At 70.8% G+C, this 55,653-nt stretch carries 50 protein-coding genes (1 of these 50 cut by a window edge); 22 read left to right on the forward strand and 28 right to left on the reverse strand.

Annotated elements, in window-relative coordinates:
- Positions 1-548, forward strand: the 3' portion of a protein-coding gene (locus ACWD2L_RS14805; protein WP_351336899.1) for an alpha/beta hydrolase. Its footprint begins 205 nt before the window's first position; 548 of the gene's 753 nt are visible here — the last part of the coding sequence; its start codon lies beyond the left edge, outside the window; its stop codon occupies positions 546-548.
- 117 nt (positions 549-665) lie between these two features.
- On the opposite strand, the gene ACWD2L_RS14810 is transcribed toward ACWD2L_RS14805, so the two are convergent.
- Positions 666-1,643 (reverse strand): LysR family transcriptional regulator, encoded by a 978-nt coding sequence (locus ACWD2L_RS14810; RefSeq protein ID WP_351336896.1) that lies wholly within the window; start codon positions 1,641-1,643, stop codon positions 666-668.
- A 63-nt stretch (positions 1,644-1,706) separates the two neighbouring features.
- Between ACWD2L_RS14810 and ACWD2L_RS14815 the strand changes: the two genes are divergently transcribed.
- Both ACWD2L_RS14815 and ACWD2L_RS14820 read left to right on the forward strand, forming a co-directional pair.
- A complete protein-coding gene (locus ACWD2L_RS14815) occupies positions 1,707-2,996 on the forward strand; it encodes an MFS transporter (protein WP_351336894.1) in 1,290 nt (429 codons plus the stop codon).
- Positions 2,997-3,146: 150 nt separating this feature from the next.
- The gene (locus ACWD2L_RS14820; RefSeq protein WP_351336892.1) at positions 3,147-4,124 is read left to right on the forward strand and encodes a sigma-70 family RNA polymerase sigma factor; all 978 of its coding nucleotides are present in this window, start codon (positions 3,147-3,149) and stop codon (positions 4,122-4,124) included.
- Here the strand turns inward: ACWD2L_RS14820 and ACWD2L_RS14825 are convergent.
- Complete coding sequence (locus ACWD2L_RS14825; RefSeq protein ID WP_451189714.1) at positions 4,035-4,466, reverse strand: STAS domain-containing protein; 432 nt, start codon at positions 4,464-4,466, stop codon at positions 4,035-4,037. The two genes, ACWD2L_RS14820 and ACWD2L_RS14825, sit on opposite strands and share 90 nt — an antisense overlap.
- 97 nt (positions 4,467-4,563) lie before the next feature.
- On the opposite strand from ACWD2L_RS14825, the gene ACWD2L_RS14830 reads away from it, so the two are divergent.
- On the forward strand, positions 4,564-5,496 hold the full coding sequence (locus ACWD2L_RS14830) for an AEC family transporter (protein ID WP_351336887.1): 933 nt from the start codon (positions 4,564-4,566) through the stop codon (positions 5,494-5,496).
- Positions 5,497-5,788: 292 nt separating this feature from the next.
- Here the strand turns inward: ACWD2L_RS14830 and ACWD2L_RS14835 are convergent, their stop codons facing one another.
- A complete protein-coding gene (locus ACWD2L_RS14835) occupies positions 5,789-7,066 on the reverse strand; it encodes a thymidine phosphorylase (protein ID WP_451189717.1) in 1,278 nt (425 codons plus the stop codon).
- 162 nt (positions 7,067-7,228) lie between these two features.
- Between ACWD2L_RS14835 and ACWD2L_RS14840 the strand changes: the two genes are divergently transcribed.
- A complete protein-coding gene (locus tag ACWD2L_RS14840; RefSeq protein ID WP_351345310.1) occupies positions 7,229-7,921 on the forward strand; it encodes a DNA alkylation repair protein in 693 nt (230 codons plus the stop codon).
- A 96-nt stretch (positions 7,922-8,017) separates the two neighbouring features.
- On the opposite strand, the gene ACWD2L_RS14845 is transcribed toward ACWD2L_RS14840, so the two are convergent.
- The 11 genes from ACWD2L_RS14845 to ACWD2L_RS14895 form a co-directional block, all read right to left on the reverse strand.
- Positions 8,018-8,407 carry a cytidine deaminase gene (locus ACWD2L_RS14845; RefSeq protein ID WP_351345307.1) on the reverse strand — a complete coding sequence of 130 codons (390 nt, stop codon included), beginning with the start codon at positions 8,405-8,407 and terminating at the stop codon, positions 8,018-8,020.
- Positions 8,404-9,660, reverse strand: coding sequence for an ABC transporter permease (locus ACWD2L_RS14850; RefSeq protein WP_351345304.1), 1,257 nt, complete (start codon positions 9,658-9,660; stop codon positions 8,404-8,406). Before ACWD2L_RS14850 ends, ACWD2L_RS14845 begins: the two co-directional genes overlap by 4 nt.
- Positions 9,657-10,808 (reverse strand): ABC transporter permease, encoded by a 1,152-nt coding sequence (locus ACWD2L_RS14855; protein ID WP_351345301.1) that lies wholly within the window; start codon positions 10,806-10,808, stop codon positions 9,657-9,659. Before ACWD2L_RS14855 ends, ACWD2L_RS14850 begins: the two co-directional genes overlap by 4 nt.
- Positions 10,809-10,810: 2 nt before the next feature.
- Positions 10,811-12,379, reverse strand: a complete 1,569-nt coding sequence (locus ACWD2L_RS14860) for an ABC transporter ATP-binding protein (protein WP_351345316.1) — start codon at positions 12,377-12,379, stop codon at positions 10,811-10,813.
- A gap of 195 nt (positions 12,380-12,574) precedes the next feature.
- Entirely contained in the window at positions 12,575-13,633 is a 1,059-nt protein-coding gene (locus ACWD2L_RS14865; RefSeq protein WP_351345298.1) for a BMP family lipoprotein, read from the reverse strand.
- Between the two features lie 184 nt (positions 13,634-13,817).
- Positions 13,818-14,885: a BMP family lipoprotein gene (locus ACWD2L_RS14870; protein WP_351345295.1), complete on the reverse strand. Its 1,068-nt coding sequence runs from the start codon at positions 14,883-14,885 to the stop codon at positions 13,818-13,820.
- Between the two features lie 301 nt (positions 14,886-15,186).
- Entirely contained in the window at positions 15,187-16,452 is a 1,266-nt protein-coding gene (locus ACWD2L_RS14875; RefSeq protein WP_351346103.1) for an amidohydrolase, read from the reverse strand.
- A gap of 248 nt (positions 16,453-16,700) precedes the next feature.
- Entirely contained in the window at positions 16,701-17,726 is a 1,026-nt protein-coding gene (locus ACWD2L_RS14880; RefSeq protein WP_451189723.1) for a hypothetical protein, read from the reverse strand.
- Positions 17,727-17,806: 80 nt separating this feature from the next.
- The gene (locus tag ACWD2L_RS14885) at positions 17,807-18,766 is read right to left on the reverse strand and encodes an N-acetylneuraminate synthase family protein (RefSeq protein WP_351345090.1); all 960 of its coding nucleotides are present in this window, start codon (positions 18,764-18,766) and stop codon (positions 17,807-17,809) included.
- A 14-nt stretch (positions 18,767-18,780) separates the two neighbouring features.
- On the reverse strand, positions 18,781-20,082 hold the full coding sequence (locus tag ACWD2L_RS14890; protein WP_351345093.1) for an N-acylneuraminate cytidylyltransferase: 1,302 nt from the start codon (positions 20,080-20,082) through the stop codon (positions 18,781-18,783).
- A 38-nt stretch (positions 20,083-20,120) separates the two neighbouring features.
- Complete coding sequence (locus ACWD2L_RS14895) at positions 20,121-21,422, reverse strand: DUF6716 putative glycosyltransferase (protein ID WP_351345096.1); 1,302 nt, start codon at positions 21,420-21,422, stop codon at positions 20,121-20,123.
- A gap of 198 nt (positions 21,423-21,620) precedes the next feature.
- On the opposite strand from ACWD2L_RS14895, the gene ACWD2L_RS14900 reads away from it, so the two are divergent.
- From ACWD2L_RS14900 to ACWD2L_RS14910, 3 genes are read left to right on the forward strand one after another with little or no spacing between them, the layout of a single operon-like run.
- On the forward strand, positions 21,621-22,598 hold the full coding sequence (locus tag ACWD2L_RS14900) for a glycosyltransferase family 2 protein (RefSeq protein WP_351345099.1): 978 nt from the start codon (positions 21,621-21,623) through the stop codon (positions 22,596-22,598).
- The gene (locus ACWD2L_RS14905; RefSeq protein WP_351345102.1) at positions 22,595-23,983 is read left to right on the forward strand and encodes a polysialyltransferase family glycosyltransferase; all 1,389 of its coding nucleotides are present in this window, start codon (positions 22,595-22,597) and stop codon (positions 23,981-23,983) included. Before ACWD2L_RS14900 ends, ACWD2L_RS14905 begins: the two co-directional genes overlap by 4 nt.
- A complete protein-coding gene (locus ACWD2L_RS14910; RefSeq protein WP_451189729.1) occupies positions 23,980-25,134 on the forward strand; it encodes an acyltransferase family protein in 1,155 nt (384 codons plus the stop codon). The genes ACWD2L_RS14905 and ACWD2L_RS14910 overlap by 4 nt, the downstream gene beginning before the upstream one ends.
- On the opposite strand, the gene ACWD2L_RS14915 is transcribed toward ACWD2L_RS14910, so the two are convergent.
- Entirely contained in the window at positions 25,119-25,802 is a 684-nt protein-coding gene (locus ACWD2L_RS14915) for a TetR/AcrR family transcriptional regulator C-terminal domain-containing protein (RefSeq protein WP_351345106.1), read from the reverse strand. The two genes, ACWD2L_RS14910 and ACWD2L_RS14915, sit on opposite strands and share 16 nt — an antisense overlap.
- A 68-nt stretch (positions 25,803-25,870) precedes the next feature.
- Here ACWD2L_RS14915 and ACWD2L_RS14920 point away from each other — a divergent pair, with 68 nt between their 5' ends.
- Positions 25,871-27,340 carry an FAD-dependent monooxygenase gene (locus tag ACWD2L_RS14920; RefSeq protein ID WP_351345109.1) on the forward strand — a complete coding sequence of 490 codons (1,470 nt, stop codon included), beginning with the start codon at positions 25,871-25,873 and terminating at the stop codon, positions 27,338-27,340.
- Between the two features lie 28 nt (positions 27,341-27,368).
- Here the strand turns inward: ACWD2L_RS14920 and leuE are convergent, their stop codons facing one another.
- Together leuE and ACWD2L_RS14930 are read right to left on the reverse strand one after the other, a co-directional pair.
- Positions 27,369-28,025, reverse strand: a complete 657-nt coding sequence (gene leuE / locus ACWD2L_RS14925; RefSeq protein WP_351345112.1) for a leucine efflux protein LeuE — start codon at positions 28,023-28,025, stop codon at positions 27,369-27,371.
- A 193-nt stretch (positions 28,026-28,218) separates the two neighbouring features.
- On the reverse strand, positions 28,219-29,799 hold the full coding sequence (locus tag ACWD2L_RS14930; protein WP_351342220.1) for an acyl-CoA mutase large subunit family protein: 1,581 nt from the start codon (positions 29,797-29,799) through the stop codon (positions 28,219-28,221).
- A gap of 191 nt (positions 29,800-29,990) precedes the next feature.
- Between ACWD2L_RS14930 and ACWD2L_RS14935 the strand changes: the two genes are divergently transcribed.
- The gene (locus ACWD2L_RS14935; RefSeq protein WP_351342219.1) at positions 29,991-30,809 is read left to right on the forward strand and encodes a L,D-transpeptidase family protein; all 819 of its coding nucleotides are present in this window, start codon (positions 29,991-29,993) and stop codon (positions 30,807-30,809) included.
- A 208-nt stretch (positions 30,810-31,017) separates the two neighbouring features.
- Here ACWD2L_RS14935 and ACWD2L_RS14940 read toward each other — a convergent pair whose 3' ends face one another.
- Positions 31,018-32,142 carry a hypothetical protein gene (locus ACWD2L_RS14940; RefSeq protein WP_451189733.1) on the reverse strand — a complete coding sequence of 375 codons (1,125 nt, stop codon included), beginning with the start codon at positions 32,140-32,142 and terminating at the stop codon, positions 31,018-31,020.
- Positions 32,142-32,825, reverse strand: coding sequence for an RNA polymerase sigma factor (locus tag ACWD2L_RS14945; RefSeq protein WP_351342216.1), 684 nt, complete (start codon positions 32,823-32,825; stop codon positions 32,142-32,144). Before ACWD2L_RS14945 ends, ACWD2L_RS14940 begins: the two co-directional genes overlap by 1 nt.
- Positions 32,826-33,410: 585 nt before the next feature.
- Between ACWD2L_RS14945 and ACWD2L_RS14950 the strand changes: the two genes are divergently transcribed.
- On the forward strand, positions 33,411-35,891 hold the full coding sequence (locus ACWD2L_RS14950) for an N-acetylmuramoyl-L-alanine amidase (protein WP_351342214.1): 2,481 nt from the start codon (positions 33,411-33,413) through the stop codon (positions 35,889-35,891).
- Positions 35,892-35,927: 36 nt separating this feature from the next.
- On the opposite strand, the gene ACWD2L_RS14955 is transcribed toward ACWD2L_RS14950, so the two are convergent.
- The 4 genes from ACWD2L_RS14955 to ACWD2L_RS14970 all read right to left on the reverse strand — a co-directional run bounded on the left by ACWD2L_RS14955 (position 35,928) and on the right by ACWD2L_RS14970 (position 40,437).
- A complete protein-coding gene (locus ACWD2L_RS14955; protein ID WP_351342212.1) occupies positions 35,928-37,496 on the reverse strand; it encodes an MFS transporter in 1,569 nt (522 codons plus the stop codon).
- 126 nt (positions 37,497-37,622) lie between these two features.
- Positions 37,623-38,189, reverse strand: a complete 567-nt coding sequence (locus ACWD2L_RS14960; RefSeq protein ID WP_351342210.1) for a hypothetical protein — start codon at positions 38,187-38,189, stop codon at positions 37,623-37,625.
- Positions 38,190-38,288: 99 nt separating this feature from the next.
- Positions 38,289-38,792 carry a hypothetical protein gene (locus ACWD2L_RS14965; protein WP_351342208.1) on the reverse strand — a complete coding sequence of 168 codons (504 nt, stop codon included), beginning with the start codon at positions 38,790-38,792 and terminating at the stop codon, positions 38,289-38,291.
- 103 nt (positions 38,793-38,895) lie between these two features.
- Positions 38,896-40,437 carry a beta-N-acetylhexosaminidase gene (locus tag ACWD2L_RS14970; protein ID WP_451189738.1) on the reverse strand — a complete coding sequence of 514 codons (1,542 nt, stop codon included), beginning with the start codon at positions 40,435-40,437 and terminating at the stop codon, positions 38,896-38,898.
- Positions 40,438-40,826: 389 nt separating this feature from the next.
- Here ACWD2L_RS14970 and ACWD2L_RS14975 point away from each other — a divergent pair, with 389 nt between their 5' ends.
- The 7 genes from ACWD2L_RS14975 (at position 40,827) to ACWD2L_RS15005 (ending at position 46,702) form a co-directional block, all read left to right on the forward strand.
- Positions 40,827-41,402 carry a 2-oxo-4-hydroxy-4-carboxy-5-ureidoimidazoline decarboxylase gene (locus ACWD2L_RS14975; RefSeq protein ID WP_351342222.1) on the forward strand — a complete coding sequence of 192 codons (576 nt, stop codon included), beginning with the start codon at positions 40,827-40,829 and terminating at the stop codon, positions 41,400-41,402.
- A 149-nt stretch (positions 41,403-41,551) separates the two neighbouring features.
- On the forward strand, positions 41,552-41,932 hold the full coding sequence (gene sdhC, locus ACWD2L_RS14980; RefSeq protein WP_266713332.1) for a succinate dehydrogenase, cytochrome b556 subunit: 381 nt from the start codon (positions 41,552-41,554) through the stop codon (positions 41,930-41,932).
- Between the two features lie 8 nt (positions 41,933-41,940).
- Complete coding sequence (locus ACWD2L_RS14985; RefSeq protein ID WP_266713330.1) at positions 41,941-42,426, forward strand: succinate dehydrogenase hydrophobic membrane anchor subunit; 486 nt, start codon at positions 41,941-41,943, stop codon at positions 42,424-42,426.
- Between the two features lie 16 nt (positions 42,427-42,442).
- Positions 42,443-44,197, forward strand: a complete 1,755-nt coding sequence (gene sdhA / locus ACWD2L_RS14990) for a succinate dehydrogenase flavoprotein subunit (RefSeq protein ID WP_351342206.1) — start codon at positions 42,443-42,445, stop codon at positions 44,195-44,197.
- On the forward strand, positions 44,197-44,973 hold the full coding sequence (locus tag ACWD2L_RS14995; RefSeq protein WP_351342204.1) for a succinate dehydrogenase iron-sulfur subunit: 777 nt from the start codon (positions 44,197-44,199) through the stop codon (positions 44,971-44,973). Before sdhA ends, ACWD2L_RS14995 begins: the two co-directional genes overlap by 1 nt.
- A gap of 97 nt (positions 44,974-45,070) precedes the next feature.
- Positions 45,071-45,472 carry a VOC family protein gene (locus ACWD2L_RS15000; RefSeq protein WP_351342202.1) on the forward strand — a complete coding sequence of 134 codons (402 nt, stop codon included), beginning with the start codon at positions 45,071-45,073 and terminating at the stop codon, positions 45,470-45,472.
- Between the two features lie 87 nt (positions 45,473-45,559).
- Positions 45,560-46,702 carry a D-alanyl-D-alanine carboxypeptidase family protein gene (locus tag ACWD2L_RS15005; RefSeq protein ID WP_351342200.1) on the forward strand — a complete coding sequence of 381 codons (1,143 nt, stop codon included), beginning with the start codon at positions 45,560-45,562 and terminating at the stop codon, positions 46,700-46,702.
- A 17-nt stretch (positions 46,703-46,719) separates the two neighbouring features.
- Here the strand turns inward: ACWD2L_RS15005 and ACWD2L_RS15010 are convergent, their stop codons facing one another.
- On the reverse strand, positions 46,720-47,961 hold the full coding sequence (locus tag ACWD2L_RS15010; protein WP_351342199.1) for a metallophosphoesterase: 1,242 nt from the start codon (positions 47,959-47,961) through the stop codon (positions 46,720-46,722).
- Between the two features lie 12 nt (positions 47,962-47,973).
- Positions 47,974-48,216, reverse strand: coding sequence for an SCO4848 family membrane protein (locus ACWD2L_RS15015; RefSeq protein WP_351342197.1), 243 nt, complete (start codon positions 48,214-48,216; stop codon positions 47,974-47,976).
- A 109-nt stretch (positions 48,217-48,325) separates the two neighbouring features.
- Between ACWD2L_RS15015 and ACWD2L_RS15020 the strand changes: the two genes are divergently transcribed.
- A complete protein-coding gene (locus ACWD2L_RS15020) occupies positions 48,326-49,567 on the forward strand; it encodes a D-alanyl-D-alanine carboxypeptidase family protein (RefSeq protein ID WP_351342196.1) in 1,242 nt (413 codons plus the stop codon).
- On the opposite strand, the gene ACWD2L_RS15025 is transcribed toward ACWD2L_RS15020, so the two are convergent.
- Positions 49,554-50,462 carry a YihY/virulence factor BrkB family protein gene (locus ACWD2L_RS15025; RefSeq protein ID WP_351342194.1) on the reverse strand — a complete coding sequence of 303 codons (909 nt, stop codon included), beginning with the start codon at positions 50,460-50,462 and terminating at the stop codon, positions 49,554-49,556. The two genes, ACWD2L_RS15020 and ACWD2L_RS15025, sit on opposite strands and share 14 nt — an antisense overlap.
- Before the next feature lie 101 nt (positions 50,463-50,563).
- Between ACWD2L_RS15025 and ACWD2L_RS15030 the strand changes: the two genes are divergently transcribed.
- Positions 50,564-51,964 (forward strand): FAD-binding oxidoreductase, encoded by a 1,401-nt coding sequence (locus tag ACWD2L_RS15030; RefSeq protein ID WP_351342192.1) that lies wholly within the window; start codon positions 50,564-50,566, stop codon positions 51,962-51,964.
- A 38-nt stretch (positions 51,965-52,002) separates the two neighbouring features.
- Complete coding sequence (locus tag ACWD2L_RS15035) at positions 52,003-52,758, forward strand: decaprenylphospho-beta-D-erythro-pentofuranosid-2-ulose 2-reductase (protein ID WP_351342191.1); 756 nt, start codon at positions 52,003-52,005, stop codon at positions 52,756-52,758.
- 13 nt (positions 52,759-52,771) lie between these two features.
- On the opposite strand, the gene ACWD2L_RS15040 is transcribed toward ACWD2L_RS15035, so the two are convergent.
- Complete coding sequence (locus tag ACWD2L_RS15040; RefSeq protein ID WP_351342190.1) at positions 52,772-53,356, reverse strand: 2'-5' RNA ligase family protein; 585 nt, start codon at positions 53,354-53,356, stop codon at positions 52,772-52,774.
- Positions 53,357-53,424: 68 nt separating this feature from the next.
- Entirely contained in the window at positions 53,425-54,441 is a 1,017-nt protein-coding gene (trpS, locus tag ACWD2L_RS15045; protein ID WP_351342189.1) for a tryptophan--tRNA ligase, read from the reverse strand.
- Between the two features lie 371 nt (positions 54,442-54,812).
- On the opposite strand from trpS, the gene ACWD2L_RS15050 reads away from it, so the two are divergent.
- Entirely contained in the window at positions 54,813-55,451 is a 639-nt protein-coding gene (locus ACWD2L_RS15050) for a hypothetical protein (protein WP_351342187.1), read from the forward strand.
- Positions 55,452-55,653 lie beyond the last annotated feature (202 nt).

Genomic DNA, 55,653 nt, shown 5'->3' on the forward strand with positions numbered 1-55,653 from the left:
ATGTCGTGCAGTACCGGTGCCGCGGCTGGAACGGGACGCAGGCCGAGCTCGCGCGCGATGCCCGGTGGGCGGCCGACGAGGTGGTGCGCCGCTACGGGGACGTACCGATCTGCCTCGCGGGCATCGACATGGGGGGCCGAGCCGCGCTGCACGCGGGTGGCCACGAGGCCGTCAACTCCGTTCTTGCTCTTGCCCCTTGGCTTCCGGAGGACGATGTGGCGGCGCCGCTCGAACCGGTCAAGCAGCTCGCGGGGCGCCGGGTCCTGATCGTGCACGGGACCGATGACCGGCGTACGGACCCGGAGTTGTCCTTCCGGCTCGCGGGCCGTGCGAAGAAGGCGAACCGGGATGTGTGCCGGTTCGAGGTGCATTCGGACGGGCACGGGTTGGCGCAGCATCGGTATGAAGTGGGCTCGCTGGCGGTGGACTTCGTGCTGGGCACGTTGTTCGGGCGGCCGTTTTCGCGGCCGCTTCAGGATGCGTTTGCGGCGCCGCCGCCGTTGGGGTTGCGGATGCCGCTTGCCGCCGGCTTTGGGCGGACGTTGTAGTGCTGCTGCGGCGTCGGGCCTACGTCGCGGAGCTCTGCCCCGGACCCCGCTGGCTCTCGTCCGACGGCGGGGCTTGAAAGACCTGCTCAAACGCCGCAGGGGCTTAAAAGACGCGCCTCAATCGCCGGCGGGGCTTGAAATGTGCTCCGGTAGGAGTCTTCCCCTGCGGGAGAGCAGGAACTTCTTGAAGGCGGCTACCGGAGGGGTGTCCGGGTGGCCGTCGAGCCAGGCGACGCCGATTTCGCGGACGGCGCGTTGGCCGGTCACCGTCAGTTCCACGACTCCCGGGCGTGGCACGGTCGGAGGTGGGAGGAGGGCGACACCGAGGCCCGCCGCGACGAAGCCGCGCAGCGTCTCGGTCTCCTCGCCCTCGAACGCGACCCGCGGCTTGAACCCGGCCTCCGCGCACAGGTCGTCGAAGATGCGGCGCATCCCGTAGCCGGGTTCGAGGGTGACGAAGGTTTCCTCTGCCGCCTCCTCCAGACGGATGCGCTTACGGGCCGCGAGGCGGTGGTGGTCGGGGACGACGAGGCGCAGGCGCTGCTCGTCGAGGCGGCGCGCGACCAGGCCCGGCTCGTCCGGGACGGGCGAGGTGAGGCAGAGGTCCAGTTCGCCCGCGCGCAACCGCTCCAGCATCGCCTCTCCGTAGTTCTGCACGAGGCTGAAGCGGATGCGGGGGTATTCGGCGCGGAAGGCGCGGATCAGACCGGGCACCGTCTCCGTACCCATCGTGTGCAGGAAGCCGAAGGCGACCTTCCCGGACTCGGGGTCGGCGTCGGCGCGCACCGACTCGGCCGCCTTCTCGACCTCGCCGAGCGCGCGCTCCACCGAGGAGAGGAAGGTGCGGCCCGCGGGGGTCAGCGACACCGTGCGACCGTGCCGGGCGAACAGCTCGACGCCCAGGTCGCGTTCGAGGCGGACCATGGCACGGGAGAGCGTGGACTGCGGCATGTTCAACTCCTGCGCCGCGCGCGTGACGTGCTCGGTGCGGGCGACCCCGGCGAACTGGACGAGGCGCGGGGCGAGCAGCGTGACGATGTCTTCCGTGTCACTGAACGGTGGCAGTTGCCGCTGTGCCCTGTGCTCATGCTCCATGGGAACGATTATGGCGTCTTCATGCATTGGACGCATGAACGCAGGTGAGCCTACGTTCAGTGCATGTCACCTGCCAGTAGCCCGGCGGCCGTCTCCACCGACGCGGTCGCCGACACCCAGCCCGCCGCCGACACCCGGTTGACGCCCGGCGGTCCCGGTTACCGCCGCATGAGCTTCGCCCTGTTCCTCGCCGGAGTCGCCACCTTCGCGCTCCTCTACTCGACGCAGGCACTGCTCCCCCTCATCTCCGACGGCTACGGCGCGAGCGCGAGCGCGGCGGCCTGGACGGTGTCCGCGTCGACCTTCGCGCTCGCCGTGTGCGTGCTGCCGCTGAGCGCGCTGTCCGAGCGGTTCGGGCGGCGCACGGTGATGACCGCCTCGCTGTCGGTGGCGGTCGCGGTGGGGCTGCTGGTTCCCTTCGCCCCGAACCTCACCGTGCTGATCACGCTGCGCGCGCTGCAGGGCGCGGCCCTCGCGGGCCTTCCTGCTTCCGCGATGGCGTATCTCGCGGAGGAGGTACGGCCGAAGGCGCTGGTCGCGGCCATCGGGCTGTTCGTCGCGGGCAACTCCATCGGCGGCATGAGCGGCCGGATCATCGGCGGCTGGCTCGCGCAGGCGTGGGGCTGGCGAGTGGCCCTCGGAGTGATCGGCGTGATCGCGGTGGCGTGCGCCGTCGCGTTCCGGATGCTGCTGCCGGCGCCGCGTCACTTCACGCCGGGCTCGCTGCGCCCGCGCGCCCTTGCCGCCACGGTCGGCAGCCATCTCGCGAACCCGCTGCTGCGCCGCCTGTACCTGATCGGCGCGCTGTTCATGATGGTGTTCGGCGGCGTCTACACGGTGATCGGCTACCGGCTGTCCGCCGCGCCGTTCTCCCTCCCGCAGGGTGTCGTCGGCTCGATCTTCATCGTCTACCTGGTGGGGACCGTCTCCTCGGCGGCCGCGGGCCAGCTCGTGACGCGGCTCGGCAGGCGCGGCACGCTGTACCTGTCGGCGGGCACGACGATGGCGGGGCTGCTGCTCGCCCTCGTCCCGAACCTCGTCCTCGTCCTGCTGGGCCTCGTGCTGATCACGGCGGGCTTCTTCGCGGGCCACGCGACGGCCTCGTCGTCCGTCAGCCACACCGCCACGCACGGGCGGGCGCAGGCCTCGGCGCTCTACCAGACCATGTACTACGTCGGGTCCAGCGTCGGCTCGGCGGTCGGCGCGGTCGCCTTCCACGCGGGGGGCTGGTCGGGGACGGTGGGCCTCGGCTTCCTCGCGGTGCTCGGCGTCGTGGCGATCACGGTGTGGGGGTCGTACGCGGCGCGGTCCGCGCGGCACCGGACGGGCGGCCCCACGGTCGCGGCGCACTGAACCACTGCCACTGGCGTTACCGAACCGGCCTTCCGACCTGGACTTTTTCCCGGTCGGGGGGCCGTTGTCAGTGGGCTGCGGTAGCTTTCGGAGTGCTGGGCCGGACACTGTTCCGTGCCTGTAACTCACCGCGGCAATGGGGGCGTTGGAATGAGTGACACCGCGACGCAGGCCGGGCTGGACGACCTGGAGAAACACCGGGTCGAGCTGACCGGGTACTGCTATCGGATGCTGGGCTCGGCGTTCGAGGCCGAGGACGCCGTGCAGGACACGATGGTGCGGGCCTGGCGCAGCTTCGACAAGTTCGAGGGCCGGTCCAGCCTGCGCTCCTGGCTGTACCGCATCGCGACGAACGTGTGCCTTGACTCGCTGAACGCGGGGAACAGGCGGGCCCGCCCGATGGACCTGACGGCGGCGGCGCCGCTCGCCCAGGCCGCACTCAACCCCCGCCCCGACAATGTGTGGCTCGAGCCCGTCCCGGACGCCCGCGTGCTGCCCGCGGTGCACGATCCGGCGGAGGCGGCCGTGGCGCGGGAGTCGGTGCGGCTCGCGTTCGTCGCCGCGCTCCAGCAGCTGCCGCCGAAGCAGCGGGCGGTGCTGATCCTGCGCGAGGTCCTGGCGTGGAAGGCGCAGGAGGTAGCGGACCTGCTCGACACGTCGGTGGCTTCGGTGAACAGCGCGCTGCAGCGAGCGCGGGCGACGCTGGCGGAGTCCCCGCCCGCGGACTCCGCGACGTCCGATCCGCTCGACGAGGAGCAGCAGAAGCTCCTGGAGCGCTACGTCGCGGCGTTCGAGGGCTACGACATGAAGGCCCTCACCGAACTGCTCGCCGAGGACGCCATCATGACGATGCCGCCGTTCGACCTGTGGCTGCGCGGCCCCGAGGACATCACGGGCTTCATGACGACGATCGGCGCTTCCTGCGCGGGTTCGCGCCTGCTGCCGGTGGTGTCGAACGGGACGCCGGCGTTCGCCCACTACAAGCCGGATCCGGACAAGGGAGGCTTCACGCCCTGGGCGATCCAGGTCGTCGAGTTCTCAGCGGGGCGGATCGCGGGGTACCACTGCTTCCTGGACACGCAGCGCTGGTTCCCGCTGTTCGGCGTCCCGGACCATCTCGACGCCTGACTCCTCGCCGGCAGGCGCGCCCAGCACCTCGGCCATCCCTGCGAGTCCGAGGAGCACGGCGAGTCCCGCGGGCGGGTCGCGGAGCACCATCCGGGATCCGGCGCGGCGGGCGGCGAGCTGCATCCGGGCGAGCGCGTCGAGGGTCGCGAGGTCTGCGGTGGTCACGCCGGAGACGTCGCAGGTCACGGTCGGCGCCCCCGGCAGGGCGGCGCCGAGGCGCTCGCACAGCCGGGGCGCGTCACCGGAGCGGATCGGCCCGGCGAGCACCACGACGGGCGGGGACTCGGGAGAGAGCGAGGAAGCGGACACGTACGAATGACCGTGCGGCGGTGCGGAATTCATCGGTCCCGTGCGCAGACGGGCACGTGGGCCGGGTCACGTTGTTCCGGATAGTGGATCAACGTTGACCGGGGATCCGTTCACGACGGAGTCTTGACGCGTGCAGGGGGTACTCAACGGTTTCGCGGTCATCGCGATCGTCATCGCGGTCGGCTACGTCATCGGGCGGCGCGGCCACCTGGGCGCGGAGGGCCGCGAGGTCCTCACCAAGCTGACCTTCCATGTGGCGACGCCCGCGCTGCTGTTCACGATGCTGGCCAAGGCGGACCTGGCGGTGATCCTGTCGCCGAGCCTGGTCGTCACGGCGCTCTCCACGGCGGCGATGGCCGGGCTCTTCATCGCGGCGAGTGTCGTACGCGGGTGGGGTGCGGGCCGGACCACGATCGGGGCGCTGTGCTCGAGTTACGTGAACTCGGGGAACCTGGGCATCCCGATCGCGGTGTACGTCCTCGGGGACGCGTCGCTCGTCGCCCCGGTGCTGCTCTTCCAGCAGCTCGTTGTGACACCGGTGGCGCTGACGGTGCTCGATCTGTCGGGGGCGGCGGCCGGTGCGGCGCGGTTGTCGTGGGGGCAGCGGCTGCTGACGCCGTTCCGGAACCCGATCGCGATCGGGTCGCTGTGCGGGGTGCTGGTGTCGGCGGCGGGGTGGACGGTGCCGTCGCCGGTCTTCGACCCGCTGGAACTGATCGCGAACATGTCGGTGCCGGCGATCCTCATCGCGTTCGGCATCTCGCTGTGCGGGAGTTCCTGGCCGGGTGGCCGAGGCGCGGACCGGGGGCCGGTGCTGTTGTCGACGGTGCTGAAGGTGGTGGGGCAGCCGGTGGCGGCGTGGGCGCTGGCGTCCTTCGTGTTCGGGCTGCATGGGGCGCGGTTGCTGGACGTCGTGGTGACGTCGGCGCTTCCGGCGGCCCAGAACATCTTCACGTACGCGAGTCACTATCGGGTGGGGGAGCGGTTGGCGCGGGAGTCGATTCTGTTGTCGACGATGGGGGCGGTGCCGGTGCTTGTGGTGGTCGCGGCGTTGTTGGGGTGACCATCACGTTGACGCGGGCCGCTGCCCCGGGCCCCTCCGCGCCCCCGTCCCCACGCCTCGGGGCTCCGCCCCGGACCCCGCGCCTCAATCGCCGGCGGGGCTTGATTTTGCCGCAGGGGCTTGATCTATCAATCCCCTGCGGCGATTGAGCAGGCCCGCCCGGCAGGGCCGCTTATAGCCCCTGCGGCGATTGAGCAGGCCCGTCCGGCAGGACTTTCGGGTAGGCCCACCCACCCAGCCCGCCCGGCGATTGAGGGCTTTCGGGAAGGGGCGGGGTGGGGGATTGGCGCGGTCAGGCGATGCGTTCCAGGACTGTCCGGGGCGGGATGAAATCGGTGGCCGTGGGAGCCGTGTCGTATGACCCCTCCAGGGCCTCCAGGGCGTACGCGAACCGCTCGGGCGTGTCCGTGTGGAGGGTCATCAGGGCCTGACCCGCGGAGACGGAGCCCCCCGGCTTGGCGTGGAGTTCGACACCCGCCGCCGCCTGGACCGGGTCCTCCTTGCGGGAGCGCCCCGCCCCGAGGCGCCAGGCAGCGAGGCCCACACCCATCGCGTCGAGACGGGTGAGCACACCGGACTCCCCCGCCGTCACCACATGCGTCTCACGCGCCGTCGGCAGCGCCGCATCCGGGTCCCCGCCCTGCGCCGCGATCATCCGCCGCCACGCGTCCATCGCACGACCGTCGGCGAGCGCCTTCGCCGGGTCGACGTCCGTCAGGCCCGCCGCGTCGAGCATCTCGCGGGCGAGGGCGAGGGTCAGCTCCACGACGTCGTCGGGGCCGCCGCCCGCCAACACCTCGACGGATTCGCGGACTTCGAGCGCGTTGCCCGCGGTCAGGCCGAGCGGGGTGTTCATATCGGTGACGAGGGCGACCGTCGGCAGGTTGTGGTCCGTGCCCAACCCGACCATCGTGCGGGCGAGTTCGCGGGCGGCGTCCAGTTCCTTCATGAAGGCACCCGAGCCGACCTTCACGTCGAGGACCAGCGAGCCCGTGCCCTCCGCGATCTTCTTCGACATGATCGAGGACGCGATGAGCGGGATGCACTCGACGGTGGCCGTGACGTCGCGGAGCGCGTAGAGCTTCTTGTCGGCGGGGGCGAGGCCGCTGCCCGGCGCGCAGACGACCGCGCCGACGTCCTCCAGGGTGCGCATCATCTCGTCGTTGGTGATGTTCGCGCGCCAGCCGGGGATCGCCTCCAGCTTGTCGAGCGTGCCGCCGGTGTGGCCGAGGCCGCGGCCCGACAGCTGCGGCACGGCCGCGCCGCAGGCTGCGACGAGGGGCGCGAGCGGCAGCGTGATCTTGTCGCCGACGCCGCCCGTGGAGTGCTTGTCGGCGGTGGGACGGGAGAGGGAGGAAAAGTCCATCCGGTCACCGGAGTTGATCATCGCGGCGGTCCAGCGGGCGATCTCCGCGCGGTCCATCCCGTTCAGGAAGATGGCCATGGCGAGGGCCGACATCTGCTCGTCGGCGACGTCGCCCCGCGTGTACGCGTCGACGACCCAGTCGATCTGGGCGTCCGTGAGGCGTCCGCGGTCCCGCTTCGTACGGATGACGGAGATGACGTCCATGGCAAATCCTCCAACGGTTCAGCACAGCGTGGCGCACCCGGCACGCTCCACGGCACGGCGGCGACTCTACGCGCATAGACGCTCCGCGTGAAGTGTGCCGGCGACCTCGCCGCGCCGTACCGTGAGACCCCCGCCGAGACGAACAGGAAACAGGAGGCCGCTGTGCCCGAGACCGAGACCGAGGCGACCGCCGCGACGGTGCGCGAGCTGCTCGACGAGCTGGCCGGGCTCGAGGATCCGAGGGCGCGCGCCGTCAACGAGCGGCACGGCGACGACCACGGCGTGAATCTGGGCAAGCTGCGAGCGATCGCGAAGCGCCTCAAGACGCGGCAGGACCTCGCGGTCGAGCTGTGGGCGACCGGTGACACGGCGGCGCGGCTCCTCGCGCTTCTCGTCTGCCGGCCGAAGGCGTTCGGGGAGGGGGAGCTGGACGCGATGCTGCGGGCGGCGCGGGCGCCGAAGGTGCGGGACTGGTTGATCAACTATGTGGTGAAGAAGAGTCCGCACGCCGAGGCGTTGCGGCTGGCCTGGCTCGACGACGAGGATCCCTCGGTCGCGGGGGCCGGGTGGGCGTTGACCGCGGACCGTGTGGTGAAGAGGCCGGAAGGGCTTGACCTGTCGGGGTTGCTTGACGTCATCGAGGCGGAGATGGGGGGCGCGCCCGAGCGGCTTCAGTGGGACATGAACACGTGTCTCGCGCAGATCGGGATTGCGCATCCCGGGCAGCGTGACCGTGCGGTTGCCGTCGGCGAGCGGCTCGGTGTGCTCAAGGAGTATCCGACGTCGGCGGGGTGTACGTCGCCGTATGCGCCCACGTGGATCGCGGAGATGGTGCGGCGGGCCGAGCGGAGCTGATCCGCCGCACCGGCGTTACGGACACGGGGCTCCGCCCCGGACCCCGCTGCTCGATCGCCGCGGGGGGGCTTGATTGGCTCGATCGCCGCAGGGGCTTTACGTGCTCAGGTGCTCCGGGCCGAACGCCTCCGGCAGCATCTCCCCCAGCGTCCGCACCCCCGCCCCCGTCTCCAGGAGCAGCTCCCGGCCCCCGAACTCGTACAGCAGCTGTCGGCAGCGGCCGCAGGGCATCAGGAGTTCGCCCTTGCCGTCCACGCACGTGAAGTGGGTGAGGCGGCCGCCGCCGGTCGCCACCAACTCCGACACGAGGCCGCACTCCGCGCACAGGCCCAGGCCGTACGAGGCGTTCTCGACGTTGCAGCCGGAGACCGTGCGGCCGTCGTCGACGAGGGCCGCGGCGCCGACCGGGAAGCCCGAGTACGGGGCGTACGCGCGGGACATGGCCTCGCGAGCCGCCCCTCTCAGGTGGTCCCAGTCGACCGTCACGTGCCCTGCCCCTTCCGGTACGGCTTCCCGTTCGCCTTCGGCATGCGCAGGCGCTGTGCCGAGAGTGCCAGGACGAGCAGGGTCAGGACGTACGGCATGGCCGTGGCGACCTGGCTCGGTACCGAATCGGTGGAGGAGTACCAGAAGAAGAGGAGGACGGAGACGGCCAGGGTGACGACCGCGCCCACGTACTTCTTCTTCCAGATCAGCCAGGCCACCGCGAGGAGCGCGAGAATCGCGATGAGGAGGAGCAGGGCGTGGGTGTTCTCGGTGCCGCCGCGCACCTTGAGCGTGTCGCTGTAGCCGAACAGGCCGGCGCCCAGGGCGAGTCCGCCTGGCATCCAGTTGCCGAAGATCATCGCGGCGAGGCCGATGTAGCCGCGGCCTCCGGTCTGGCCCTCCAGGTAGTAGTTGGAGGAGACCATGGAGAGGAACGCGCCGCCGAGGCCGGCCAGGGCGCCGGACGCCAGCACGGCGATGTACTTGTACTTGATGACGTTGACGCCGAGGGACTCGGCCGCGACGGGGTTCTCGCCGCAGGACCGCAGGCGCAGGCCGAACGACGTGCGCCACAGGATCCACCAGGAGGCGGGGACCAGGAGCACCGCGATCAGCGTCAGCCAGGACACGCCCGTCATGACGCCGCCGAGCAGGCCCGCGATGTCGGAGATCAGGAACCAGCCGTGTTTGTTGAGGTCGGCGAGGGCGTCCGCGAGGCCGGGGACCGTGAACTCGCCGAGGGACGGCACCGCGGGCGACTGGCGGGAGGTCGCGCCGTCCATCCCGTCGTACATCAGGACGGAGAGGTAGCGGGTGGCGCCGAGGGCGAGGATGTTGATGGCCACACCGGAGACGATGTGGTTGACGTTGAAGGTGACCGTGGCGATCGCGTGCACCAGGCCGCCGAGCGCCCCGCCGATCAGGGCGGCGAGCACGCCGACCCAGGGGCCCCACTGGTAGCCGGCCCAGGCGCCGAACCAGGTGCCGAGGATCAGCATGCCTTCGAGGCCGATGTTGACGACGCCCGCGCGCTCGGCCCACAGTCCGCCGAGGCCCGCCATGCCGATGGGTACGGCGAGTTGGAGCGCGGTCGACATCTGGCTGACGGAGGTCAGTCCGTTCGCGTCGGTGATCAGGCGGACCGCGGAGACCAGGCAGAGCAGGCCCGCGATGATCAGGAGCAGGACGGAGAGGCTGAGCTTGCGGCGCGCCGTGGGCGCTGCGGGCTTGTCGAGAACGGGAGCCGTACTCATCGGGCGGCCACCTCCGGCTTCTTGTCGTTGTTGTCGGAGGCGCTCAGCACGTGGCCCGCGGCGAGTTCGGCGCCGACGCGCTGCTGCTGGCGGCGGGTGCCCCAGACGCGGACGGCCTCGTAGGAGACGACGACGGCGATCACGATGAGGCCCTGCATGATCGTGGCGATCTCGGAGCTGTAGCCCTGGAGGTCCAGCGGGTCGGCCGCGTTGAACAGCCACGACAGGAGGAGGGACGCGAGGGCCATGCCGACCGGGCTGTTGCGGCCGAGCAGCGCCACGGTGATCGCGTTGAAGCCGAGCGCGGCCGGGAACGAGTCGGAGAAGGTGTGCGTCGAACCGAGCAGGGTCGGCAGACCGGCGAGGCCCGCGACGGCGCCGGACAGGAGCATGGCCGTGAGGACCATCTTCTTCGCCGAGACGCCGGAGGCGGCGGCCGCGGTGTCGGAGGCTCCGGAGGCGCGCAGGTCGAAGCCGAAGCGGGTGCGGTTCAGCATCACCCAGTAGACGATGCCGAGGGCGATCGCGACGAAGACGAAGCCGTAGACGGTGCCGACCGCGTCGCCCATGTTGATGCCGGGGAACCAGCCGGCCTTGTCCATCTCGCCGGTGGTGCGGTTGTTGCCGACGGCGACGCCGAAGGCGTCCTCCAGGGTGAGGTACGCGATGACCGAGGCTGCGATCGAGTTCAGCATGATCGTGGAGACGACCTCGCTGACGCCGCGGGTCACCTTGAGGATGCCCGCGATGCCCGACCAGATCGCGCCGGTCAGGGCCGCCGACAGGATGAGCAGCGGGATCTGGAGGAAGGCCGGGAACGCGATGTGTGCGCCGACGATGGCGGCGACGCAGGCGGCGAGCCGGTACTGGCCCTCGACGCCGATGTTGAAGAGGTTCATCCGGAAGCCGATGGCCACGGCGAGCGCGCCGACGTAGAGGCCGGCGGCGTCGTTGATGATGAGTACCTGGACGTCGGAGAACGTCGCCTGCTCGAACATGATCGAGAACGGTTCGACGGGGTTCTCGCCGGAGGCCACGAGCACGATCGCGGTCAGGGCGAACGCCACGACGAGCGCGATGACCGGTCCCGCCACCGCGAGAAGGATCCGCTCTGTGTCGATGGCGGCCCATCGCTTACGGATGTTCATGGTCAGGCACCGTCTTCCGTGTGCTCCAGGTGGCCCGAGGCCGCACCGGTCATGGCGGATCCCAGCTCTTCCGGGGTGATGGCGGCCGGGTCGGCGTCGGCGACGAGGCGGCCGTCGTAGATGACCCGGAGGGTGTCGGAGAGGCCGATCAGTTCGTCGAGGTCGGCCGAGATGAGCAGCACGGCGAGCCCCTCGTGGCGTGCCGCGCGGATCTGGTCCCAGATCTGGGCCTGCGCGCCGACGTCCACTCCGCGGGTGGGGTGGGCGGCGATCAGGAACTTGGGCGTGTGGCTCATCTCGCGGCCCACGATGAGCTTCTGCTGGTTGCCGCCCGACAGGGAGTCCGCGGTGACGTCGATGCCGGGGGTGCGGACGTCGTACTCCTTGACGATCCGCTCGGTGTCGGCCTGCGCGGCCTTCGGGTCGAGCCAGAAGCCCTTGCTGTTGGGCCGCTCGGTGACGTGGCCGAGCATCCGGTTCTCCCACAGCGGGGCGCTCAGGATGAGCCCGTGGCGGTGCCGGTCCTCGGGGATGTAGCCGATGCCGGACTCGCGGCGCCTGCGGGTGGCCCAGGAGGTGATCTCGTCGCCGAGGAGTGTGATGGTGCCGCTGTCCGCGTGCTCCAGGCCGATGAGCGCCTCGATCAGCTCGGTCTGCCCGTTGCCCTCGACGCCCGCGAGGCCGAGCACCTCGCCGGCGTGGATGGTGAAGGTGACGCCGTCGAGGAGCGGTTTGCCGCCGCCCGGGGCCGCGAGGCGCAGCTCCTCGACCTCGACGACGGGGCGGTCGGTGACGGTGGACTCCGCCGTCTCCGGGGTGGGCAGTTCGCTGCCGACCATCAGCTCGGCGAGCTGCTTCGACGTGGTCTCGGCGGGGACGGCGGTGCCGACCGTCGTGCCGCGCCGGATGACAGTGATCTCGTCGGCCACGGAGAGGACTTCGCCGAGCTTGTGCGAGATGAAGATGACGGACAGGCCCTCGGCCTTGAGCCCGCGCAGGTTGTCGAAGAGCGCGTCGACCTCCTGCGGGACGAGCACGGCGGTCGGCTCGTCGAGGATCAGGGTCGTGGCGCCGCGGTAGAGGACCTTGAGGATCTCCACGCGCTGCCGGTCGGCGACGCCGAGGTCCTCGACGAGGACGTCGGGGCGCACCCCGAGCCCGTAACGCTCGGAGAGCTCAAGGATCTTGCGGCGGGCCCTGCCGCCGATCCCGTACAGCTTCTCGCTGCCGAGGACGACGTTCTCCAGGACGGTGAGGTTGTCCGCGAGCATGAAGTGCTGGTGGACCATGCCGATGCCGCGGGCGATGGCGTCGGCGGGCGAGGAGTAGGTGACCTGCTCCCCGGCGATGGCGATGGTGCCCTCGTCCGGCTTCTGCATGCCGTAGAGGATCTTCATCAGGGTGGACTTGCCCGCCCCGTTCTCCCCGACCAGGGCGTGCACGGTGCCCTTGTGGACGGTGAGGCGGATGTCGTGGTTGGCGACCACGCCGGGGAACCGCTTGGTGATGCCCTTGAGTTCTACGGCGACGGGGGCCGTGGAATCGGCCGGCGGGGAGCTTGACGTGGCGATGGCGCACTCTCCTGGGGAAGGGGGTCGCCTACGCGGAGCGCCCCAACAGCGGTGTGCGAGAAGTGAGTTCGAGCAGGATCGCAGATACGGGGCGCGAGGCAGAAGGCTCCTCCCCAAGGAGGAACGGTCACCTCCCAGGAGGGAACAGTTCCCCGCTGGGAGGGGCCGGCCACCCCGCGCCCGGCTTCCCGCGTGCTACTTCTTGGGCTTCTCCGGCACCTTCACGGAGCCGCCGACGATGCCCTGCTCGGCCTTCTTCAGGGCCGCCTGGAGCTTGGAGTCGCTCTTGAACTCCGGGTTGGAGTCGGCGAGCGAGACCTCGCCGGACTTCAGGTCGCCGGTGACGACACCGGTCTCCGGCTTGCCGTCCTGGACCGACTCCGCCAGGTTGAGGATCGCCTTGGCGACGTCCTTGGTGGCGGAGGTGATGATGTACTTCTTGTACTTCTTCAGCGGGGCCTGCGCGTACTGGTCGGAGTCGACGCCGATCGCGTACGCCTTCTCGGCGGCGGCCGCCTCGATGACGCCCTGACCCGACAGGCCGGCCGCGTGGTAGACGACGTCGGCGCCGTCCTCCAACTGCTTCTCGGCGGCGGCCTTGCCGAGGTCCGGCGAGGCGAAGCCCTTGGCGGGGTCCTCGTCGAGGTACTGCACCTCGACCTTTACGCCCTTCTTGGTGTCGGCCACGCCCTGCTCGAAGCCCGCTTGGAACTTGTTGATCAGCGCGTTGTCGACGCCGCCGACGAAGCCGACCGTGTCCGACTTCGTCTTCATGGCCGCGGTGACACCGGCGAGGTACGAGACCTCGTTCTCCTGGAAGACCAGGTCGGCGATGTTGTCGCCCTTGGCGGTCGCGTCGTCGACGATGCCGAAGGTGGTCTTCGGGTACTTCGCGGCGGCCTCCTTGACGGCGGGCGCGTACGCGTAGCCGATGCCGACGACCGGGTTGTAACCCATCTTCGCCAGCTGTACGAGGCGCTGGGTCTTGTCGTCGTCCGACTCCCCGTCCTTCGGCTCCTGGTCGGCGACCTCGTAGCCGAACTTCTTCTTGGCCTGGCGGAGGCCGTCGTACGCGGCGTCGTTGAACGACTGGTCGCCCTTGCCGCCCACGTCGTAGGCGATGGCGAGGCCCTTTTCCTTGCCACCGTCGGAGGACGACTGGGCGTCCGACGAGGTGCCTCCGCAGGCGGAGAGGGCGAGGGCGAGCGAGGCGGTCGCGGTGCCTGCGACCGCTATACGGGAAACCCGGCGCATGAGAAGTGCTCCTTCGTACAAGCGCCGGAACGGCAGGGGGCCGACGCTGAGTTCGCCGCAGAGTAACGCGCGTAGACCCGACAGAGAACCCTGGTTGTCCAGACTGTTATCGACGGGGGTACGAGGCCGTATACGGCCGGGTTTGCGGTGCCGCCGGTGAAGGCGGTCGGCGGCACCGTTCGGGTCACTTCTTCTTCGGCTTGGTGTCGACCTTGATGGAGCCGTCGACGATGCCCTTCTTGGCCTTGGCGACCGCGTCGGAAAGACCGGCGATCTCCTTGAACTTCGGGTTGGACTCCGAGGCCCCCACGCCGTCGACCTTGAGGTCGAAGGTCTGCACGCCGGTCAGCGGCTTGCCGTCCTCGACGGACTTGGCCAGCGAGTAGACGGACTCGCCGACTTCCTTGAGCGCCGAAGTGAGGATGTAGTCCTTGTACTTGGCGAGCGTCTTCTGCTTGTACTGGTCGGAGTCGACGCCGATGACCCATGTCTTCTGCTCGGCGGCCGCCTTGATGACGCCCTGCCCCGAAAGACCCGCCGCGTGGTAGATCACGTCGGCGCCGTCCTCCATCTGCTTCTCGGCGGCGGCCCTGCCGAGGTCGGGGCTGGCGAAGCCCTTGGCCGGGTCCTCGTCGAGGTACTGGACCTCGATGTCCACGCCCTTCTTGGTGTCGGCCACGCCCTGCTCGAAGCCGGCCTCGAACTTGTTGATCAGTTCGTTGTCGACGCCGCCGACGAAGCCGACGTGGTCGGACTTGGTGGCCTTGGCCGCGGCGACGCCGGCCAGGTAGGAGGACTCGTTCTCGGCGAAGACCAGGGAGGCGACGTTCTTGCCCTCGACGACCGAGTCGACGATGCCGAAGGTCGTCTTCGGGTACTTCTTCGAGGCTTCCTTCATCGCCGGGCCGTAGGCGTAGCCGATGCCGACGACCGGGTTGTAGCCGGCCTTCGCGAGGTTCGCGAGCCGCTGCGCCTTGTCGTCGTCGGACTCGCCGTCCTTCGGCTCCTGGTCGGCGGTCTTGTAGCCGAACTCCTTCTTCGCCTTGAGCATGCCCTCATAGGCGGAGTCGTTGAACGACTGGTCCCCCTTGCCGCCGACGTCGTACGCGATGGCGAGGCCGAGCTTCTTGCCGCTCTCGTCGCCGCCTCCGCCCTTCTCGCTGCTGGTGCCGCCGCAGGCGGTGGCGGCGAGCGCGAGGCCGACGACGGTGACCGATATGTGCGTGAGCCGGGACGTACGAGTTGGACGCATGGTGGGGTGCTCCTTCGTCAACACGCCGTGTGGGGCGCTGAGTTCGGCGGAGCGTAACGCGCGTAGCGGGGTGGGGCGGGGGGTTGTGCGGCGCCGTTATGCATTTGTGCCGCTGCCCCGTCACGTACGGGTTCCCCGCCCCCCCCCCGCCCCCCCCCGGCCACGGGGCTCCGCCCCGGACCCCGCTGCTCAATCGCCGCAGGGGCTTGAATTGCCCAATTCCCGCCGATGGCTGATCTGCCGAGCGACATCAAGCCCCGCCGGCGATTGAGGCGCGGGGTCCGGGGCAGAGCCCCGGCTTTTACGCCGGTGCGGCTGTGCCGTCCAGGAGGGCTGCCGCCGTGAAGAGTTCTACGCCGACCGTGATCGACGACTCGTCCACGTCGAAGTCGCCCTGGTGGAGGTCACGGGAGCCCCGGTCACCGGGTGGCTTCACGCCCAGGCGGGCCATCGCCCCGGGAACGTGCTCCAGGTACCAGGAGAAGTCCTCACCACCGAGGCTCTGCTGCGTGTCCTCGACGGAATCCGCACCCCGCCGGGCCGTCATGGCATCCCGCAGAAGATCCGTGACCGCCGGGTCGTTGACCACCGGAGGCACCCCGCGGATGTAGTTGACCACCGGCTTCGCGCGGTACAGGTCCGCGATCTCCTGGACGGCACCGTGCACCAGGTCCGGCGCGGCGCGCCACGCGTCCAGGTCCAGACACCGCACCGTGCCGGACAACTCCGCATGCTGCGGGATCACGTTGCACGCGTGCCCCGTTTCCAGGCGCCCCCACGTCACGGCGAGCCCCGAGCGCGCGTCGACCCGGCGGGCGACGACCGCCGGAACCTCCGTGGCGACCTTCGCCGCGGCGGTCACCAGGTCCGTGGTCAGGTGCGGACGCGCCGTGTGCCCGCCGGGCCCGTCGAGCGTGACCTCCAGGCGGTCGCAGGCCGACGTGATGGGCCCCGGCCTGATCCCGATCCGCCCCGCGTCGACCTTCGGGTCGCAGTGCACGCCGATGATGCCGCGTACGCCGTCGAGCACCCCGCACTCGATCGCGTCGGGCGCGCCGCCGGGCAGCACCTCCTCCGCGGGCTGGAACAGCAGCCGTACGGGGTGCGGCAGTTGACCCTTGCGGTGCAGATCCGCGAGGACGAGCCCGGCGCCCAGCACGACCGTGGTGTGCACGTCGTGACCGCACGCGTGCGCCCGGTCCGGCACCGTCGACCGGTACGCGCAGTCCGTCTTGGTGTCCGGGATCGGCAGCGCGTCGATGTCGGCCCGCAGCGCCAGCATGCCGCGCCCGCCGCGCCACTCTCCGCCCTCGGTGCCGATGTCACAGATGAGGCCGGTCCCCATGCCGAGAAGGCGCGGCGCGAGCCCCGCCTTCTCCAGGCGGGACTTGAGCGCCGCGGTGGTACGGAACTCCTGATTGCCCAGCTCGGGGTGCATGTGCATATCGCGCCGGAAGGCGACGAGTTCGGCGCGGAGCGCCTCGGGCAGCGCACCTGGAAGTGCGGTGCCCGGCACGGATTCCCCGGGTTTCTCGGCCTCTGACTCACGGGACTTCGACTGGTTCACCCTCTGAAGGGTAGGGCGATGCAGGGGCCAACTAACGTCCGATCAACAAAAGTTCAGCCGGATTGGCGTAAGAAAATGGGTCGCGATGCGCATGTGGATCGCACAGGAGGGGTATCAAGTCTCTTTTCGAGCGGCGCCTCAGCCGGCGACGACGACCTCACCCCTTCAAGCCCCTGCGGCGTTTGAGCAGGTCCTTCAAGCCCCGCACTTGTGACGAGGGCCCGCGGAGCCCCGGGGGTTCGGCGGGCTTAATACGCCCGCACCGCCCCCCGCGCCGACCCCGAGATCCCCGCCAAGAACCCCTGCGCATGGTCGGAGACCCCGTGGCTGAGCCACGCCGGATCGATCTCGCAGATCGCAACCTTCACCCCCGTCCCCGCGAGAGCGATCGGCAGCGTGTGCACCACCGTCGACGGAAAACTGAGGATCGTCCGGCCTATGGGCCCGCGCCGGGCGATCAGTTCCAGGGGGAGGTCGGGGCGGACGATCTCCAGGCCGGTCTCCGCGGCGAGGCGGTGGAGCTTGTCGGCGCTCTCGCGGCGGTGCGCGAAGTAGCGGGTGGCGCCGTGCGCGCGGGCCAGTTCGCGCACCGCGCCGACGTACTGCTCCAGGTCGACGACTCCCGTCTCCACCAGGGACGTTCCGACCATGTCGGCGCCGCGCGTGATCCGGGGCGGCCCGAACCGGGCGCGGGTCCAGGCGTAGTCGTTGGAGGACACCGTGACGCCCTCGGGGACCTCGGCCACCGGCATCGACGTGAACACGGACACGGAGTCGCGGCGCGCGTGCCCGGTGAGCCTGCGGCGCGCGACGGCCGCGACGGGGCCGAAGACGAGGTCGCGCGGGCCCGCCCTGCCACCGCGCCGGTGCCAGCGCACGAGCCGTTCGCCGCGCACCAGTTGGGCGACGAACTCCATGGTGGCGGTGCCGTCGTCGACGACGACGAGCTCGCGGGCGTGAGTGATCGTGAGCAGCAGCTGTACGTAGCGGGAGAACGGGTCGCCGAGGACGATCCGGTCGGCCCTGCGCAGCGAGGGGGCGAGCCCGCCGATCGTCTGGAAGGGCGCGGCCGCGCCACCGCGGGCCTCCTCCCAGCGCACGGTGTGCCCTTCGGTGCGGGCGAGCGCCGCCATGCGGCGCAGCTGGCCGCGGGTCATCGGGTCGGTGGGCGAGAGCACCACGACGGTCGCGGTGACCTCCTGGTGGTGCGCCCACTCCAGAACGTTGAGGAGCTGTACCGGGCTCTCGACGAAGCACAACGTACTGCCGGACATGCGGGCCCTCCCGAGGGCGCCGGGGCGGTCGGGCGCGGCCTCCACCGCGCCCGACCGCCCACGATTCGTTCCGAGGTTCGTCAGACGCCCACCGGCTCGCCGGCGGCGACGGCGATCTCCGCGTCGGCGACGACGCCCGGAACGCGGCGCAGCTTCTTCATCGGGCCGAGCTCGGACTCGTAGACCTTCTTGACGCCGTCACCGAGGGACTCCTCGATGGTGCGGATGTCGCGCACGAGGCGCGTGAGACCCTGCGGCTCCACGGAGGCGGCCTGGTCGGAGCCCCACATGGCGCGGTCGAGGGTGATGTGACGCTCGACGAAGGCGGCGCCGAGGGCGACGGCCGCGAGGGTCGTCTGGAGGCCCGTCTCGTGGCCGGAGTAGCCGATCGGGACGTTCGGGTACTCGCCCTGGAGGGTGTTGATGACGCGGAGGTTGAGCTCCTCGGCCTGCGCCGGGTACGTCGACGTGGCGTGGCACATCAGGATGTTGTCCGAGCCGAGGACCTCCACCGCGTGGCGGATCTGCTTCGGCGTCGACATGCCGGTGGAGAGGATGACGGTGCGGCCGGTGGCGCGCAGGGCGCGCAGCAGCTCGTCGTCCGTGAGGGACGCGGAGGCCACCTTGTGGGCGGGGACGTCGAACTTCTCCAGGAAGGCGACAGCCTCGGTGTCCCACGGGGAGGCGAACCAGTCGATGCCGCGCTTCTTGCAGTACTCGTCGATGGCCCGGTACTCGTCCTCGCCGAACTCGACGCGGTGCCGGTAGTCGATGTACGTCATGCGGCCCCAGGGGGTGTCGCGCTCGATGTCCCACTGGTCGCGCGGCGTGCAGATCTCGGGGGTGCGCTTCTGGAACTTGACGGCGTCGCAGCCGGCCTCGGCGGCGGCGTCGATCAGCCGGAACGCGTTCTCCAGGTCACCGTTGTGGTTGATGCCGATCTCGCCGGTGATGTAGACGGGGCGGCCGGGGCCTGCCTCGCGCGAACCGAACGTGCGGATACGGGAGTCGGACGCGGGGGAAAGGGGAGCGTTGGACATGGTGGGTACGTTCCTTACTTGGTGAGCGGGTCGAGGGAGTCGAGAGAAGGGCCGAGGATCCAGCCGGCGATCTCTCGGATCGCGCCTTCGCCTCCGGGGACGGTGGTGACGGCGCGTGCGGCGCCGCGCACGACGTCATGGGCGCTCGCGACCGCCACGGGCCAGCCCGCGAGGGCGAAGCACGGGAGGTCGTTGACGTCGTTGCCGACGTAGAGCACGCGCTCGGGCGCGATGCCCTGTTCCTCGCACCACTGCTTCAGTGCGAGGTCCTTGCGGTCGATGCCGTGCAGGACCGGGATCTTGAGTTTCCGGGCCCGTGCGGCGACGACCGGGTTCACTTCCGTGGACAGGATCAGCAGTTCGAGGCCGCTCTTGCGGAGGGCAGCGATGCCGAGTCCGTCACCGCGGTGCACGGTGACGAGTTCCCGTCCGTCGGAGTCGATCAGCACCTTGTCGTCGGTCTGGGTGCCGTCGAAGTCGAGGACGACCGCGTCGACGTCTTCCCTGGAGGGGAGGACGGACTGCTGGTCGAAGAGGGGGGCCAGCGCGCGGGCGCGCGCGAGGTCGTGCGGATCGTCGATCTCGAGTACGCGCGCGGGGTCGGTGCGCACCAGTTCGGTGCGGCCGAAGAAGCGGTGCTCGTGGCGGCGGAACCCGCTGGTCTCCATGGCGTAGACGGCGCCGGTCTCCAGGAGGTCCTGGGGCCGGTCCTGGCGCATCTGGCGCTGCGACTTGTCGTGGTTGACGCCGTAGCCGCCGCCGGTCGCGGTCCCGATCCCGGTCTTCCGGTCGGCGAGGACGGCGACGCCGCCCTCAACTGCCGTGCTGTGTACGGAAGCCGACTGCGGTTCGTCCGCCTCGTCCCGCCACACGAACCCGTGGAACGCGGCGACGGTCAGCGCGCTGTCGGCCCCCTTGTCGAGGACCGCGCCGACCACCGCGTCGATGTCCTCCCGTACGAGGAAGGGGCTGGTGCACTGGACGAGCAGCACCACGTCGACGGCCGCGCCGTGCAGCGCCTCGTGCGCGTCCATGGCGTGCAGCACGGCCGCCTCGGAGCTGGACTTGTCGCCGGCGATGGCGGTGGGCCGGATGACGACCTCGGCGCCCGCGTCCCGCGCTGCGGCGGCGATGGCGTCGTCGTCGGTGGAGACCACGACGTCGGTGACCTGCCGGGTGGCGAGGCACTCGCGCACGGCGCGGGCCACCAGGGGCATGCCGCCGACCGGGGCGAGGTTCTTCGCCGGTACGCCCTTGGAGCCGCCGCGGGCGGGGATCACGGCGAGGACGCGGCGGACGGGCTCGGGTTCGGTCATGTGCGCTTCTCCTTCGGGGGGTTGAGGGTTCTGAGGGCTCACAGCTCCCCCATCCGCCGGATCGCGGGGGCGACGCGCTGCACCCCGTGCCGGTAGGCGCCGCGGGCGGCCCGCCGCACGACCTGCCGCACGGGACCCGGCGCCCGGTCGGCCGCGGGCGCGCCGGGCAGCGGGCTGCCGTCGGGTGCGAGGTGGTGGCGGGCGAGGATGCGCGGCAGGTAGCCGGGGGCGGTGGTGCGGCTGTAGTACGGCGCCAGCGGGGGCCGGTCCTCGGCGAGCAGGTCGGCGACCGTGGCCCGCACGCCGTCGAAGGCGCGCTCGTACGTGCCGTCGGCGGCGACGCCCTGCCGGGCGAGCCACTCGGGGTCCGGTGCGGGCCGCAGACCCGCGTCCAACTGGTCCCAGGACGCAAGGCAGTTGGAGCCGGTGAAGTGGTGGTTGCCGAGTGCCTCGCGCACGCCCAGGTCGGTGAGCAGCGCGGTCGGGATGCGCCGGTGCAGGGATTCGAGGGCGGCGGTGGAGCTGACCGTGACGAGCAGGTCCGTGCGGTCGAGGACCTCGCCCATGTTCCCGTACACGAGCCGGAGGTTGGCGGGGAGTTCGCGGCGCTGCGCGAGCTTCTGGTAGGGGATCTCCTCGATGTGCGTGGTGTGTTCGCCGGGCTTGCTGCGCAGCTTGAGCAGCACCTCGCGGTCGGGATGCGACTCGGCGTGCCGCACGAGGCGGCCAAGCAGGTAGTCGCGGTCGGCCGCGGTGTCGGGTACGGACGGCTGGGCGGCGAAGGTCACCGTGTACGGCTCGCGTTCGCCGGTGTACGGCTCGCCGCCGAGGAACGGCAGCGCGCACTCGGTCACCGCGGAGGCGTCCGCGCCCACCCCCTCGTACACGGCGCGGAACCGGTCCGCGTCGTAGGCGGAGTTGGCGAGCACCACGTCGGCGCCGTGCCGCAGGAGGAGGCCGTCGGCGAGCTTTTCGTAGACGACGCCGACGTAGCCGGTGACGACGACGGGGCGCCGCACCGCTCCCCGCCAGGCGTGGGCGAGGCCGTGCAGGGCGGCCTGGACTCCCCCGCCGACGACGGCGAGCACCACCACGTCGTACGCTTCGGGCTCCATCTCGCGGAGGAATTCGACGGCCGTGACCTCGCGCAGGCTGTCGGCGCGGACGCCGATCTCGCGGAGCTGGCGCGGGGTCGGGGTGGCCCGGCCGCGCAGCAGATAGCCGTCGAGTGCGACGCCTTCGGAGGCGATGCGGGCGGCGGTGAGCGACCCCCATTTCCACCGGGTGTCGGAGTCCGCGAGCACCGCGACCCTGAGCGAATTTCCGTTCCTTACTGGCACACCGACGAAGTTAGGAAGCAATTCCGAGCCGCGGCCCAACCAGAATGCAACAAAGGGTTAACAGCAAACCGACGAATGGCGAATCGGCCCCGGAAACGACCCGCGCCAGGGCCGGTTAACGGTCCCGCCACGCTTCGTTCACCTGATATCAAGGCGACGGTCAAGACGAATGCCGGGCCGCACCCTAACGTCACCGTCGTGGTCAAGCTCTCCGTCATCGTGCCGTTCTACAACGTGCAGCAATACGCGCCCGACACCCTCAGAAGTCTGCGAGCGAACGCACGCGACGACTTCGAATTCATTCTCGTCGACGACTGCTCCAAGGACGAGACACCGGACATTCTCGCGCGCGCCGAGCGCGAGCTGCCCGGCGCGGTCGTCGTGCGACACGAACGGAACGGAGGACTCGCGGCCGCCCGCAACACCGGGCTCGACAGGGCCCGCGGCGAATACCTCGCCTTCCTGGACGGCGACGACTGGCTCGCACCCGGCTACTACGCCCGCCTCCTCGCCGCCATAGAGGACCTGGGCTGCGACTTCGTGCGCACGGACCACGTCCAGTGCACGGCGCGGGCCCGCTCGGTGCACCGTTTCCCGCACGGTCTGCGCGACGTCGTCATGGACCCGCGCGCGGCGATCCTGCCGGCCGACCGCTCGACCGCCGTCGACTACGCGTACGCGTGGGCCGGCATGTACCACCGGCGGCTCGCCGACGAGGGGCTGCTGCACTTCACCGACGGGCTTCGTACGGCGGAGGACAGGCCGTGGATCTGGCGGCTGCACCGCGAGGCGAAATCCTTTGCGGCGGTCAGCCCTCTGGGCGTTTTCTATCGCCGCGGCGTCTCGTCCTCGCTCACTCAGATCGGTGACGTACGGCAGCTCGATTTCATCCGGGCATTCGACCAGGTTGTCCGGGAAACGGCACAGGACCGGGATGCGGAACTGCTTCTGCCGAAGGCCGTGCGTACGTACTGCGCCATCATTTCCCACCACTTGGGATCCATCGAAAGGTTCGAACCGCCCGTGGCCCGCACATTGAAGTCGCTCAGCGCGGCCGCGCTCAAGCGCATGCCGCAGGGGGTGCTCGACGACGCGCTCGACTCGATGGACACCCAGCGGGCCACGCGCCTGCGCCGGCTGCGCCGCCGCCCGGTCCGCGCGGAGGTCACGGCATGACGACGCGCACGACGAATCGTGGCACCACGCGCGGTACGACGCGCATCCTGCTGGCCTCGACCCTGTACGGCGCCGCGACGCTCGCGGCCGCCATGGACGCGGACCAGTTCGCCCCGGCGGACCGCACGCTGCTGCTGGTCGCCAACAACGCGGCGACGCCCGAGACCACGCCCGCCGTCGACGAGATGCCCGGCTTCGAGCAGTTGCGGGACCGCTTCGACGGCATCCTGTCGTGGAACGAGGCCATCTCACCCTTCCACCCCGGCAGTTGGTCGCCGCGCACCGACGACATCCCGCTGTGGGAACGCTACTTGCGGCTCACGTGGGACCTCGGCGACGACAACGTCGAGCTCGCCGTGGAGTCCATCCAGGTCAGTCCGGCGATGGCGGTCGCACAGATCTTCGCGGGCGCTCCGGTCGACGTGTACGCGGACGGCCTGATGAGCTACGGGCCGACCCGCAACAAGATCGACCCGCTGATCGGCACGCGCGTGCGCCGCCTGCTCCACCTCGACCTGGTGCCGGGTCTGAAGCCGCTGCTGCTCACGGAGTTCGGCGTCGAGCCCGAGGTCGTCCCTACAGAGGTCTTCCTCAAGGTGCTCGCCGACCTGGGCGACGCGGCGGGCGAACTCCCGCGCCTGCCCGGCGAACCGGCGCTCCTCCTCGGCCAGTACCTCTCCGCGCTCGGTATCCTCACGGCCGAGGAAGAGGAGGACCTGCACGTCCGGATGATGCGCGGCGCCGCCCAACTCGGCCACAAGCACGTGGTGTTCAAACCGCACCCCACCGCCCCGGCCCGCTGGTCGCACCTCCTGGAGAAGGAGGCGGAACGCCTCGGCGTAGAGCTGACCGTCCTGGAGACGCCCGTCCTCGCCGAGGTCCTCTACCAGCGGATGCGCCCGGCCCTCGTCGTCGGCTGCTTCTCCACGGCGCTGCTCACCGCGAGCGCCCTGTACGGCATTCCGGTGGCGCGCGTCGGCACGTCGACCCTCCTGGACCGGCTCACACCGTACGAGAACAGCAACCGGGTGCCGGTCACCATCGTCGACGCACTGCTGCCCGCCCTGGCCGACCGTACGGCCGTCGAGGCACAGGAACAGCCGCTGCGCGTAGGTGAGTTGGACGAGCTGCTGCGCGCGGTCGGCTACGCCATGCAGGCCAAGATCTACCCGGAACTGCGCCGCCCCGCCGAGCGCTATCTCGCGACCCGCCTCGACAACCACACCTGGCGCTACTTCAAGCGGCGCCGCCTGACCTCCCTCGCCCTGCCCGGCGCGCTCCCGTCCCAGTTCGCCTTCATCCCGCGCAACGCGACGGTGCGCAGGGTCGCGAAGCGGGCCCGCTCCCTCAAGCGGGCGGCCGTCAAGCGGGCGGCCCTCGGATGACGGCTCCCGGCACGACGCTGCCTCCGCTCCCCGCACCCCAGACGGAGCCACAGGCGAAGGCCGTGCGCACGCGCCCCACGTCCCGCCTGTACGCCCTGGACGGACTGCGGCTGCTCGCGGCGCTGATGGTGGCGGCGTACCACTACGGGGGGCGGGACGGCGAGGTCTCCCAGGCCTGGGGGTCGTCGCCGCAGGCCCAATTCCCCACGCTGCACGGCTGGTTCGCGTACGGCTGCCTGGGCGTGCAGATCTTCTTCGTGATCAGCGGGTTCGTGATCTGCATGAGCGGCTGGGGCAGACCTCTGCGCTCCTTCTTCGCGTCGCGCGCGGCCCGCCTCCTGCCCTCGTACTGGGTGGCGATCGTCCTGGTGACGGCCGTCTTCGCGCTGCCGGTCGTGGTCTACAAGGCGGTGTCGCCCAGCGACGCGCTCGTGAACCTGACGATGTTGCAGCAACCCCTGGGCGTGGACCGGGTGTTGGGGGTCTGCTGGACGCTCTGGGCGGAGCTGCGCTTCTACGCCCTGTTCGCTCTCTGCGTCGTCCTGCCTGGCGCGACCCGGCACCGGGTGGTGCTGTTCTGCGCGGTGTGGACGCTGGCCGCGGTGCTCGCGGAGGGCTCGGGCGAGCCGCTCGCGACGCTCGTCCTGATGCCGGAGTACGCGCCGTTCTTCATCGGCGGCATCGGCCTGTACCTGGTCCACCGCGACCGGCGCGACGTCACGGCGTGGGGCATCGTCGCGGTGAGCTGGCTGATCGGGCAGCACTTCGCGGTCGACCGGACGTGGCACGCGCCGAACCCGGACTTCTTCTCCTACCGCTCCTCGTTCGGGATCGTCGCGGTGATCACGCTCGGTTTCGCGGCGGTGACGGTGATCGCGCTCGGCTGGACGGCCTGGGCGAACTGGCGCTGGCTGACGGTCGCCGGCGCCCTCACCTACCCCTTCTACCTGGTCCACGAGCACCTGGGCTGGGTGGCGATCGCGGCCCTGCATCGACGCGCGGGACTGCCGTCGTGGGCCACGTTCGGCGCGACGGTCGCCGCGATGCTGACCCTCGCCTGGCTGCTGAACCGCTACGTCGAGAAATGGGCGACGCCGCTGATCCGCAGATCGCTCAACCGGGACCCGCGAGCCGCTCAGCGCACCCCGTAGCGCGCCTCGATCCCCGCGACGATGAGCCGCAGCCCCTCCTCGAACCGCTCGTCGTACGCCGCGAAGAGCTGACCGCCCGCGGCGGCGGCGAGCGGGTAGTCGGCGAGCTTCTGCGCGCGCTCCGCCACGTCGACGACGGGATCCTTCTGGGGGCCCGCGTCGCCGGGCGGCGGCTGCATGCCCTGCTCCTCGGTGACGAACCCGAGCGTGTACATGTACGCGGTGGTGCTCGCCCAGGCGGCCTGGTCGGCGGTGAAGCCGAAATCGATGAGCAGGCGCAGGTTCGCCTCCAGTTCCGGACCGTGGTCGGTGCCCGTGAACCGTGAGCCGCTGAAGACCTTCGCGCCGTCGCGGTAGCTCAGGAGCGTGGCGCGCAGCTGCTGGTTGCCCTGGACCAGCCACTCCTGCCAGGCGCCCGCCGGCTCGTATCCGGCCTCCCCGCCCACTTCGGTCATCCGCCGGAACATCACAGTCGCCATCTCGTCGAGCAGCGCCTGCTTGTTCTTGAAGTGCCAGTACAGGGCGGGTGCCTGCACGTTCAGCTGCTTGGCGATGGCGCGCAGCGTCAGGCCTTCGAGTCCCACGTCGTTCAGCAGGTCGAGGGCGGTGTCGGCGACGTGACTCCGGTCGAGCCCGGGCTTCTCGTTCTGCTTCTTCTTCTCGGCCACGCTTGACAGTTTAACGCCGTTAAGGCCATGCTCGAAACATCGAACTTAACGGCGTTAAGGAGTCGGTGATGGACGCGGCGATGAATGGTGTGGCGACGGACGTACTGATCGTGGGCGCGGGTCCGACGGGCCTGGCGCTCGCGGTCGACCTGGCGCGGCGCGGGACGCGGGCGATGCTGGTCGAGCGGGCGGACGGCCTGTTCCCCGGCTCGCGCGGCAAGGGCCTGCAGCCGCGCACCCAGGAGGTGCTGTACGACCTCGGGGTCCTGGACGCGATCCACGCGGCGGGCACGCGGTACCCGAGCATGCGGGTCTGGGAGGGCTCGGAGCCCGGCCAGGAGTGGGACATGATGGAGCGCTCCGAGCCGAGCGAGCAGGTCCCTTACGCGGAGGGCTGGTTGATACCGCAGGCCCGCACGCAGGAGGTGCTGTACGCGCGGCTGCGTGATCTGGGCGGCGAGGTCCGCTTCGGCGCGGCGCTGAGCGGTCTCGCGCAGGACGCGGAGGGCGTGACGGCGTCGTTCGAGGACGGCTCGGCGGTGCGGGCGCGGTACGCGGTGGCGGCGGACGGCGGCCGCTCCACGGTCCGGCGGGCGCTCGGGATCGGTATGACCGGGGAGACCGTGGACCCGAAGCCGATGCTGGTGGCGGATGTGCGGATCACGGACGACGCACCGCTGCCGGACACCCACTGGCATGTGTGGCCGAAGGCGCCGGAGGGCGGCGTGGCCTTCTGCCCGCTGCCGCCCGACGCGTCGCGGCCGGGCCGCGTCTTCCAGCTGGCGGCGCAGTTCGCGGACGAGTCGGCGGTGGTGGACCCGTCACCGGAGGCGGTGACCAAGCTGCTGGCCACCCGCACCGCGCTCTTCGAGGAACACATCGCCGAGGTGCTGTGGGCCTCGGACTTCAAGGCGCGGGCGGCGCTGGCGGACCGATTCCGGGTGGGCCGGGTCTTCCTCGCGGGCGACGCGGCGCACATCCACTCCCCGGCTGGCGGCCAGGGCCTGAACACGAGCGTGCAGGACGCGTACAACCTGGGCTGGAAGCTGGCGGCGGTGCTGTCCGGCGCACCGGCACGGCTCCTGGACACGTACGAGGAGGAGCGGATGCCGGTGGCGGAGGGCATCCTCGGCATCAGCACCCGGATCCACCGCGCGAGCGCCGGGGGCCCGCCCACGCAGCGAGGCAAGGAGGTGCAGCAACTGGGCATCGGGTACCGGGAGTCGGCGCTGACCCGGGAGACCCGGCCGGGCCTCGCGGACGACTCGCTGCGGGCGGGCGACCGGGCACCGGACGGGCGGCGGGGCGGGGTGCGGCTGTTCGACGCGTTCCGGGGCCCGCACTGGACGCTGCTCGCGGTGGGCGTGGAGGGCGAACTCCCGCGCGCGCACGACGCGTCCATACGCACGGCCCGCATCCCGGCCTACGAGGCATACGGCCGGGGAGTGTTCCTGATCCGCCCGGACGGCTATGTGGCGTGGGCCGGGGAGACGGCGGAGGGGGTGGAGAGGTACCTGGCGGAGACGGGGGTGGCGTGACCGGACCGACCGGCCTCCGCGGCGGGCCCTACACGCTGGCCAGCGACAGCTTCACCGCGAAGCCGAGGAAGAGGACTCCGGCGGCCGAGGTCGCACCCGCGGAGAGGCGCCTGCGGCGCCGGAAGGCGGCGGACAGCTTCATGCCGCTGAAGATCAGCGCCGACAGGTAGAGCACGCTGGCCGCCTGCGCGAAGGCGCCGAGCACCACGAAGGAGAGGGCGGGGTACGCGTAGGACGGGTCGACGAACTGCACGAAGAAGGCGATGAAGAACAGGATCGCCTTCGGGTTCAGCAGGCTGATCACGAACGCGCGGCGGAAGGGCCGCTCCTGGGCGGGCTCCTCCTCCGCGGCGCCGCGCTCGGCCGCGAGCCGCTCCTTGCGGGTGCGCCACATGCTCCACGCGGCGCGCATCATGCCGATGGCGAGCCAGGTCAGGTAGCCGGCGCCGGCGTACTTCACGATCCCGAAGATCAGGGAGTTCGCCTGGAGCAGGGAGGCGACCCCCGCGGCGGAGAGGGTCATCAGGACGGTGTCGCCGCACCACACGCCTGCGGCTGCCTTGTAGCCGGTGCGGATGCCGCGGCGGGCGCCGACGGAGAGCACATACAGCGAGTTCGGGCCCGGCAGGAGGATGATGAGGGCGAGGCCCGCGAGATAGGTCGGAAGATCGATGACACCCAGCATCCCGGGAGTCTCGCACGCACATCCGGTGCCCCGCCCACCGGTCCCGAATCCCGGACGCCGCACCGCCCCCACGCCTCGGGGCTCCGCCCCGGACCCCGCGTCTCAAACGCCGGCGGGGCTGTTTAGCCCCTGCGGCGATTGAGCAGCGGGGTCCGGGGCGGAGCCCCGTGAGCCCGGCCCCGGTGTTGGTCGGTCAGAACGTGTCCGACGGGACGTACGCGCCCCAGATCCCGCGGAGCGCGTCACAGATTTCGCCCACCGTCGCGCGGGCGCGCAGCGCGTCCTTCATCGGGTAGAGGACGTTGTCCTCGCCCTCGGCCGCCTTCTTCAGCGCGGCGAGCGCCGCATCAACCGCCCCCTGATCCCGCTCGGCCCGCAGCTTCGCGAGCCGCTCCACCTGCTGCGCCTCGATCGCCGGGTCGACGCGGTGCGGCTCGTAGGGCTCCTCCCCGTCGAGCCGGTAGCGGTTGACGCCTACCACGACACGTTCACCGGAGTCGGTCTCCTGCGCGATCTGGTACGCGCTGCGCTCGATCTCGGACTTCTGGAAGCCGCGCTCGATCGCGTTGACCGCGCCGCCCAACTCCTCGACCTTCTCCATGAGTTCGAGCGCGACGGCCTCCACGTCGTCCGTCATGCTCTCGACGACGTACGAGCCGGCGAACGGGTCCACCGTCGCCGTCACATCCGTCTCGTACGCGAGGACCTGCTGCGTACGCAGGGCCAGGCGCGCGGACTTGTCGGTGGGGAGGGCGATCGCCTCGTCGAAGGAGTTCGTGTGCAGCGACTGCGTACCGCCGAGGACCGCGCCGAGGCCCTGGACCGCGACGCGCACGAGGTTCACCTCGGGCTGCTGGGCGGTGAGCTGCACGCCGGCCGTCTGCGTGTGGAAGCGGAGCATCAGCGACTTGGGGTTCTTGGCGCCGAACTCCTCCTTCATCACCTTCGCCCAAATCCTGCGCGCCGCGCGGAACTTGGCGACCTCCTCCAGGATCGTCGTACGGGCGACGAAGAAGAACGACAGGCGCGGGGCGAAGTCGTCGACGTCCATGCCGGCCGCGACGGCCGTGCGGACGTACTCGATGCCGTCGGCGAGCGTGAAGGCGATCTCCTGCGCGGGAGAGGCACCCGCCTCGGCCATGTGGTAGCCGGAGATCGAGATGGTGTTCCACTTCGGGATCTCGGCCTTGCAGTACTTGAAGATGTCCGCGATCAGCCGCAGCGAGGGCTTGGGCGGGAAGATGTAGGTGCCGCGGGCGATGTACTCCTTGAGCACGTCGTTCTGGATGGTGCCGGTGAGCTTGTCGGCCGCCACCCCCTGCTCCTCGCCCACGAGTTGGTACATCAGCAGCAGCAGCGCGGCCGGGGCGTTGATCGTCATCGACGTGGAGACCTTCTCCAGCGGGATGCCGCCGAGCAGGACGCGCATGTCCTCGACGGAGTCGATCGCGACGCCCACCTTGCCGACCTCACCGGACGCGATCGGGGCGTCGGAGTCGTGGCCCATCTGGGTCGGCAGGTCGAAGGCGACGGACAGGCCCATCGTGCCGTTCTCGATGAGCTGCTTGTATCGGGCGTTGGACTCGGTGGCCGTACCGAACCCGGCGTACTGGCGCATCGTCCACGGGCGGCCCGTGTACATCGTCGGGTAGACACCGCGCGTGTAGGGGTACGCGCCCGGTTCGCCCAGCTTGCGGTCCGGGTCCCAACCCCCCAGAGCCGACGGGCCGTAGACCGGCTCGATGGGCAGTCCGGACTCGGATTCGCGCGCCATGGTTGTGCCTCCAGCGATTACTTGCCGATGCTTACTTGCCAGTAGTGAACGACCCTCGCGACGGACTGTAGCGGCGGGCGTGCGGCCAGTGGAGAGTCCCGCGCTGGGACCTTGCTCACAAGCTTTCCCACGTTTCGACGTGGGCAGTATCCGCGGGACGAGAGAGAACGGCTCGGCAGGCGGGGGATGTCATGCGGACAGCAGTCCTACGTTCGATGATCGGCGTCACCGGGATGGTCATCCTGGTGGGCGGCTGCAAGGCCCAGGCCGTGGAGGGCGGGCGGACACCCGGCTCGCCCACTTCACCAACTTCGGCACACACGCCCTCCGGCCGCGACGACGCGAAGCCCTCCGCGCCACCTTCCGCACCCCCCGCCCCCAAGGTCCTCCTCGCTCCCGGCGACAGGTCCAAGGACGTACGCGAACTGCAGGCGCGGCTGCGCCAAGTGGCTTGGCTCTACAACGGGCCCACGGGCACGTACGACGACGTGACGGCCGACGCGGTCAAGGGGTTCCAGGGCAAGCGCGGGCTGCCGCGCACCGGTGAGACGGACGCCGTGACCTGGCAGCGGCTGCTGCGGATGACGCACGAGCCGGGCAAGTGGGAGCTGTACCAGTTCGGCGGGCAGCCCCCGGCGAAGCCGGATCCGCGCTGTATGACGGGGCGGGTGATCTGCATCAGCAAGACCAGTCGCACGTTGGCGTGGATGGTGGACGGCAGGCGCGTGCTGACGACCGAGGTGCGGTTCGGGTCCCAGTACACGCCGACCCGCGAGGGTGTGTTCCACGTCGACTTCAAGTCCCGGCACCACGTCTCGACGCTCTACGACTCCCCCATGCCGTACGCGATGTTCTTCAGCGGCGGCCAGGCGGTGCACTACTCGTCGGACTTCGCGGCGCGCGGGTACGCGGGGGCCTCGCACGGCTGTGTGAACGTCAAGGACGAGCGGGCGATCGCGCGACTGTTCGCGCGGGTCAGGACCGGCGACAAGGTCGTCGTCTACTGGTGAGCGTTCCTGCGGGGTGAAGTGTTGAGTGGCGCGGGTGGGACCGGGGGAACGTGTCCCACCCGCGCCAGCGGCACTGAGCTCCGGATACGGGGGGGAACCCGGGCTCGTGCGCTGCCGATGACCAGTCGGCTCACTTATTACTGCGCCGCGGCTTCCAGAAACGTCACACCCGGCGCGCAACCTTTCTGACCCGTTACGTTTCCGCAGGTCACAGGGTCGGTACCGCACTGGAGGTCGGGCTGGGGCTGGAGGAGGTGCTGGGGCTGGGGCTCGGGCTCGCGGTGCCGCCCGGGTCGCCGTCCTCGTCCTCGTTGCCGCTCCCGCGGTCGCCGTTGCCCTTGCCGTCCGACCCGCCCGACCCCTTGCCGTCGTCCGAGGCGCTCTGGCTGTCCGAGTCGTCCTGGCTGTCCGTGTGCTGCGAGGTGGTCCTGTCGGCCGACGCGGTGGGGGTTCTGTCGCGGGTCAGGACGCGGTCGCAGAAGCGGTCGAGGCTCCGCTTGTCCTGACCGAGCGCCTTCGCGGACGCCTCCAGGCGCTGCACGTCCGCGGCGCCGGACTGCCCGCCGCGGTACTTGCGGCAGGTGTCGACGAGCTTGCGCGCCTGGGCCCTCGCCCCTTCGGTGCCGGTCACGCCCGGTCCGGGGCCGCGCCCCTTGGACGTACGGCCGTCGCCGGGGGCGCCCTTGTCCTTGCCGCCGGACGGGGAGCCGGAGGCGGGCCCGCTGCCGGAGTCGCCGGACGGCTCCGTCGGGCTCGGCACCGCGTGGCCGTCCTCCGTGACCCCCGCGGAGGCCGAGGCGAGCGGCCGCTCGGGGCTCGCGGCGGCGGACACGGACGCGGCCGGCGCCGGATCGCCCGACCCGCGGAACGGCGAGGGCAGCACGCCCGTCCCCGCGGCGACCGCGACCCCGCCGACCATGCACGCGGCGAACGCGGCGACGGCCCCGAGCCGCGCGGGGCGGCCCCAGAGCGAACGCCGCCCGGACGCCTTCGGGCCCGACCTGGCGGACCGCCGGTCGCGCCCCGCACGCGCGCCCCCTCCCACGGAACCGCTCACAACACCACTCACAACACCGTGCACTACGCCATCCACAGCACCGTTCACTGCGCCGTTCACAGCCGCGACGGCGCGCGTCTCGCGGAACGCCTTCAACGCGACTTCCTCGCCCGGGAGTTCACCCTCGGGGCCGGCCGGCACCTCGGCCAGCATGTGCAGCGCGGCGGTCAGCCTGTCGGCCCGCCGGGCGTCGTCTCCGGATACGGCCGGGGCCTCTCCGCGCAGCAGGCGGTCCGCCGCGTCGCGGTTAAGCCACTTGTCGTGCTCGTCGGCCATCACATGTCCTTCTGCGTCCGCGAACGCGAATGCGTCACACCTGCGGACGTCGACGTACGAGTGCGGTCGCGCCGTGGAGTCGGTACCGCTTCGAGGGAGTCGGCGGTGTTCCCGTCCTTGTCCGCCGCGGGTTCGGCGGCGCCGAGCAGTTCGGCGAGCCGCTTCAGGCCGCGGTGGGCGGCGGTGCGGACCGCGCCGGGCCGCTTGCCGAGGGTCTGCGCGGCGTTCTTCGCGTCGAGCCCGACGACGACGCGCAGCACGACGGCCTCGGCCTGGTCCTGCGGCAGCTCGGAGATGAGGGCCATGGCGCTGCCGGTGGCCAGGGACTCCATGGCCTCGTCGGCGGTGTCGGAGAGGGCGGGTCGGCCGGTGAGCTCGGTCTCGTCGCCGCCGATGGCGGGCCGGCGTCCCCGCATGCGTATGTGGTCGAGCGCGCGGTTGCGGGCGATCCGGGCGGCCCAGCCGCGGAACCGGTCGGCGTCGCCCTCGAACCGGTCGATGTCGCGGGCTATCTGCAGCCAGGCCTCCGACGCGACGTCCTCCGCGTCCGGGTCGCCGACGAGCGTGCGTACGTATCCGAGCAGGCGTGGGTGCACGGCGCGGTACACGGTCCGGAACGCGGCCTCGCTCCCGTCCCGCGCCGCAAGCACCGCGGTGGTCAGCTCCGCGTCGTCCCCCAGCACTCCCCTGCCCCTGCCCTGCTTTGGCCGTGAAGCCGTGTGCGCCGTCGATACGGGTGCGCGCGCCCGGCGCGAACCAGAACGCTACGGCCTGAACTTCCTCGCGTCCATGTTCGTACAACAGACAACCAACGGTGTCCCAGGGTGGTGTGACAGAAAACGCACCGGCGGCGCTGAACCAAGTACGGGCCGCTCGCGACCCGTGACGCGCGGCGGCCGGGGTCTCTCCTGTGGGGGGTGGCGACCTCGGCCGTCCCGCTTATGAGCTGCCGCCCGGCTCGGCGTGCGTGCCCCCGCCCCCCCGTAGGCACACGCCTCGGGGCTCCGCCCCGGACCCCGCGCCTCAAACGCCGGCGGGGCTGATCTCGGACACGTGACGTGCGCCACATCCGCACAACCAGTACCCCTCCTTGACCGTCGTTCGCTGGATAGAGCAGCTACCCGCGCGTCACGCGGGATCCATGTGAACTTCATTGAGGGGTGGGGCAATTGAGCCCGCGACATTCGCGAGCGAGAGCGAAGGCGGACGACGCCCGCGGATCGCACGCGTACAAGCCGCTGAGTCTCAAGCGGAGAGCGTGGATCACGATGGGGGCGGTCGTCGTCGGCGGCGCCGGAGTCGTGTCGTACGCGATGGCCGACCCGGGGACGGAGGTGGCCGATACCGCCGCCTACCGGGCCGCGTCCGTGCACACGTTGAGCATGGAGACGAAGAGCGACCGGAAGGTCGTCCCGCAGAAGTCGACGCAGCGGTTCAACGCGGTGTCGGTGACGTGGAAGGACCCCGCGGAGAAGCTCGACGGCACCGCCCAGTTCCGGGCGCGCGGCGCCGAGACCGGTGCGTGGGGGGCCTGGACCACCCTGCCGGAGGAGACCAACGACTCCGACGGCGCCGAGCGCGCGGGCTCCGACATCCGCGGCGGCACCTCCTCCGTGTCCACGGCAAGCACCTCGACCGGCGTCGAGGTGCGTGTCGTCGACGCCGACGGCCGGGCCAAGGACCTGCCCGCCGGGATGGACGTCAAGCTCATCGACCCCGGCACCGGCACCCGCAAGGGCGGCACCGAACCCGCCGCGTTCACGGCCGACGAGACGCCGCCCGCGGCCCGCCCCTCGACCGTCGTGAAGCCGACGATCATCCCCCAGTCCGTGTGGGGCCCCGGCCTCGCGCACGACGGAACTCCCGTGTACGACACGGAGATCAAGGCCGCCGTCGTGCACCACACCGGCGTGGACTCGGACAACCAGGTGCCCTGTGCGCAGACCGCTCAGCGGCTCCGCGAGATTCAGCAGGACCATGTCGGCAAGGGTTATTACGACATCGGCTACAACTTCGTCGTCGACCGCTGCGGCCAGATATTCGAGGGCCGCACCGGCGGCATGGACCTGCCGGTGCACGGCGCCCACGACTACGGGTTCAACACGGACACCGTCGGCATCTCCTACATCGGCAACTTCGAGAAGGCCAAGCCGACGAAGGCGGCGCTCGACGCCATCTCCCGCGTCACCGCCTGGAAGTTCGGCCAGTACGGCCTCAAGGCCACCGACAAGGTGACGCTGACGTCCAACGGCGATCTGGGCACCGACGGCAACAAGGTCGCCAAGGACACCACCATCACGCTGCCGCGGGTCTTCGGTCACAAGGACACCAACACCACCCTGTGCCCCGGCGCGAACCTGTACCCGAAGCTCGGCCGCATCGCGACGCAGGCCGCCACCCCGGGCATCTCGCACGCCCTGGCCTCGCAGAACGTCGTCGGCGACGCCACGGACGACATCGTCTCCGGCCTCCCGAAGGGGTCCAGCGGCGGCCAGATCGCCATCGTGCCCGGCAGCGCCGCGGGGCCCACGGCCACCGGCAAGAAGCTGATCTCGCAGTCGACCGCCGACATCCCCGGCGCGGGTGAGAGCGGTGACGAGTTCGGCGCCTCCACCGCCACCGGCGACATCAACGGCGACGGCGCCACCGACATCGTCGTCGGCCAGCCCGGCGAGGACGACACGGCGGGCCACTCCAACCGCGGCGCGTACACCATCCTGTACGGCCCGGCCTTCACCTCCGGCACCGGCGTCAACATCGACGGCAGCTATGAGCTGACCAACGCGCGCTTCGGCTCCGCGGTGGCCGTCGGCGACTTCAACGCGGACGGCACGGCCGACGTGTTCGCCGCCTCCACCGGCACCGGCGGCACCTGGAGCGCCCGCTACGGCGACGGCTGGGACTCCGACTCCACGATCACCTCCACCGAGGACAACCTGTCCTACGCGGACGCCGCGTCCGGCGACTTCAACCGGGACGGCTACGCGGACGTCGCGCTGAACTACCGCGACGGCAGCAGCCTCGGCAAAGTCGTCTGGTACAAGGGCGGCGAGGGCGGCCTGCGCAAGGCCGCGACGCTGACCGTCAAGGGCGGCCGCTCCATCGGCGCGGGCGACATCAACGGCGACGGCATCGACGACATCGCCATCGGCCAGCCGTACACCGCCGAGTCCGGCGCGGCGGCGGGCGGCCAGGTCACCTTCGTCAAGGGCTCGCTGCCGACGTCCACGACCGCGGGCGGACTGACCCCCACGGGTGCCAAGTCCGTCAACCAGGGCACCTCGGGCGTCCCAGGCGCCGCCGAGGCGGGCGACGCGATGGGCGCCTCGATCGCGGTCGGCGACTACAACCTCGACGGCTACGCGGACGTGCTCGCGGGCGCCCCGAACGAGGACATCACCCGCGACGGCAAGAACCGCTCCAACGCCGGTAACTCGGTTCTCCTGAAGGGGGCTTCGACCGGGATCACCGGCACCGGCGCGCTCACCGTCACCCAGGACACCGCCGGCGTCCCCGGTTCCACCGAGACCGACGACAACCTCGGCTCGGCCGTCGCCCTGACCGACCTCTCCGGCTACGGCCGCGCCGACCTGGTGCTCGGCACGGCGGGCGAGAACACGGGCGAGGGCAACCTGACGTACGTACCGAGCAACTCCAGCGGTCTGGGTCTGTCCTCGACGAAGACCTTCACGAAGACCACGCTAGGCACGTCGGCGACGGCGCGCATAGGCGCCAACTTGGCGCCGTAGTAAGCGAATTGCACCAGCGAGGGCCGTGGGGGCCGTTCAGTCCCCCACGGCCTTCTCCTTTACGTCATCTACGTCACCGGGTGCCGGCACCGCGTCTCCCGCGCCCGGTGCCCGCGGCGCGTTCACCACGACCGCCGCGATCACCGCCGCGAGCAGCACCGAGGCCACCGCCCACCACGTCGCGACGTTGAACCCGTGCACGGCGGCGCGCGAGGCGAGCGCGCGGCGGTCGGCGCCGGGCGTCGCGTGCTCGGTGAGGTACCGGGCGGTGACGCTCGCCGCGATCGTGTTGAGCAGCGCCGTGCCGATCGAACCGCCCACCTGCTGCGCCGTGTTGAAGGTCGCGGAGGCCGCGCCCGCGTCCTGCGGGGCGACGCTGCCGGTGGCGAGCGACACCGACGTCATCATGGCCGTGCCCATGCCGAGCCCGAGCATCAGCATGCCCGGCAGCAGGTGCGAGGCGTACGCGGGCTCGGTCCCCACCTGCGCGATGATCGCGAGGCCGCCCGCCGCGAGGACGAGACCCGGAACCATCAGGGTGCGCGGCGGCACCCGGTGCAGCAGCCGCGCGGCGATCTGCGTCGAGCCGACGATCATGCCCGCCGTGATGGGCAGATAGGCGACACCCGTCCTCACCGGCGAGTATCCGAGCACGCGCTGCATGTAGTACGTCAGGAAGAGGAAGACGCCGAACATGCCGACGGTCACGAACAGGATCGTGAGGAATGCCCCGACGCGCTGCCGGTCACTGACCACGGAGATCGGCAGCAGCGGGACCCGCGCCCGGCTCTGCCACCACCCGAAGAGCGCGAGCAGCGCGACGCCGCCGATGAGCAGCGTGAGCACCAACGCGTCGTCCCAGGACCGGGATTCGGCCTCCGAGAACCCGTAGACGATGGCCAGCATCCCCGCGCAGCCGAGCACGGCGCCCGGCACGTCGAGGTGCGGATCGGTCATCACCCGGCCGCCGTGCAGCAGCACCAGGGCCCCGGCGAACGCCGCGAGCGCGATGGGTACGTTGACGTACAGGCACCAGCGCCAGTCGAGGTACTCGGTGAGGAAGCCGCCCGCGAGGAGCCCGATGGCGGCGCCCGCCCCGACGATCGCCCCGAACACGCCGAACGCCCGGCTGCGCTCCCGTGGTTCGGTGAACGTCGTGGCGAGGAGCGAGAGCGCGGCGGGCGCGAGCAGCGCCGCGAACACGCCCTGCAGGGCCCGCGCCCCGAAGAGCATCCCGGGCCCCGTCGCGGCGCCGCCCAGCGCGGACGCGGCGGCGAACCCCAACAGGCCGACGCAGAAGGCGAGTTTGCGGCCGATCAGGTCCGTGATCCGCCCGCCGAGCAGCAGCAGACCGCCGAAGGCGAGCGTGTACGCGGTGATGACCCACTGCCGGTTGCCGTCGGTCATGCCAAGGTCGGCCTGGGCCGAGGGCAGCGCGATGTTCACGATCGTCATGTCGAGGACGACCATCAGCTGGGCGCCCGCGATGACGACGAGGGCCCACCAACGATTGGGGTCTCCCCTGCTCGAGCGAAGCCGAGAGCTTGGGGAAGGGTCGGGCGGCGGCCCGTCCTGGGGCTGTGCGGTGGGGCGGGTTTCGGCCATCGGACTCGGCCTCCTCCATCGACGGCTGCGCGGGCCTGCTGGCGCGCATCGCCTCCCATCCTCCGCCCATACGCCCCGTTTTGCACCGGCGCGTGCGGCACGTCTCCGAGAGCCGGGCCGAGGACGTCAGCCGCGCCCCCGCGCGCGCCGCGAGACGGCCGCCCGCAGCACTCTGCGCCCCTCCGTCGAGACGACCAGCGCCTGCCGAAGGCCGCCCGCGCCACCGCCCGCGAGCAGCTCCAGGATCTGCGTCTGGCGGCGCAGTTCGGCCGCGACGAGCGGCGACATCCCCTCGGTGCTGCCCTCGCGGCGCGCGCTCACGCCGACCGCCCGGTCCTCCGTCACATCGAGCATCCGGTGCACCTGGAGCGCGGCCACCGAACAGGCGTCCGCCCACTCCCGCCACGCCTCGGCCACCGCCCGCTCCGGCGCGGCCCCGAGCATCCGCCGCACCAGCTCGGCGGCCTCGCCCTCGCCCGCGGCGCCCTTCAGCGCGCCGCGCGCCGCCACGAGCCGCGCGCCCCAGTCCGCGCCGCCCTCCGCGAGGCTCGCCCACAGCGGGCGCAGCACGTCCTCCTCGGGGTCGCCGGGCCCGCCGACGCCGAGCAGCGGCACACACCGGTCGAGGCAGCCGAGCCCGCTCGTGGCGAGGCCGCGCTCATCGGCCTCCGCGATCAGTTCCACCAGGCTCATGGACGCAACGCTCCTCCGGACACGGATCCAGCAATTCCCCTTGCCGCCTACGTATCCCACTGCGTCCGCGCGGCGCGGAACGTCACAGTGAACGTCACGTCACCGCACGCCGAGCCGGTCGAGGAAGCGGAAGAAGAGTTCCTCGGCGGAGGGCTCGGCGGCCGAGCGCAGCACCTCGTCGAGCGGCTCGATCGGCACCTCGCGGCCGCACTCGCCGGCCCAGGCGACGGCCCGCTCCGCGGCGTCACCGGGCGGCAGGAAGTAGTCCTCCAGGGCGCGTTCGTCGCCGCCGATGTACCCGGTCATCGCGGCGCGCCCCAGGCACGCCGTCCACGCGCCGCTCTCGGGCCCGGCCGCCTCGACGACCGCGCAGGCGGAGTCCATGACGTACGCGAACAGGGCGGGCGCCCCGGTCTCCGCCGCCAGCGCGTTCATGCTGCCCACGTCCCGCGCCTGCTCGCCGCCGCCGGGGCACTCCCACACCTGCCAGCCGGCGGCCCGCTCCTCAAGGAGCGTCAACTCCTCGCGCACCCCGCCCAGGGCCTCGCACTTGTCCAGCGGCTGAGCGCTTCTCGCGACCACGTAGTAGCCCCAGTAACCCATGTCCGTTCCCCCCGTCCCGGTGTACGCCACATGCGTCGTACCTGCGGCCGAATAGACCACAGCCGCAAGGGACTTCGCCACCGGAAACGGCGGATCGGGTCCTTCAGCCGTCCAGCTTGTCGGCCAGGGCGACGAACTTCGGCCAGGTCAGCTCCGGCTCCTTGGAGTCCCACAGCTTCTGCACGGTCGCCCGCAGCGGCATCCGGATGCCCTTCGCGACCTGCGCCGGGGTCTGCGCCCCCGAGAGGTCGCACCACACGGCGAAGGAGCCGCCGAGGATCTGGTCGTCGTACTTCGCGGGCACCGGGCTCTTCCCGCGCACGACGCGCGGCGTCCAGCTCTTGTAGATCCGCTCACCCGTCGGATAGACGAAGGTGTTGGGCTCGCCGAGGACGTAGTACAGGTACTCGTCGTTGTAGTTCGTCAGCTTGCGGCCCTCGTTCAGGTACTCGAGCGGCTCGCGCGCCCCGATCTCCTTGCCGGTCCAGTACGCGACCTCGATGTCCTTGTCCGCGTCGACGACCCCGCCCTTGTAGAAGCCGTCGTTCCAGGCCTTCAGGTGGCGGTCGTAGGGGGCCATGGTCTTCGCCCGGTCGTTGAGCCAGCCCTGGGCGAGGTCCTGGACCTTCGCGTTCGCCCCGTACTTCTTTCGCGCCGCACTGGCGAGCTGCGGGTAGGAGGTCTCGGGGTTCTCGCTCATCAGGGCCCGGTACTCGTCGGCGCCCAGGTGCCAGTACGCGCCCTTGAACAGCTTCGCGTACTCCTTCAGCAGATCGTCGACGATCTTCGCGGCGCCCGGCTTCGAGATGTCGACGGCGCCGCGCGCGGCCACCCCGCTCGCGTCGCGCAACTGCAGATCCGGGTGCGCGGCGATCACCGCGCCGAGGTGCCCCGGCGAGTCGATCTCCGGCACGACCGTGATGTGCCGCTCGGCGGCGAGCTTCAGGATGTCCCGCACCTCCGCCTTGCTGAGGTGCTCGTCCGAGACGACCTCGGGGTGCGAGTCGGACGCGATCCGGAAGGACTGGTCGTCGGAGAAGTGCAGCCCCAACTGGTTGTACTTGAGGTCCCCGATGTCCCGGATCCGGTCCTTGATCCAGTCGGCCGTGAAGTGCTTGCGCGCGATGTCGAGGCTGAACCCGCGCTGCGCCTTGGCGGGTTCGTCCGCGGTGACGCCCTCCGGCGCGGTGGCCCCGTCGTGCACCTCCTGCTTGAGCGTGCGCGTCCCGTAGTACACGCCGGTGTCGCTCGGCCCGACGATCCGCACGGTGCCCGCCTTCACCGACATCCGGTACGACTCCGGGTTGGCCCCGCTCTTCCCCCCGATCGCCAGCTCGACGTCGCCGGGCTCCGCGTCCTCCCCGGACCCCGCGTACTTCAGGTCCAGCTCGCCGGCGAGGAGCCGCCCCTCCTCCGCCAGTTCACGGTCCTTCACGACGACCCGGCCGCCGTCCGGCTTCCAGCCGGGACCGTGCGCGGGCGTGAAGTCACGTACCTCGGGGATCGTGTGCGCCGGCTTCGACAGCGGGTACGAACGGGTGGGCGAGGGCGCCGCGGACGACGCCGACTTCCCGTCGGACGGCGACCCGCCCCCACCCGAACACCCCACAACCGCAATCAGAACGACCCCAGTGGCAACGGCCACCAGAGCCTGCCGCTCCTTCTTCACGAACACCTCGCTGAACCCCGTCGAGCCGACACATACGCAGCCGACGTTAACGGCGGCTGCCCAGGGGCGCGGGGACGTGTCAATGTGCGGCTCCGCCGCGTGGCGCAAACGCAACCACGACGCGTCGGACACCCGCCAAGCAACCAGAACAACACCGGCACTGGTGCGCGCTGTCACCCACCCACACGCAAACACGCCGTCCGAGTGAATTTCACACATCCGCCGGACACTCACGACAAGCTCTGGCTAACGTTTACGCCACAACCACCCCTCACTTCCCCAAGCTCTCGGCTCCGCTCGAGCAGGGGAGACCCCATTCGCGGGAGACCGCTCTGCGCCCCCTCCAGACCCCCGGCCGTCTGCCCATACCGGCCCAGGCCACGGCACCCGGTACCGCCGGAGGCCTCCCCCGCTTCAACGCGCTGCCGCAGGAGACCGCCGAGCAGGTACTGCACACGTGCTGCCGCAGCCGGGCCTGGGCCCGCCGGGTCGCCGCGCACCGCCCGTACCCGGACGTGGACGCGCTGCTCGCCGCGGCGGACGAGGCGGCGTACGACCTCGCCCCCGCCGACGTCACCGAGGCCCTGACCGGCGAGGACCTCGTGCTGCCGCCGGACCCCGCCGCCCTCTCGGGGCACTCTGGCTACTCGGCGTACGCGGCCGCCAACACCGCGCTGGTCGCGGCCCACAGCGCGTACCAGATCCGCTTCGGCCACCCCTTCGTGATCTGCCTGGACGACATCGCGCCCGGCGAGGCCCTCGACCACCTGCTCGCGGGCCTGCGCACCCGGCTCGGCCACGACCCGGTGCACGAGCGCGAACTGGCCGCCGAGGAGCTGCGGCGACTCGCCCGGGGCCGTCTCGCCCGACTCACCCGGCGGGAAACCGATCTGGAGACCGGGCGGGAAACCGGAATCAATAGCCCGTACGTGCCTGTTTGATTGCCTGTTTGATCACACATAAGCCCCCCGTGCGGGTGTGCCGACAACTCGTCGATACGATGACGAGCGGCCGGTGGACCGTACCCGGCCGGGCTCGCCCGACATAGAAGCCGGCGCGGCCCTAGTCCCCGCTCCCGGAGGGTTCTTCCGTGCCGGCTGGAACGCTGTACCGCGGCCGGGAAGGCATGTGGTCGTGGGTGGCTCATCGAGTCACCGGTGTCCTCATTTTCTTCTTCCTGTTCGTGCACGTCCTCGACACCGCTCTCGTCCGCGTCTCACCAGAGGCGTACGACGATGTCGTTGGTACCTATAAGACGCCGATCGTCGCGCTTCTGGAATACGGCCTCGTGGCCGCGATTCTGTTCCACGCGCTCAACGGCCTGCGTGTCATCGCCGTCGACTTCTGGTCGAAGGGCCCGCGCTATCAGAAGCAGATGCTCTGGACCGTCATGGGCATCTGGATCGTCCTGATGGTCGGGGCCCTGTATCCCGTACTCGGCCACGCCGTCCGCGCACTCTTCGGGAGCTGAGGCCAGACATGTCTGCTGACACGACCCCCGCGACGTCCGGCGTCGGCCCCGTCGAGGGTGTTTCCCTCTACGACGTCGACAACCCGGCTCCGTACATCGAGGCCCCCCGCAAGCGCACCTCGAAGACCCCGCGTTCGACGCGCGGCAACTTCGAGATGGCCGCATGGCTGTTCATGCGCCTGTCGGGTGTCGTCCTCGTCGTCCTGGTCCTCGGCCACCTGCTGATCCAGCTCGTCCTCGACGGCGGCGTCTCCAAGATCGGCTTCGCCTTCGTGGCGGGCCGCTGGGCGTCCCCGTTCTGGCAGGGCTGGGACCTGCTGATGCTGTGGCTCGCGATGCTGCACGGCGCCAACGGCCTGCGTACCGTGATCAACGACTACGCCGAGCGCCCCCAGACCCGTATGTGGCTGAAGGGCCTGCTGTACGCCGCGACGGTCTTCACCGTCCTGCTGGGCACGCTGGTGATCTTCACCTTCGACCCCAACATCCGTTAAGCCGAGGCGAGAAACCGTGAAGATTCACAAGTACGACACCGTCATCGTCGGCGCCGGTGGCGCGGGCATGCGCGCGGCCATCGAGTCGACGAAGCGCAGCCGCACCGCCGTGCTGACCAAGCTCTACCCCACCCGCTCCCACACGGGCGCCGCGCAGGGCGGCATGGCCGCCGCGCTCGCCAACGTGGAGGAGGACAACTGGGAGTGGCACACCTTCGACACGATCAAGGGCGGCGACTACCTGGTCGACCAGGACGCCGCCGAGATCCTGGCGAAGGAGGCCATCGACTCCGTTCTCGACCTGGAGAAGATGGGCCTGCCCTTCAACCGCACACCTGAGGGCAAGATCGACCAGCGGCGGTTCGGCGGGCACTCCCGCAACCACGGCGAGGCGCCGGTCCGCCGGTCCTGCTACGCCGCGGACCGCACTGGCCACATGATCCTTCAGACGCTGTACCAGAACTGCGTGAAGGAGGGCGTGGAGTTCTTCAACGAGTTCTACGTCCTGGACCAGCTGCTCGTCGAGGAAGACGGCGTCAAGAAGTCCGCCGGTGTGGTCGCCTACGAGCTGGCCACCGGCGAGATCCACGTCTTCCAGGCGAAGTCGGTCATCTACGCCTCCGGCGGCACCGGCAAGTTCTTCAAGGTGACGTCGAACGCGCACACCCTGACCGGCGACGGCCAGGCAGCCTGCTACCGGCGCGGGCTGCCGCTGGAGGACATGGAGTTCTTCCAGTTCCACCCGACCGGCATCTGGCGCATGGGCATCCTCCTTACGGAAGGCGCCCGTGGTGAGGGCGGCATCCTCCGTAACAAGGACGGCGAGCGCTTCATGGAGAAGTACGCGCCGGTCATGAAGGACCTCGCGTCCCGTGACGTCGTGTCCCGCTCCATCTACACGGAGATCCGTGAGGGCCGCGGCTGCGGTCCGGCCGGTGACCACGTGTACCTGGACCTCACGCACCTTCCGCCGGAGCAGCTCGACGCCAAGCTCCCGGACATCACCGAGTTCGCGCGCACGTACCTCGGCATCGAGCCCTACACGGACCCGATCCCGATCCAGCCGACCGCGCACTACGCCATGGGCGGCATCCCGACGAACGTCGAGGGTGAGGTCCTCGCGGACAACACCACCGTCGTCCCCGGCCTGTACGCCGCCGGCGAGGTCGCCTGTGTCTCCGTGCACGGCGCCAACCGCCTCGGCACCAACTCGCTGCTCGACATCAACGTCTTCGGGCGTCGTGCGGGCATCGCGGCGGCCGAGCACGCGCACAAGACCGAGTTCGTCGAGCTGCCGGAGAACCCGGCGACGATGGTCGAGGAGCTCGTCGAGCGGCTGCGTGACGCGCAGGGCACCGAGAGCGTCGCGGTGATCCGCAACGAGCTGCAGGAGTGCATGGACGCCAACGTGATGGTGTTCCGCACCGAGCAGACGATCAAGACGGCCGTCGAGAAGATCGCCGAACTGCGCGCCCGCTACAAGAACGTGTCCGTCCAGGACAAGGGCAAGCGGTTCAACACGGACCTCCTGGAGGCCATCGAGCTGGGTAACCTGCTCGACCTGGCCGAGGTCATGGCGACCTCCGCCCTGGCGCGCAAGGAGTCCCGCGGCGGTCACTACCGCGAGGACTTCCCCACCCGGGACGACGTCAACTTCATGCGCCACACCATGGCGTACCGCGAGGTCGGCGACGACGGCTCCGAGTCCATCCGTCTCGACTACAAGCCGGTCGTCCAGACCCGCTACCAGCCGATGGAGCGTAAGTACTGATGGCTACCCCGACCATGGACAAGGCGGAAGCGGCGGGCGCGCCCGAGGCCGGCTTCGCCGACACCCCGAACATCACGATCACGCTGCGCGTGCGCCGGTTCAACTCGGAGGTCTCCGACGAGTCGACCTGGCAGGACTTCCAGCTGGAGATGGACCCCAAGGAGCGGGTTCTCGACGCGCTGCACAAGGCCAAGTGGGAGCAGGACGGCACTCTGACGTTCCGTCGCTCCTGCGCGCACGGCATCTGTGGGTCCGACGCGATGCGGATCAACGGCAAGAACCGTCTTGCCTGCAAGACGCTTCTCAAGGACATCAACCCCGAGAAGCCCATCACGGTCGAGGCCATCAAGGGCCTCACGGTCCTCAAGGACCTGGTCGTGGACATGGACCCGTTCTTCCAGGCGTACCGCGACGTCATGCCGTTCCTCGTCACGACGGGCAACGAGCCGACGCGTGAGCGCTACCAGTCCGACGAGGACCGGGCCCGCTTCGACGACACCACCAAGTGCATCCTGTGCGCGGCGTGCACGTCGTCCTGCCCGGTGTTCTGGAACGACGGCCAGTACTTCGGTCCTGCCGCCATCGTGAACGCCCACCGCTTCATCTTCGACTCGCGTGACGAGGCCGGGGAGCAGCGCCTGGAGATCCTCAACGACCGTGACGGTGTGTGGCGTTGCCGCACGACCTTCAACTGCACGGACGCCTGCCCGCGTGGCATCGAGGTCACCAAGGCGATCCAGGAAGTCAAGCGGGCGCTCATCACGCGCCGCTTCTGACCTTCCGGCGATTCGCCGCAAGGCCCTGAAGGCCCCGTTCCCTTTTCGGGAGCGGGGCCTTCGCCGTTTTTGCCCGGTAGCTCGCTAATCTTCCGCTATGCCACAAGAGCTGGAGATTCTCGGGTTCGACAACGTGCTGTTCCCCGTCGGCGATCTGGGCGAGGCCGTCGCGTTCTACGAACGTGTCGGTTTCGCGGTGAAGGCGCGGGTCGACGAGGCCGGGATCGCGCTGCTCGCGGTCGGCAAGGAGACGCCGGGGCTGCTGCTGCGGGTCGAGGACGGCTTCGACCGCAGACCGCCCGCCTGGGCCGCGGGACGCCTGTGGCTGGAGGTGGCGGACGCCCGCGCGACGGCCGACACGCTGCGCGCCGCCGACGTCGAGCTGCTCGACCCGCCCTTCTCCACCTCCACCGGATACGTGGTGGAGTTCGCCGACCCGTGGGGCAACGTCATCGGCTTCACGGACTACCTCAAGAGGCCGGAGCTGGCGCGGAGCTGACCTGAGCCGACCCGGAGCCGACCGAGGCCGACCCGGACGCCGGGCCCCGCCGGTCTTTACCCGCGCTTTGAGCGGTACCTTCACGGGATGCCCGGCACCACCGCTTCCGCTTCCTCCGCGCACCTCACCCGGCGCGCCGCCCTCGGCCTCGGGGCGGGTGCGGCCGCCGCCCTCGCGCTGCCCGCGCAGTCCGCAGCGGCGGCCTCGGGTCTCCAGGTGCGGTACCGGGCGGGCGCGCCGAAGCTGCCGAAGCTCGTCGCGAAGGCGTGGCTGATCGCCGACAACGACAGCGGCGAGGTGCTCGCCTCGTACGACGGGCACCGCAGGCTGCCACCGGCCTCCACGCTGAAGATGCTGTTCGCGGACACGGTGCTGCCGAAGTTCGACAGCGCGCTGAGGCACAAGGTGACGGCCGAGGACCTCGCGGACATACCGTTCGGCTCCAGCCTCGTCGGCGTCCAGGCCGGGACGACGTACAGCGTGCACCAGTTGTGGCAAGGCGTGTTCCTGCGCTCCGGCAACGACGCGGTGCACGTACTCGCGAACATGAACGGCGGCGTCGACAAGACGGTCGCGCAGATGCAGGCGCGCGCGAAGGACCTCCAGGCGAACGACACCCACGTCGTCAGCCCGGACGGCTTCGACCACAAGGGGCAGGTCTCCTCCGCGTACGACCTGACGCTCTTCGCCCGCGCCGGGCTGAAGAACGACGACTTCCGCGGCTACTGCGCCACCAAGGTCGCCGACTTCCCCGCGGGCGGGAAGAAGACGTTCCAGATCCAGAACACCGACCGCCTCCTCACCGGGCAGGGCGTCACCCCGTACGAGGGCCTCATGGGCGTCAAGAACGGCTACACGTCGCACGCGGGCAACACCTTCACCGGCGCCGCCACTCGCGGCGGCCGCACCCTGCTGGTCACCGTCATGCACCCGAAGTCCGGCTACGAGGCGGTGTACCAGGAGACGGCCGCGCTGCTCGACTGGGGCTTCGCCGCCGCGGACAAGGTGCGCCCCGTCGACGAGTTGGCGACGCCGTTGAGCGAGCGCTCGAAGGCATCGACCCGCGCGCCCCACGTGGCGGGCGCGGGCCCCGCCGCGAGCACGGCCACCGGCTCGCACGGCGACGACTGGGCGCTCGGCGGATCCATGGCCCTGGCGGCCCTCGCCGGTGGCGGCCTGCTGGCCCTGCGCCGTCGCGGGAAGCCGACGGGACGGCGCAGGAAGGCCTGACGTCCCGGCGGCCGGGCTCAGGCCTGCTTGGAAGCCAGCTGCACCACGGTGATGTCGGACTGCGCGCCCACCCGCACCGGCGGCCCCCACGCGCCCGCGCCCCGGCTGACGTACAGCTGGGTGTCGCCGTACCGGTCGAGGCCCGCGAGGGTCGGATTGGACGCGGCCGCGACGAAGTTGCCCGGCCACAGCTGGCCGCCGTGGGTGTGCCCGGAGAGCTGCAGGTCGACGCTGTGCTTCACCGCCTCGTGGATCATCACGGGCTGGTGGGCGAGGAGGACGGAGGCGCGGGAGGTGTCGCGGTCGCCGAGCGCCTTCGCGTAGTCGGGCCCTTCGCCGTAGTTGTCGCCCGCGATGTCGTTGACCCCCGCGAGGTCGAAGCCGCCGATGTGGACGCGCGCGTTCTCCAGCGGTCGCAGGCCGAGCTCGCGCACGTGCTCCACCCACGGGTCCGCGCCGGAGAAGTACTCGTGGTTGCCGGTGACGAAGTACGTCCCGTGCCGCGCGCTCAGCCGTGCGAGCGGGGCGACGGCGGGCGCGAGGTCCTCCACGCTGCCGTCGACGAGGTCACCGACGACGGCGATCAGGTCCGGCTGCGTCGCGTTGATGGTGTCGACGACCCGCTCGGCGAAGCCCCGGCCGAGCACGGGCCCGAGGTGCACGTCGCTGACCACGGCGATCCTGAACCCGTGGGCCGCGCGCGGCAGTTTGGCCAGCGGCACGGTGACCCTCCGAGCCGTCGGCCCGTTCAGCACGCCGTACGCGCCGGCGCCCACGACCCCCGCGGCGGCCACCGTCGCGGCGGCGCCGACGGTCCGGGCGAGGACGAGACGCCGGGTGGGCGCGGGGGCGGTCCCCACTCCCGGAACCCGCTCCAACTCCCGCAGTTCGGGCACCGGGACCCGGACGGATACCGCGCCCTTGGGGACGGTCGGCGCCTTCCGTTCGAGGAAGCGCCGCAGCAGGGGCCGCACGACCTCCCCCACGAGGAGCGCGAGCAGCAGATACAGCGCGAACGCCAGCCACAGGAACCCCGGCCAGGCCAGCACCTGTTGCAGCAGGAACGGCGCCCCGCCCCGCGCCGCCCCGAGCGCCGCGAACACCAGCAGCGGCCCGGCGACGAACACGACGGTGCCGGTCCGTCTGGGCCATCCGCCCTTGGTGGTCGTCTCCCGTACGAGACGGCGCCACGCGTAGTAGTGCAGCGCCGCGAAGGCCGCGAGAACGGCGGCGGCGACGAGTACGAAGACGACGATCATCTGCCCGGTCGCCTATGAGGTGCGACGCAGAGTGCGTACGGAACGCAACCCGATGCCCCCGACAACCGTCCCCAATACGAAGGAGACGACGGCGAGCGTCAGATGCACCCAGAAGTACGCGGTCGGGTCCCCGGCGTCGTCGAAGGCGAGGCCGCTGCCGTCCTTGACGAGGTTTTTGACGAAAGTGATCCAGATGATCCAGCTCCACACCCCGAAGGCGAGCAGGAACCAGGACACGGGGCGGCTGAGCTTCATACCCTCAGTATCGCCGCGCGGGCTCGCGCACCGCCGCCGGGGTGGGCCAGGGCGAACACAGGCCGCACCGGTGGAGACTTACAGGGCAGGTACAGGTACCTTCACCAGCGTGCCCGACTCCCACGCCGCGCGACCGACGTCGCACTTGAAGAAGGCCGCAGTGCTGTTCGCCGCGTCCGCCCTGACGTTCGCAGGCGCGCTGCCCGCGGCCGCCGCGGAAAAGGACAAGAACAAGAACGACGACAAGCCGCCCGCGTCGATGTCCCAGGTGGGCGGCGCCCAGTTGGGGAAGCCGGGGACGCAGGTCAACGTTCAGGGGGGCGCGCCCGTCCTGCCGAAGGACCTGACGGCGAAGTCCTGGCTCGTCGCGGACGCCGAGTCGGGTGAGGTCCTCGCGTCGCACAACGCGCACTGGCAGCTGCCGCCCGCCTCCACGCTGAAGATGCTGTTCGCGGACACCGTGCTGCCGAAGTTCCCGAAGACGACGAAGCACAAGGTGGTGCCCTCGGACCTGGCGGGGATGGGCGCCGGTTCGAGCCTCGTGGGCGTCAAGGAGGGCTTCACGTACTCGGTTCACGACCTGTGGCTGGGCGTCTTCCTGCGGTCGGGCAACGACGCGGTGCATGTCCTGTCCGCCATGAACCAGGGCGTCGCGCAGACCGTCAAGGACATGCAGGCGCACGCCGACGAGCTGCAGGCGGGCGACACCCACGTCGTCAGCCCCGACGGTTACGACATGCCGGGGCAGCACTCCTCCGCGTACGACCTGACGCTCTTCGCCCGGTCGGGGCTGCACAAGAAGGACTTCCGGGAGTACGCGGCCACGGCCACCGCCGAGTTCCCCATGAAGCAGAAGAAGGGCAAGACCACCAAGCAGTTCGGGATCCAGAACACCAACCGGCTGCTCACCGGTTCCTTTGGCCTGCCCGCGTACAAGGGCATCGCGGGGGTGAAGAACGGCAACACGACGAACGCGGGGTCCACGTTCACGGGCGTCGCCGAGCGCGGCGACAAGGTGCTGCTCGTCACCGTCATGAACCCGAAGGCGAAGGAGAGCCAGGCCGTCTACAAGGAGACCACGCGGCTCTTCGACTGGGGGTTCCAGGCGGACGGCAAGGTCTCCCCCGTCGGCCATCTCGTCGGGCCGAGGAGTGAGACGCCCGCGGGCGCGGAGTCCCCGGGCTCCGGTGACGCCGGGCCCGGCAAGGCGGCCGCGCACGCCGCGGTCACCGGCGGCGGCTCCAGCGGCGTCGGGATCGCGCTCGCGATCGTGGGCGGGGTGCTCGTCGTGCTCGCGGGTGCGGTGTTCGCGGTGCGGAAGAAGTGGCCGCTGAAGATCACGAAGGGCTGACCTCCGCCGCCTCCGCCTCCGCCTCCGCTTCTTCCGTCTTGCGCAGGCCCACCCGGCCCGTCGCCGTCCACGCGGCGCAGAACAGCAGCAGTTTCGCGGTGAAGTTGATCCACAGGAGCAGGGCCACGGGAGTGCCGAACGCGCCGTACATGCTCTTCGCCGCGACGTCCTTCATATAGCCGCTGAGCACCAGTTTCAGCAGCTCGAAGCCCGCCGCCCCGATCAGCGCCGCGGTGACCAGATCGCGGCGCCCGGGCTGCACTCCGGGCAGCAGGGCCAGGACGTAGAGCAGGATCAGGAAGTCGGCGAGGACCGCGATCGCGAAGGCGGCGGCCTGGAGCAGGATGCCGCCCCAGCCCGCCCTGTCGATACCGATCTGGTCGGCCGTCCAGTCGACGGCCGTGGCCGCGAGGGTGGACGCCCCGACCGACACGAGGCCCGCGAGGCCGAGCCCGACGAGGATCCCGGCGTCCTTGAGCTTGCCCATGATCGGGTTCTCGTCGGGGTCGGGCAGCTCCCACACGTCCCGCAGGCACTGCCGCATCGAGCCGACCCAGCCGACGCCCGTGAACAGCAGGAGCGCTCCGGCGATGATCCCGATCGTGCCCGCGTTGTCGACCAGCGCCCCGATGTCCAACTGCTCGGAGATACCCGGGACCTGATCGCTGAGCGTCTGCTCCAGCTTTTTCTGCTGGTCGGGGCCCATGGTGCCGGCGGCCACCGCCGCGACCACGGTGAGCAGCGGAAACAGCGCGAGGAAGCTGATGAACGTCATCGCCGCGGCAAGCTGTGACCAGCGGACCGCGTCGAGCCGCTCGTAGGCGTGCCAGACATGGGTCCGCATCAACCGGGCGAACAGCGGCCCGACGACAGGGAGTTTCTTCAGCCAATCCATGATCTCAGCCTGCCCGCCATGTCCACTTCGATCACCCGTTCCGGTGAGGGCTCGCTAGGTTTACGACAAACTTCGCACCTTCGGGCGATACGGTCACCGTCATGGTTGCCGACCCCGCTACCGACCCTGTACCCACTCTCCCCTCCGTCCCGCACTCCGTACCGGTCAGCGGCTGGGGCCGCACCGCTCCCACCTCGGCCCGCGTGATCCGCCCCCGCTCCTACGAGGACACGGTCCTCGCGGTCCGGGACTGCGCCGCCACCGGACGCCGCGGGGGCATCGCACGAGGCCTCGGCCGCTCGTACGGGGACGCGGCGCAGAACGCGGGCGGCGCCGTCCTCGACATGACGGGGCTCGACCAAATCCACGCCATCGACGCCTCGGGCGGCACCGTGCTGTGCGACGCGGGCGTCTCGCTGCACCGCCTGATGCAGGTACTGCTCCCCCTCGGCTGGTTCGTTCCGGTCACGCCCGGCACCCGCTATGTCACGGTCGGCGGGGCGATCGGCGCCGACGTCCACGGCAGGAACCACGCCACCTCCGGGTCCTTCGCCCGCCACGTCCCCATGCTCGAACTCCTCACCGCCGACGGCGGGGTACGCGTCGTGGAGCGCGGTAGCGAACTGTTCGACGCGACGGCGGGCGGCATGGGCCTGACCGGGATCATCCTCACGGCGACCGTCCAACTGCGGCGCTTGGAGACGTCGTTGATGTCCGTCGACACAGAACGGGCCACCGACTTCGACGACTTGATGGCCCGGCTCGCCACCACCGGGCCCCGCCACCGCTACTCCGCCGCCTGGGTCGACCTGCTCGCGCGCGGCGCCGCGACGGGCCGCGGAGTGCTCACGCACGCCGACCACGCGCCGCTCGACGCGCTGCCCGCCCGCGCCCGCAGGAACCCGCTGGAGTTCCGCCCCGCCCGCCTCCCCGGCGCTCCCGACCTCCTCCCCGAGAGGCTGCTCGGCCCCGCGAGCGTCGGCCTGTTCAACGAGCTCCGGTACCGCGGCGCGCCCACGTCCCGCACCGGCGAACTGCGCAAGCTCTCCGCGTTCTTCCACCCGCTCGACGGCGTCCCGCACTGGAACCGCGTCTACGGACGCGGCGGCTTCGTGCAGTACCAGTTCGTCGTCGGGCATGGCGAGGAGGAGGCGCTGCGGCGCATCGTGCGCCGCGCATGCGAGCGCCGCTGCCCGTCGCTCCTCGCCACCCTCAAGCGCTTCGGCGAGGGGGACCCGGGCTGGCTGTCGTTCCCGGTGCCGGGCTGGACCCTCGCGCTCGACATCCCGGCGAGCCTGCCCGAACTGGGCGCGTTCCTCGACGAGTTGGACGAGGAGGTGGCCGCCGCGGGCGGGCGCGTCCACCTCGCCAAGGACTCCCGACTGCGGCCCGAACTGCTCACCGCCATGTACCCGCGCCTCGACGACTTCCGCGCGCTGCGGGCGCACTGGGACCCGCAGGGGGTATTCCGCTCGGACCTGTCACGGCGCCTGAAGCTGTGATCCGCCGCCCGCCCGAACCGCCTCCCTGGAGCCCCCCGTTGAAAGACGCCTTCGGTACCCCCCAGTCCCTGCTCGTCCTCGGCGGCACCTCCGAGATCGCGCTGGCGACCGCCCGCCGCCTCGTCGCCCGGCGCACCCGCACCGTGTGGCTGGCGGGCCGCCCGTCCCCCGCGCTCGACGAAGCGGCCGCAGGGCTGCGCGCCCTGGGCGCCGACACCCGTACGGTTCCCTTCGACGCGCTGGACCCCACCGCGCACGAGGAGACGCTCGGCAAGCTCTTCGCCGAGGGCGACATCGACATGGTCCTGCTCGCGTTCGGCATCCTCGGCGACCAGGCCCGCGACGAGGACGACCCGATGTCGGCGGTCCGCGTCGCCCAGACCAACTACACGGGCGCCGTCTCCGCGAGCCTCGTCTGCGCGCGGGCCCTGCAGTCCCAGGGCCACGGCTCGTTCGTCGTCCTGTCGTCGGCGGCCGGCGAGCGTGCCCGCCGCGCCGACTTCATCTACGGCTCCAGCAAGGCGGGCCTCGACGCGTTCACGCAGGGCCTCGGGGACGCGATGCACGGCACTGGTGTGCACGTGATGATCGTCCGCCCCGGCTTCGTACGGTCGAAGATGACGGCCGGGCGTGCGGAGGCGCCCATGGCCACGACTCCGGAGGCGGTGGCGCTGGCCATCGAGGTCGGGCTTCGGCGCAGGTCGGAGACGGTGTGGGTGCCGGGGACGCTGCGCGTGGTGATGTCGGCGCTGCGGCATGTGCCACGGCCGGTGTTCCGCCGACTGCCGGTCTGAACCGTACGCAGGGTCAGCTGGCGGGCAGCCGGGGGCCGCGTGTCGTGCGGCCCGGGGTCTGCACGGGCAGCGACGACGTGCCGAAGGCGAACTCCCGCAGCTTGCGCCACACTCCGTCGGCGCCCTGCTCGTAGAGCGCGAACCCGGTGCACGCCCAGGCCGCCTCGTACTCGGCGAGCTCCGCGAACGCGCGGTCCATCAACTCCTCGTCGATGCCGTGCGCCACGGTCACGTGCGGGTGGTACGGGAACTGCAGCTCGCGGGAGACCGGGCCCGATGCGTCCCGCACCTGCTTCTGAAGCCAGGTGCAGGCCTCGGCGCCCTCGACGACCTGCACGAACACGACGGGTGACAGCGGCCGGAACGTGCCCGTGCCGGACAGCCGCATCGCGAACGGGCGCCCGCCGGAGGCCACCTCCTCCAGATGCGCCTCGATCGCCGTGAGGTCGGAGCCGGGCACCTCGGTCGGCGGGAGCAGCGTGATGTGCGTGGGGATACCGTGCGCCGCGGCGTCGCCGAAGCCCGCGCGCCGCTCCTGGAGCAGGCTGCCGTGAGGCTCCGGGACCGCGATCGAGACACCGATCGTTACGGTCCCCACGTCATACTCCTGTCGTCGTGTGGCGGGCGGCTGACATCGCGTACGTACGGAACGCTTCCGTGCTCGGCTCAGTGCTTGGCGGGCAGGAAGCCGACCTTGTCGTAGGCCTGGGAAAGGGTCTCGGCGGCGACGGCCCGTGCCTTCTCCGCGCCCTTGGCCAGGATCGAGTCCAGCGTCTCCGGGTCGTCCAGATATTCCTGGGTGCGGGTCCGGAAAGGTGTCACGAAGTCCACCATGACCTCGGCCAGGTCCGTCTTCAGCGCACCGTACATCTTGCCCTCGTACTTCTTCTCCAGTTCCGGGATACCGGCGCCGGTGAGGGTGGAGTAGATGGTGAGCAGGTTGCTGACGCCGGGCTTGTTCTCCGCGTCGTAGCGAATGACGGTCTCAGTGTCGGTGACGGCACTCTTGACCTTCTTGGCGGTCGCCTTAGGGTCGTCGAGCAGGTTGATGAGGCCCTTCGGCGTCGACGCCGACTTGCTCATCTTGATCGACGGGTCCTGGAGGTCGTAGATCTTCGCCGTCTCCTTGAGGATGTACGGCGCCGGGAGCGTGAACGTGTCGCCGAAGCGGCCGTTGAAGCGCGTCGCGAGGTCCCGGGTCAGCTCGATGTGCTGCCGCTGGTCCTCACCGACCGGGACGCGGTCGGCCTGGTACAGCAGAATGTCGGCGACCTGCAGCACCGGATACGTGAACAACCCGACACTCGCGCGGTCCGCACCCTGCTTCGCCGACTTGTCCTTGAACTGCGTCATCCGGCTCGCCTCGCCGAAGCCGGTGATGCAGTTCATGATCCAGGCCAACTGGGCGTGCTCGGGCACGTGGCTCTGCACGAAGAGCGTGCAACGCTCCGGGTCGACCCCCGCGGCGAGCAGCTGCGCGACGGCGAGCCGGGTGTTGGCCCGCAGCTCCTTCGGGTCCTGCGGAACGGTGATCGCGTGCAGGTCCACAACCATGTAGAAGGCGTCGTGGGACTCCTGCAACGCCACCCACTGGCGGACCGCGCCGAGGTAGTTGCCGAGGTGGAACGAGCCTGCCGTGGGCTGGATTCCGGAGAGCACACGAGGGCGAACATCAGAGGCCATGTGCCTCATTGTCTCAGGTGCCACGCACAGCTCCGCAGCGGCCGAAGGTCCTTTACCGGGCGGGGCCCTTCTGACGGGTCAGGCTGGATACGGGAGGCCGTGCATGTTCGGTGCAGGCGAGCGGGGTAATGGGGTCTCCCCTGCTCGAGCGAAGCCGAGAGCTTGGGGAAGCGTGCAGCTGCAAGGCGGAGGAGGGCGTCAACGCGGAGCGTTGGCAACCGACGACAACGCCGCAGATGTGCGTGCCAGACCCCGCGACTCCAGCAGGACCCGTCAGAAGGGCCCCGGGTGCGACCTGGTCGTTGTCAGTGGGCGCCGGTAGCTTGTCGATGTGGCGGGAGTCACGTGGGGGCGCGTCGGCGGGGGTGGCGATGCAGTACGTACGAGGGCTGGTGGTGGCGGTGCTGCTGCTGTGGGCGGGGGCCGGGGTGGCGCATGCGCGGCCGCCGGTTCCGGGCTCCGGGACGGATGTGCCGGATCTGGCGGTGGTGATCGCGCCCGGCGCCGCGGCGGGCTCCTCGGAGGCCCTGCACTACGAGGACCGGAACTTCGCCCGTCTTGAGCGCTTGACCACGGAGTTCGACACGGTGACCGAGCGGGTGCCGGAGGCCTGGCAGGAGGGCCGCTTCTCACCCGTGGTGGCCACGGTCGTGTGGGGTCTGACCGGTGTGGCGGGCTGGCCCGAGACCCACCGGGCGCCCGGTACGGACACGGTCATCGAGCGCCAGGACCAGCTGATCGTCGCGGAGGACGGTACGCCGTGGATCCGCACGGACCCGATGGTCGACGTGAACGACGACGACCTGCGCTGGCACCACGCGTCCCGCACCCTGGTCGACCAGCTGACACGGTCCGGCGTGTTCCCGGCGTCACCCCGCGAACCGGCCACCCGGTCCCCGTGGTGGTGGGGCGCGGCCGGCCTCTCCGTGGGCCTCACCGCGGCCGGCACGGTGTGGCGCATCCGCAACCGCGTCCCCCGCGAGCCCCGCCAGGAACTGGTCGACCTTTAGCCCTCGGTCTCGGTCACGACGTCACACGGGGCGGCGAACTCCACCGGCACCGGCGTCACGCGGGGCCGCGGACTCCACCAGCACCGGCGTCACACGGGGCCGCAGGCTCCACCAGCACCGGCGTCACACGGGGCCGCAGGCTCCACCAGCACCGGCGTCACACGGGGCCGCAGGCTCCACCAGCACCGGCGTCACACGGGGC

The sequence above is a fragment of the Streptomyces sp. NPDC002754 genome, from assembly GCF_053592315.1.

Bases quoted from the DNA above. Each gene is read 5' to 3' on its own strand.
- ACWD2L_RS14835 (WP_451189717.1), bottom strand. From the start codon at position 7,066: ATGGACGTCATCTCCGTCATCCGTACGAAGCGGGACCGCGGACGCCTC.
- ACWD2L_RS14995 (WP_351342204.1), top strand. From the start codon at position 44,197: ATGGCTACCCCGACCATGGACAAGGCGGAAGCGGCGGGCGCGCCCGAG.
- ACWD2L_RS14960 (WP_351342210.1), bottom strand. From the start codon at position 38,189: ATGAGCCTGGTGGAACTGATCGCGGAGGCCGATGAGCGCGGCCTCGCC.
- ACWD2L_RS14865 (WP_351345298.1), bottom strand. From the start codon at position 13,633: ATGCGCCGGGTTTCCCGTATAGCGGTCGCAGGCACCGCGACCGCCTCG.
- ACWD2L_RS14885 (WP_351345090.1), bottom strand. From the start codon at position 18,766: ATGTCCAACGCTCCCCTTTCCCCCGCGTCCGACTCCCGTATCCGCACG.
- ACWD2L_RS15005 (WP_351342200.1), top strand. From the start codon at position 45,560: ATGCCCGGCACCACCGCTTCCGCTTCCTCCGCGCACCTCACCCGGCGC.
- ACWD2L_RS15050 (WP_351342187.1), top strand. From the start codon at position 54,813: ATGCAGTACGTACGAGGGCTGGTGGTGGCGGTGCTGCTGCTGTGGGCG.
- ACWD2L_RS14910 (WP_451189729.1), top strand. From the start codon at position 23,980: ATGACGGCTCCCGGCACGACGCTGCCTCCGCTCCCCGCACCCCAGACG.
- ACWD2L_RS14855 (WP_351345301.1), bottom strand. From the start codon at position 10,808: ATGAACATCCGTAAGCGATGGGCCGCCATCGACACAGAGCGGATCCTT.
- ACWD2L_RS14880 (WP_451189723.1), bottom strand. From the start codon at position 17,726: ATGTCCGGCAGTACGTTGTGCTTCGTCGAGAGCCCGGTACAGCTCCTC.
- ACWD2L_RS14870 (WP_351345295.1), bottom strand. From the start codon at position 14,885: ATGCGTCCAACTCGTACGTCCCGGCTCACGCACATATCGGTCACCGTC.
- ACWD2L_RS14985 (WP_266713330.1), top strand. From the start codon at position 41,941: ATGTCTGCTGACACGACCCCCGCGACGTCCGGCGTCGGCCCCGTCGAG.
- trpS (WP_351342189.1), bottom strand. From the start codon at position 54,441: ATGGCCTCTGATGTTCGCCCTCGTGTGCTCTCCGGAATCCAGCCCACG.
- ACWD2L_RS14930 (WP_351342220.1), bottom strand. From the start codon at position 29,799: ATGGCGCGCGAATCCGAGTCCGGACTGCCCATCGAGCCGGTCTACGGC.
- ACWD2L_RS14890 (WP_351345093.1), bottom strand. From the start codon at position 20,082: ATGACCGAACCCGAGCCCGTCCGCCGCGTCCTCGCCGTGATCCCCGCC.
- leuE (WP_351345112.1), bottom strand. From the start codon at position 28,025: ATGCTGGGTGTCATCGATCTTCCGACCTATCTCGCGGGCCTCGCCCTC.
- ACWD2L_RS14815 (WP_351336894.1), top strand. From the start codon at position 1,707: ATGTCACCTGCCAGTAGCCCGGCGGCCGTCTCCACCGACGCGGTCGCC.
- ACWD2L_RS14940 (WP_451189733.1), bottom strand. From the start codon at position 32,142: ATGGCCGACGAGCACGACAAGTGGCTTAACCGCGACGCGGCGGACCGC.
- ACWD2L_RS14810 (WP_351336896.1), bottom strand. From the start codon at position 1,643: ATGGAGCATGAGCACAGGGCACAGCGGCAACTGCCACCGTTCAGTGAC.
- ACWD2L_RS14820 (WP_351336892.1), top strand. From the start codon at position 3,147: ATGAGTGACACCGCGACGCAGGCCGGGCTGGACGACCTGGAGAAACAC.
- ACWD2L_RS15015 (WP_351342197.1), bottom strand. From the start codon at position 48,216: ATGAAGCTCAGCCGCCCCGTGTCCTGGTTCCTGCTCGCCTTCGGGGTG.
- ACWD2L_RS15030 (WP_351342192.1), top strand. From the start codon at position 50,564: ATGGTTGCCGACCCCGCTACCGACCCTGTACCCACTCTCCCCTCCGTC.
- ACWD2L_RS14950 (WP_351342214.1), top strand. From the start codon at position 33,411: ATGGGGGCGGTCGTCGTCGGCGGCGCCGGAGTCGTGTCGTACGCGATG.
- ACWD2L_RS14850 (WP_351345304.1), bottom strand. From the start codon at position 9,660: ATGAGTACGGCTCCCGTTCTCGACAAGCCCGCAGCGCCCACGGCGCGC.
- ACWD2L_RS14920 (WP_351345109.1), top strand. From the start codon at position 25,871: ATGGACGCGGCGATGAATGGTGTGGCGACGGACGTACTGATCGTGGGC.
- ACWD2L_RS15025 (WP_351342194.1), bottom strand. From the start codon at position 50,462: ATGGATTGGCTGAAGAAACTCCCTGTCGTCGGGCCGCTGTTCGCCCGG.
- ACWD2L_RS15000 (WP_351342202.1), top strand. From the start codon at position 45,071: ATGCCACAAGAGCTGGAGATTCTCGGGTTCGACAACGTGCTGTTCCCC.
- ACWD2L_RS14935 (WP_351342219.1), top strand. From the start codon at position 29,991: ATGCGGACAGCAGTCCTACGTTCGATGATCGGCGTCACCGGGATGGTC.
- ACWD2L_RS14965 (WP_351342208.1), bottom strand. From the start codon at position 38,792: ATGGGTTACTGGGGCTACTACGTGGTCGCGAGAAGCGCTCAGCCGCTG.
- ACWD2L_RS14955 (WP_351342212.1), bottom strand. From the start codon at position 37,496: ATGGCCGAAACCCGCCCCACCGCACAGCCCCAGGACGGGCCGCCGCCC.
- ACWD2L_RS14825 (WP_451189714.1), bottom strand. From the start codon at position 4,466: ATGAATTCCGCACCGCCGCACGGTCATTCGTACGTGTCCGCTTCCTCG.
- ACWD2L_RS15010 (WP_351342199.1), bottom strand. From the start codon at position 47,961: ATGATCGTCGTCTTCGTACTCGTCGCCGCCGCCGTTCTCGCGGCCTTC.
- ACWD2L_RS14905 (WP_351345102.1), top strand. From the start codon at position 22,595: ATGACGACGCGCACGACGAATCGTGGCACCACGCGCGGTACGACGCGC.